The sequence below is a fragment of the Dictyobacter arantiisoli genome, assembly GCF_008326305.1.
Taxonomy (GTDB): domain Bacteria; phylum Chloroflexota; class Ktedonobacteria; order Ktedonobacterales; family Ktedonobacteraceae; genus Dictyobacter; species Dictyobacter arantiisoli.
On sequence record NZ_BIXY01000059.1, the window covers coordinates 1 to 44,290 of the forward strand.

The window sequence follows — 44,290 nt, forward strand, 5'->3', positions numbered from 1 at the left end:
TTTTTGCCTTTAAATCTGAGCTGTATCGTTTCCGTGGTCCTGCCATCATCTTTCTCCTTTTGCACTCGTTCTGATACAGCTATTTTATCTTATTGACCTGTCCAGGATTACGGGACCATTATAAGGTCTTTGTGATCAAAAAGCACGTCTAGAAGCGATACTTGATGCAGCAGGCCAAGATGTTTCTCCATTCCTCGATGTTGTCGAGAGTTCAGTCCGTTAAAATTTACCGGTATATAGATTTTATTAGGTCTAGAGGAGGTTCATATGAGTCGTCAATCCCTAGTTCCTCGCATTGGTGAAAGTCTTACTCGGTTTACTGATCGAAGAAATTTTCTACGGAAAACAGCTGTTGGATTTTTCGGCTTTACAGCCGCTGCATTGGCTGAGTTCACACTTGTTCCTTCTGCTCATGCTACAAATTATTGTGCCAATCGCTCTGCATCTCAATCATGTAGTCCGCCTCGCGGCATCTATTGTTCAACCATAAGTACTTCTTATTGTAATGGCCCCGATTGTGCCGGGCCATGTCACCTCACTAAAGCCTATTATCCGAATACAGGCTGCTGGTGTACACAGACTCACTGTGCCGGTTCTTCTTCAGAATACTACGAATGCTGTGACTGCTCATGCCCTGGTGGTGATTGTGGGTGTTTTGGAGGTGTAGTAATCAGTCGAGCGTGCTAAGAGATAAACAGCATTTTATTAGCGTTATGTCTTACTCACGAGTATATATCAATATTTGCAAGCTTTTTCTATATAAACTAGCAATGATCGACTATATATTCGTGAGTTTCAAAGTGATCTGGTTTGGTAAAGGTTGATCGAAGATAAAATAATTTTAAAAGAGAGTGAATATGTATCTACTAATACTCCTTTTCTTATCCCTCACTTGTGGATTAATCAACGCTCATGCACCCTGAATATTCAATATGGCCATGGGCCTTAATTTCCTCGGTCGAGGGAACAAAAGAAAAGCAGTAATAGCAGGTGTATGTCATGTTTTTGGAGCTATTATTGGTGGATCAATGTTAGGTGGAGGACTTGGATGGTTGGGGGCATTACTACTATTACCAACCTGGAGGATTGAAGTTTTATGTATCATAGGTATTTTTGCTATCTGGCATAGTTTTTATGGTTCTTCCATGAAATTAGGTCGTCCGTGTCAGGTTAATCGTCGCTGGAAAAATAACAATATATCTGCTGCATGGGCCTACTTCCTATGGGGGATTCAGCTTGGATGTGGATTAGTCACTTTTATTCCTTATTCTTGTTTTGCCATACTAATGGGAGCACAAGCCACATCGGGTCCATGGAACGGGCTCATTTCTGGAGCAATATATGGTGGCACCAGAGAATTAGTAACACTTTTAGCGCTCTTTCATAAAAATAAAGACGGAAATAATTTGTTAAGCATCTCATCTTATTTTCCGTTATTAGAGCCCCTGGCTAGATACTCTAACATTTGTTGGATTATCATCGGTGTACCATTACTCATCATATTTGGTTTTTTGAAGTAGCAGCTCACCATCAACAATACAGCTATGCTTAAGATTAGGAGGTAAACCAGTAAAACATAAAAATATATGTTTTACTGGTTAAATTTAGAATGGCTTTTAATAAAATTTTGGTGCTTACTTTCGTTTCATTCATTTTTTTGTCTGCTTTTACTCAGCCAATTTCTGAGGCTGTACCGATTAAGCAAATCAGTACAGATCCTTATCTAAATACAAATGCTGAACATCAAACTGAGGTAGAACCTGCTACTTATGCTTTTAATTCTACCATCGTTTCTACCTTTCAAGTTGGGCGTTTTTTTGATGGAGGAAGCACCAATATTGGTGTTGCAACCTCTATAGATAGAGGTTTGACTTGGAAACAAAGTTTCCTTCAAGGAATTACTACTTATGCTGGAGGACATTTCGATAGTGTATCTGATCCCTCTGTTGCCTATGATACCAAACATCGTGTTTGGTTAATTTCATCTCTTGGACTTTCAACCTCTGGCGCCGCTGCCATTCTTGTAAGCCATTCGACAGATGGAGGAATAACATGGAGTTCTCCTGTTACTATTGCTCTTGATGACGGATCTTTAGGTTTCGATAAGGATTGGATAACGTGTGATACGAGTAAAAACAGCCCTTATTTTGGTCAATGTTATATAGAATGGGATGCCGCTTTCTCAAATGGCCTTGTTCTTATGAGCACTTCCATAGATGGTGGTTTAACCTGGAGCACACCAAATAGCCCAATTAATAGTAACAATTTCTTTGGTATTGGTGGACAACCTCTTGTGCAGCCAAATGGAACTGTTGTAGTTCCTATCTCTGGAATAGACAACTTTACTGGAAACGACAGCCTCTTTTCCTTTACGTCTACTGACGGTGGAAAAATTTGGAGCAAGGCGATTGTTATATCAACTATCACTGCATTTAATCCAAAAGCATCCTTTCGCGGAGGAGGTGGAGGTTTTCCTTCAGCTGGGATTAATAACTCAGGAAAGATATATGTACCATGGGCCGATTGCCGCTTTGAGCAAAATTGCTCTTCAAATGATATAGTATTTAGCATGTCTGATGATGGAATTAAATGGTCAGATATTCGCCTTATACCAATAAAGCCCACCGGAAGTAGTATTGATCCTATAATACCTGGACTTGCCGTTGATATAGATACAACTGGAAGTAACACACATCTTGCATTGGCCTTTTATTATTTAAGTGATGCAAATTGTTTTACCTATAATTGTCAACTTAATGTTGGCTTTATCTCCTCAACAGACAGTGGCACAAAATGGAGTAAAACGAAACAATTAGCTGGACCTATGTCACTCCCCTGGCTGGCAGATGCTGGAGGCTTCTTCGTTGGGGATTACATCTCCACTTCAATTATGAATAATCGGGCTTTCCCTGTTTTTGCGGTTGCAACAGCCCCTTCAGCCAATCATCTCAATGAAACTATGTATACCGTCGGGAAATCTGGTTTGAAGGTTGAAGCATGAACAAATGGATCTCGCTATTTATTGACGTACTTAGAAGAGCAGAAATGGATAATGTTCTTTTGTAGATCTTAACTGTTTAATATTTGCAAATAAGGAGATGGTTTTATGCTTCAGTCTTTTATGAGAAAGTACTGTGTTCTCTGTGTTTTCTTCGTCCTTTTCGCAGCTTGTACTCAGCAGCCATTATCTTCTCAAACTCCTTCAGCAACAGCAACCTCTGCCCCAACGCTAGCAACACTCCATCAGAGACCGCTTCACCTTCCCAAGGTTCTCACTGGCCAATCCTGTCCTGTATCATCTGCCATACAAGTTGCTGCCAATTTTCCGATTGCCATAGGAAATGGTCCTGCGTATGCAGCTATTGGGCTAGATCAATCTTCCCAACAACCTGTCATGCTATTTGCAGATGCACAGCATTATGCAAATGGACAGAGTCAGGGCTGGGGAGGAGCTAAAGTGCGCTGGTTTGTACGTCCCAGTTATTATGGCCCTCTCCTCATTAGAGGCTCCCAGCTCGATAATTCTCATCAAATCCGTTTTGATGATGGGCTACTTTCAGAAATTGCCTTAAATATTCCACAAGGAGACTCCCAACAGTGGTATGATCGACCTTCGGAGACACGTCTACAAGTGCCGGGATGTTATGCTTACCAAGTGGATGGAATACACTTTAGTCAGATACTCGTCTTTCAAGCTGTTGTTAAAAATTCATAGAGGCGTTTTTAGTTAAAGCACAAAAATGCCAGTGATTTTGTTTCCAGCGTGCTGAAGAGGCGTGAAGCACCAACACATGGTTAGGTAAGCGAAAAAGTTGGCAATTTTTCTAGTTGCGCAGTGTAACGCGTCAGTTACTTTGCGGCTGATGACAGTTTACGTTTGCGCCGTGTCGCGCTTGATGATATCCCTTTGAGGTGCTGACGGTCAAGTATTTCTGAAAAGCAACAGGTATTTAGGAGATAGTGAAGCGATATCCGATCCCCCAGACTGTGGTGATTTTATCGCCGAGCGGCCCTAATTTCTTACGCAGACGCGTAATATGGGTATCGACCGTGCGATCAAAACCATCGTAGTCATAGCCCCAGATCTGTTGAAGTAAGAAGTCCCGACTAAATGCCCGGCCGGGATGAGAGGTGAAAAGCACCAGGAGGTCATATTCGCGGGGTGTGAGATTGAGCTCAGCATTATGGAGCGAAACCACGTGTTCTGTTAGCTGAATACGTAACGGGCCACAGATAATAGGCGCAACGCTCACGGCTAGTTCTGGGACCTGTGAGGATAGAGGGGGCGCTGGTTGAGGCGGTTGAGGCGTCGACGTAGTTATACTATGCATCTGGTTATCCAGTTCGACGCGTCGTAACATCGCACGTACTCGTGCGGTCACCTCTCGAATACTAAACGGTTTGCTGATATAATCATCCGCGCCTACCTCTAATCCCAGGATGCGATCTACCTCTTCGGTGCGTGCAGTGAGCATAATAATAGGGATGAGATAGTTTTGCCGTACGCGGCGGCAGACAGAGAGACCATCTAATTTTGGTAACATCCAATCCAGGATGATAAGTTGTGGCGTATGGGTTGTTACTGTCTCCAATGCAGCCTCACCATCGAAGGCCTGGAAAACGGTATGACCTTCTGCTTTCAATGCATTGTACAATAAATTGCAAATATCCACCTCGTCTTCTACAACGAGAATCTTTGCCATACTCTCATCCTTCACCTATGTGCATCAATTTTTTGTATTTATATGTAGTATGCATAGTGTACCTCATTCCACTGCAGCATGTCTATATGGTTGACTCGAATAAAACTATATTTATACATGTGTAGAAACTTCGTGATAGATAGGTAATAAGACACGAAAGCAACTGCCCTCGCCGACCACGCTATCCACTGAGATCGAGCCACCCATTGCCAGAACAAAATCGTGCACAATCGCCAGCCCCAGGCCAAATCCACCTGAATGGCGGGCGCGTGAGGTATCGGTGCGATAAAAGCGTTCAAAGATATGCTCCAGTTCTTCTGGAGCCATTCCCACCCCTGTATCGGCTATACTCAGGACTATGTAGCGCTGATTCGCGGGCTGGAGCGAAATGGATACAATCCCCCCGTCCGGTGTATAGGTGATCGCGTTACGAACCAGATTGAGCAGGATTTGCAGCAGGCGCTGTCTATCAACCTGAACCGCTGGCAGGTGCGGTGCTATATCCCGGATCACGCTCACCTGACGCTCACGCTTAGCCAGCGGCATTAGCGCCTGATAGACTTCTTCGACCACATTACCTGCCTGGACCTCTGTAAGATCCACACGCAGTTCATGTGTCTCTGCCCGGGCGACTGAAAGAAGATCGTTGACAAGCGTGCCCAGACTTACTGACTCCCGCTGCACAATCTCCAGATACGTTCGGACTGTTTCCATGGACGGTAACGTTTCAGCGCTCGCGTCAAACTCCAGGAGCAGGGCATCAATGTGGCCGCGAATACTGGCAATGGGTGTGCGCAACTCATGAGAGACATTTACAATCAGATCCCGCCGGAGCTTATCTGCCAGTTCTGCCCGGGCATGTTCTTTTTCCGCTATTTCAACCGCCTGAGCCAGGCGCATGGCCTGATCACTCATTCCCAATGAGGCCCGTGCAAAGTAGGACCAGAGTGTGCCTAATCCTACAATAACGTAGAGCAATGCAAATGGTATGCCACCACCTGTACAGATAGCGAAGAAGAATTTCCTCGTCAGCTTTTTCTTTGTAAAGGCCAGCGTAAACAGGATACCAAAAGGGGTAATCAACAAAGCAAGGACGCTCAAAACGATGATTAAAACAAATATCAGAATGATAATGACCAGGGTGAGGACAAAGGAGAGCAGACCAAATGGAAACTTGAGCGAGAGATAGCCCAGACTTTTCCAGGTCACTGAGCGCCGCAGATGCAGCAGGATGCGTTGCACCCAATGGCGATCAGCAGGGAGCGGGGCAGCCATGGGGGCAATATCGGCCTTGAGCCAGTGTATAGAGAGAGATCGTTCCCAACTTCCAAATTTCCACCACAACCAGAAAAAAAGTACCGTCAGAGGGAGACCAATAATGACCAGATCCAGCATTCCCAGACAGAGTCCCAGGAGCAGCATGATAAAGTAGAGTAGACCCAGTGGAAAGGCAAGCAGATGATAGAGTATCGTTTGATATGTCTGTTTGCTTTGCGCAAGTTGTAGTAAAGGATTAATCATCTTCAGCCCCTTTGTATATTCTCATAGTGAGCAAATAGAGAAACGGTTCAGGTAAATGGAGTATCTTTCTGGCTGAAAGAATCAGCCAGCAAACCGTTCACAACAGTATTCAATGCTATGAACTAGCATAGAGTGCAAATGTTACAGGAGTATGACAAAACCATGCCCACTCAGTTACATACATTCCCTCAGTCAGCAATTGAGCATATCGTTACAAAATTGACACAAAATCATCATATATTTGGCAAGTCATGCATGTATCCTCTGTATATCAAGACCTATGGCAGAAGAAAATTATTATCGTTTTCATAAAAGCTTTCGCTAAGGAGAAGGATATTATGATGAAAAGCATGCAAGCCACGCCAGCGATTTTGTTTGATGCAAAACAAAAACGCTTTGCCAGCAAAACGCTCTACCTGTTACTTTCGTTCCCATTGAGTCTCATCTCCTTCATTCTGATAGTTACCTTTTTTTCTATCAGTGTTAGCACTATCATTATCTGGATAGGGTTACCACTCTTGTTATTAACCCTGGGCATGGTGCGGATAATTGCCAGCATTGAACGAGATATGGCAATTGGACTGCTAGGGGTGAATATCCCTGTTCGTGAACCGCGTGATCATTCACAACTACGTCTGGGAACGCTGTTCCGTGTGATGTTGCAGGATAGCGCTACCTGGAAAAGTCTGCTCTACATTTTTATCAAATTTCCTTTATCCATCTTTTCGTTTTGTATCACTCTCACTTTATCTCTTACTACCCTGGCCTTACTACTCTTACCGTTGACCTATATTATTCTGACACTTGTCTTTCAGGCCAATGGTATCCATATCGCAAATCAGATTCCTGCCATGTGGCAGATGGTAACGCTCCAAATTACTGGAGAATTTACGATCCAGGACTTGCTTAAATCTATCCTTTACGGCGTTTCTCTGGGACTTCTCTTCTGGTTTGTTTCACGCGTCGTAATCAACGGATTAGCCTGGATATCTGGTGAGATCGCCCGTGTGTTGTTGGGCACACCAATGAGGGCGCTCCCGAAAACGGAGCACTACAATGTTGCCATGCCAGCACTGCTGCCAACCATCCAACCAGGTATGCTGGATTAATCTAGATGCTAAGCGTGCTGGTATCAATAGCCTTTTTACACCAACATCTATCAATTTTGTGGGGGCATAAAAAAGCCGGTACCTGAACGCCTGGTCTGGGGATCACCATAGGAAAGCGATCTGTGTTTCCATGGTGGTCCTCAAGCCAGGCGTTCAGGTACTGCAATGTATAAATGTATATTCAATATGAGTATATTTAATCCCAATCAGATATCTGTAGGAACGCGACACCCACAACTGCACGTTTGCTCTGCTTTATCGGTATGGGCTTGATAATATCTTCTGTGATATCGAAATCAAGCACAGATTGAAAGCCAGCCTTATGTATTCCCTTTTCTGATGCATGGTTAAATGGCGCATAGAGAATCCAGAAACGATCAAAATGTTCACGCTCTTGTTCAAGAATAGCTTGTAGCAGGTGAGGATAGATGTTGTGACCACGCCAATCCGGTAAGGTTGCGAAATCCCAGAGATAACAATTGCGTGCCGGTAGCTCGAAGCGAAGATCGATTTCGATGACTTCTCCGACCGTGGTGGCTACCCAGCCATAACCAGCTGGTGTTTCCGCGACAGAAGCGAGATAAGGTATGCTGCCTTCGGCGATGCGCCGTTCAACCTCTTCAACCTCCAGATGGGCCAGACGCGCTAATAAGGATAAATCAGAGGTGCGGTGTGCCGAAAATTGTGGCACTGGTGCGATTTCCGGCACTGGATCGCCCCGCCACCAGGTTGCTAAAGCCATACGTTTCCTTCTTTTTCATTGTCCCTCTTTCTCTTTCAACAAAGTCCGAGTGCTGACACAGCCTCTCTACTAGAATTATTACACGACTATTCATATAAATGTCTGTATATATCTCAGACGAAAAAGGGACACCTTATTATAATCTATGCAGATTGTATTACTGAATAGAGATTTAGTTGTTCCATTCTGTCTCATTATATCATCTATATACATTGCTAAGGCACAGTCCTTTGCGATGGAACAGTCCTTTGCCCTGAGAAAGCTCAAAAAATTCTCTGAGCTGAACCTGTAGTTGGATTTTAATCCTTCTGTCTACTCTCACCCTATCATTTGTTACGGTAACGCCATCTAATCCAAATCTCCTAAAGATTTTCTCACGGTGGCTGCACATTCATATGTATCCTTATGGGCTGAAAGTAGGAGTTTCTCTAAAGATGTTATGTAAAGATGGTACAAACGTTTTTCTTAAGTGGGTCGACAATAATAATTATTACCAATTGTAAGCATATTGTTATCTATAATCACTACTCGCTATATTCATATTGTTCAATATATCAATGTGAATTTTTAGAAGCTGCTATTTCAATGAAGTCGTGAATACCGCTAATGACCATTCTGGCGGTAGGTAAAGAGGAAGATGAAAGCACTCATGACGAGTCTGCTTATTGGTATCTGGGTTGCGTTACTCTGGGGATTGAATGATGTATTAGCGACCTTTTCAGTGCGTCGTTTTACACCCCTGGCAACAACGCTTCTCTCGCAGGGAAGTAGCCTGTTTGCCCTGATATGTGTTGTTATGGTTGTGTATGGCTATCCTTTTTTTTACAGTAACTTTCTGGTCTGGTCCGCTATCTTGCCAGGTATTGTCATCGGTGCTATTGCGGCTCTGGGGTATTTCGCTTTATACCGTGCGCTTGAGCTGGGTCCACTGATGCTCACGAGCCCTTTAGCTTCAAGTAGTGCGGCTGTGACACTCATTTTGTCTACCCTTTTTTTGCAAGAGACTCTGACTCCTCTGACGATGGTTGCTATCGTCTGTATCCTCGCCGGAGAGGTATGTGCAGTGTCGCACTTTCCATCGCTCGCTAAACGGAAGCATCCTCAGAAAGAGCGAAATGTTGATAGATTGGGGACATTGACAGGGGAGTTAGAGAAAACTCACAAGCTGGCGATGGTATCCCTTCCGATAGAAGCACACACAACGCAGACAATGATGTCCTATCAGAAGACTTCTCGTACTGCTCACCCGTGGGCAGAAACGCATCCAGCTCCCAGGCAGTCGACTTTCTCTTTCACTGATCTGTTCAGACGATTAAAGCTGAGCCTACAGATAGATACGTTGAAGTTGGGCTTGTTCTGGACAATGGTGACGATGGTCGCATTTGGCTGTATGGATTTTGGGCTGGGTACCGTTGCCGTATTTTCAAACTGGTTAATGCCCATTCTCTGGATGCGCATCTCAAGTGTGATTCTCCTGCTATTTGTCAGGGGGTGGCAGCAAAAGCAAGAGGGAGATCCTCCTGTCCATACTGAAAAGCCGCATAAAGCGCTCTGGATATTCCCCCGTCTCAGCTATGATTGTTTTCTACCAATTATCATCGGCTGTATTGAAAACCTGGCGATCCTCCTGTTCAGTCTGGCAGCGAAACAATTGCATTTAATTCAAGCCCTTGGCCTCTCCAGACCAAACCATCAGGGGAATCCGCTGGCACAGAAAGAGTCGCGCATCATGTCTACATCCTATCAACCATTTCCCTCCACCGACGCTCCCAAACAATCCAAGCAGTCCAAGCAGTCCAACCCAACTAATCCATCAAGTCAGCCCCGGCGGAAATAGGGAAAGCTCGAGCTGGGATAGCTATCTAGCTATCTAGCTATCGACGAGCGTGAGCGCGTGAGAGCGCGAGAAAAATCCACTCAGCATGCTACGACAGCATGAGGTATTGGCAATGTCGCCAGTACCTCATGCTGTTAATCTCTTCTTGATGAGTATGTGTGATAAATCAGAACACGCAGCAAGAGAGAAAGCAGATAATCATTTAAGCAACAGCTTGTTTTATTGTATTTCCCAGACGCTCGGAATAGCTTCAGGCGTTAAACCATGCCTTTTGCCAGCCTTTCATTTGCTGGATCTCCGCACTCTGAGCCTGAATAATGGCCTGGCTCAATTTGAGTAATTCAGGACGTTGTGTTTTTCCAGGAATCAGGCGCGCCATATTGATCCCTTGCTGATGGTGTTGGATCATCAAGCTATTAAACTGCTTATCAAAAATTGCATTCTTCGCCATTCTGAGCTTATACATGCTGGCTGTCATGGCTGTCATGCCTGGAACTTGCGCAGTATTTGCAAGTGGCTTTACATGATACCACTGGTTTAACCAGCCAGTCATATTTTTGATATCCTGAGTTTGGCTTGTGATAATCCGCTGGGACAATGTGCTAAGCTCAACTCTCTTTGTATGAGCCGGGACCATGCTCGCCATATCAATGGCTACTTGATGATGAACGATCATTTCTTGCATGAATTGTACTTCAAAATCTTTGCCAGTTAGACTGCTGAGGCTACTCGTCATAGGATCGGTAGTCATTATGATAGCCGATTTTGTAGGATGGCTTGTGGGACGGTTCGTTGTTCCGCCGGGTACGCCTGCTATCCTGGCATGATTGGTCGTATTCGTTGTGGTCGTCGGGGTAGTGGTTGTGTCTGTGCCTCCACACCCCGCAAGCACAAAGATAAGAAGGAGGCTTCCAAGGAGGCTCCAGCACCGATAATTCATCATAATCTGTAACTTCTTTCTATGCATCTGTGTGTGGAAACCAGCGACAACATCCTCATATCTCTTCTGTTTTTCCACAAAACAATTTTTACACTTCCCTGTTATTGTACAGAGGAAAATTTATTTGCTGCTACCAATTATGCGCTAAACACTGATGGTGCCTGTATAACTGCTAGCAGTATATTCCCTTGCTTATTTCTATTGTACAGACTATGCATGAGAAATTTACTACGAAACTTCCTGATTTGTTGCCTCCTTATACTCTAGTTATTTTTGCGTCTGGTGATCAGGTCATTTATAAATAGAGCTATTTTACAGTAATATTATGCTATACTCTCACAAAAGGAACAGCTTGAAGCAGGGATATGCCTGTAGAAATGCAAGCCATAACAAAGAATAAAAGGAAATATGTATGTTCACGATGAAACGCCTGGTGAGGGCTTTTGACGGTATGTCGACCGTAAAATTAGCTGGGAAAGATCGCGGTGGGGAACAGGGGGAGGATGACGCTGAACTGATCATTCGCGCTGGCGGTCAGGGATGTTATATGCGCAATCCAATTCTTCCTCATCCACGTAAGCCAGGTTTTTTTCTGGAGTCCGATTTTCTCGTTTACGCGCATGGTGCGCTCTTTTGTGTAGAAATCAAGAACTATCGCGGACGCGTCTATTATCCTACTCGAACCCATACCATCTATGTGAAAAAAGGCTGGTTTATTTTTAAAAGAACCGTTGCACAGACGGTTGTTGATGGTTATGATTATTCAAAAGTAATTCAGGAGAAGAGCGGCTATAATGGTGAAGGAATAACGACCCGTGAACAGCCGAATCCTCTGACGAAGACACAGAATATTGTGGATGATCTGCAACGCTTTTTACCACGTGTTGATACGCATTTTCAGGGTGTTCCTATCTATCCCGTGCTCGGCTTCTCTGAGAAGACAGATATCAGTGCTATTTATGATTTTAAAGCTGGCATTATTCATATTTCAGAACTCCCCAAATTCTTCGCGGCCCATGGCAATGGCACGCCCAGTAAAGCTCAGGTACAACGAATGCAGCAGGCATTGAATCTCTTGCCTACCTGGGACCGCATCTGGACCACTAACAATGAAATGTTTTATGGAACCATTACTGATCGTGATTTTACATTTAAAGATATAAATAATCGCACCTATACGCTTCCCTATCAGCAAATCCAATCGATTGAGTTGAAACGTGACGGCGCCTTTTCCGCCTATGATGATCTCACGGTGTTCTATAGCAATGGAAAAAAGCAAGCATTTCGTTGTACAGGTGGCGAGATTCATCTGGATCGTTTTCAGGGGGAGAAGCAGATACACAGGTTGCGCAATGTGACCAGGATTGTGGCTGGTATCGCAAATAAACAGTTTTAACCCCTGCGCTCCCTTGCATCTTTATGACTTTGAGCGAGCCCCGGCAATAGATGCCGAGCATTACTATACAGCATCTGTTGCCGTGACTCTTCATTCAATCTATTCCTCTTGCTGATTGCTGGCAGAAATACCAGAGATGTGCCCCTGCTTGTAGGGTCTCCTCTTTCCACGGCTCAGGATTTGTTGCAACTGTCCGCTACATTTTTTACCACGCACCAGATTTGACAGGCTTCACACCAGCCTTGCACATTTTCGTCTTGCACCTCAATCCGAGAGAGACGTTGGGCACACTTGCAGACATAGCCATGAGGACGCGCTGGATTCCCAAAGACAAGGGTATACGGTGCCACATCATGTGTGACGACTGCGCCAGCACCAACCAGGGCGAAGGTACCAATGGTTATTCCACAAACAATTACAGCATGCGCTCCGATAGATGCTCCATATGCGATCCGCGTTGGTGAAATATGCCAATCATCAGCATTCTGGAGCCTCCCTGAGGGAGTGATTGCACGTGGAAACTGATCATTGGTAAAACAGACGTGCGGCCCGATAAAAACGCCATCCTCTACCGTGACCCCTTCGAAAAGGGAGACATGATTTTGAATCTTGACGCGTGAACCTATTTGTACGCGCGTGTCAATATATACTCCGTTGCCAATATTGCACTCGGACCCGATAGCCGCGTATGCACGCACATGAGCATTGCGCCATATCCGTGTTTTCTCTCCGATAGATGCTTCGGCTGCTACCTCTGCCTCTGGATGAATAGAGCATGATGTATGAATCATTTTTATCTTTTCCTTTTGAAACGCACAAAAGATTTGCATAGCCTTAAAGAATGCCTGAATTGCAGCGCTATTCTTTCCTGCTGATTATAGTATAAGCGAAGTAGAAAGCAGAATTCGTATTTTTTTAATTAAATGCATAAAGAGAGTTTTTTGTATGCGGTATGATAAAAACATACTTTGGTGATATGGTTACAGACTGGATGTAAAAATCAGGTTGAAATCTGATTTGACATTTAGACAAGAGGAAAACTTTCATGATTCCTATCGCTCATCCTCTGATTGGTATAGAGGAGAAAAATGCTGTGCTCCAGGTATTGGAGTCTGCGCAACTGGCACAAGGTGAGCAAGTGTTGCGCTTCGAACGCGAGTTTGCCAGGGCCTGTCAGGTTGAAGATGCGATCGCAGTTTCCTCCGGCACCGCCGCGCTGTATCTGGCCTTGCTTGCACATGGTATTGGTCCTGGTGATGAGGTGATCACAACCGCCTTTAGTTTTGCCGCGACAGCCAATGTGATTTTCCTGGTCGGTGCGACTCCAGTATTTGTGGATATAGAGTCCGATACGTATAATCTTGATCCTGCCTTAGTTGCCAGAGCGGTGACAAAAAAGACGAAAGCCATCCTCCCGGTACATCTCTACGGAAATCCTTGCTCGATTGGTCAGTTATTGCAGATTGCTGAGGAACATCATCTGACGCTTATTGAGGATGCGTGTCAGGCGCATGCGGCAACTGTTCATGGCAAGCCAGTCGGCGGTTTTGGCACGGGATGCTTCTCCTTTTATGCCACAAAAAATATGACCACAGGTGAAGGTGGCATGGTCACGACCAACAATTCCACTGTGGCTGAGCGGGTGCGTTTGCTGCGCAATCATGGACAGAAAGCACGCTACAGCCACATTGCATTGGGATACAACCTGCGTATGACCGACATTCAAGGCGCGCTTGGTGTGGTCCAACTTAAACGTTTGGAACAGATGACTGAACAGAGGATAGCCAACGCAACCTTCTTGACTGAACAGTTACAGACAGCGCTACAAACGCCCGTCGCGCATCCTGAGCATCGGCATGTCTACCATCAATACACAATACAAGTGCCTGATGAGCGAGATGCCTGGATAGGACGTTTGCAAGCGCGGGGCGTTGGCAGTTGTGTCCATTATCCTGTGCCCATCCATCGGCAACCTTTCTATCAAGCACATCCGGACACGTATCGGTGCATAGGTTCTCATGGAACAGCCTCTGCTAGCTATGCGGATGCGCGCTTACCAATCACAGAAGCGGCGGCACAACATGTTCTATCCTTGCCTGTACATCCTGCTCTCAGTACAGAAGATCTGGCGACGATTGCCAGGGAGGTGCTTAACCTATGCCATTAAAAGTTGGAGTCGTGGGTGCTGGCACCATGGGTATGAATCATCTGCGCGTCCTCTCTGATTTCAGTGAAGATCAGGCGCGACTGGTGGGAGTTGCCGAGGCAGCAGAGCCAGCTTTACACAAAGCCATGAGCCGTTTTCATGTCGCGGGCTATACCGATTATCGTCGGATGGTAGAGGAAACCCATCCAGATCTTGTCTCGGTCGTGGTGCCTACCAATTTACATTTTGAGGTTGCCTCCTATTTATTAGATCAGGGTATCAATGTGCTGATCGAAAAGCCCATGACAAGCACTCCTGAGGAAGCCGCTTCGCTGATTCGCCTGGCACGTCTGCGGAATGTGAAGATTGCCATTGGACATATTGAACGCTTTAATCCAGCCATTCTCGAGTTAAAGCGCCATCTTCTGCTGGGTGAACCCGGCAAACTCTTTCAATTGCATGCACGTCGTCTGGGGCCTTTTCCTCCGCGTATTCGCGATGTTGGCGTGATTCTGGATCTGGCTACCCATGACGTTGATATTATGCGGTATCTCACAAATTCTGAGGTAAAGCAGACTTACGCAGAGACGCAACGGCGGATTCACAGCACGTGTGAGGATTTATTGCTGGGAATTCTGCGTTTTCACGACGATGTGATCGGGGTACTGGATGTCAATTGGCTGACACCAACCAAGGTGCGTGAACTCACGGTGACGGGGGAGAAAGGTATGTTCCTGGTGAACTATCTCACTCAGGACATCACTTTTTATGAGAACGATTATACTTCCACCTCCTGGGATGCTTTGCGTTCTCTTTCGGGTGTGAGTGAGGGAACCATGACGCGCTTTAAAGTACAGAAAGCCGAACCATTGCGCCTGGAATATGAAGATGTGTTGCAGGCCATACGTACTGATACCCGGCCCACCGTAACGGGCGAGGATGGTCTGGAAACGTTAAAGGTGGCTTATCGTTTACTTGCATCTGCGACCTCCACTGGTGCGATGGTCGAACAAAGAGAGGTGCAGTATGCAAATAAACACAACTAGCTTCGTTTCTGCTCCACTCACCATTGCGGTGGTCGGTTTAGGCAAAATCGGTCTGCCGCTGGCGGTGCAATACGCCAGACATGGACAGCGCGTGATTGGTTGCGATATCAATCAGGAGGTGGTTGATAATCTGAATGCGGGGCGGTCTCACATCCAGGAGGAGTCTGAACTGGCAACCGATGTGCCGCGTCTGATACGTGCGGGTTTCTTTTCCGCCACGACTTCGACGCAAGCTGCAGTCTGCGAGGCACAGGTCGTCGTGGTGATTGTGCCGGTGGCGATTGATGCAGAGCATGTGGTCAATACAGCACACATTGATGCCGCAAGCCGGGCGATTGGCGATGCGTTACAACCTGGCACGCTGGTGATCTATGAGACGACTCTACCAGTAGGCACGACATCCCGTCATTTGCGCCAGTTACTGGAACAAACCTCGCAACTTCAGGCCGGGAAAGATTTTTACCTTGCATATAGTCCTGAGCGTGTCTCGTCTGGCTCTGTCTTTCATGATCTGCGCATGTATCCCAAGGTTGTCGGTGGTATCGATGCGGCCAGCACGGAGCGCGCTATCACTTTTTATCGCTCGGTGCTGGATGCAGAGATTATCGCGATGGCCTCAACGGATGAGGCAGAGTTTGTCAAACTGATTGAGACGACGTATCGGGATGTAAATATTGCGCTGGCGAATGAATATGCCTGCTATGCTGACATGCATCAGCTCAATGTTCATGCTGCGATAGCCGCCGCCAATACTCAGCCCTATTCGCATATTCACACGCCCGGCGTGGGGGTAGGGGGACATTGTATTCCTGTCTATCCTTACTTCCTGTTCTCAAATCCATTGGATCACGCCCAACCCGGTCTGGCTGATACTGCGCATACGATGCTCACTTTGCCACGTCAGGCTCGTCAGATCAATGATGGGATGGCAGAATATACGATTCAACGCCTGGAGGAAGTGGTCGGGCCACTCTACCAGCAATCCGTCTTGTTGCTCGGTGTCGCTTATCGGGGAGACGTACGCGAAACAGCTTTTACCAGCGCTAGATTATTGCAGGCCGCACTACGATACCGCGATGCTATTGTTTATGCTGATGATGTGTTTTTTAACGAGGATGAGCTGAAAGAGCTCGGCTATACTGCCTTACCTGCTGGCTATGAGGACCGCATTACCGCTGTCATACTGCAATGTGATCATCGTGCATATCATCACTTCAATTTCTCACCCTTCAGTCGTTGTCAGGTAGTGCTTGATGGACGCCATGCCCTGCGCCGGGCCGAAATTGAGGCCGCCGGTATGCACTATCTTTCCATTGGAGATGGAACGACTCTTGCCGTAAAAAATGACAATGCACAACGTTTAGCGAAAAAAACGGTCTCTTAGTCGAAGAGCATGAAGTGATGCAACTTGCTTTAGCAAGCGATGATGAGGAGAAGGAGAAAGTGCCACATATTCTATTTGTTACGCCCTATTATCCACCGGAAATAACTCCGCCAGCCATGCGTATCCATGAGATGGCGCTACGACTGGTGCGCCTGGGGCATCAGGTGACTGTGCTCACGACTTTTCCCAACTTTCCTTCTGGTGTTGTCCCGCTTGCGTATCGTGGTCATAGACAGTTACGTGAGCAAAAAGATGGCATTACTATTGTGCGCGTCTGGAGCTATATCAGTCCCAATCGAGGCTTTTTGCGCCGTATTCTGGCGCAGCTTTCCTTCGGATGTGTCGCCCCTTTCCTTGGGGGGAGCGCCGTCGGGCAGCCGGATGTGATTATTGTTGAGTCCCCGCCACTTTTTAATGCTATTGCGGGACGCCTGCTAGCTTCCTGGAAGCGCTGTCCCTTTATCTTTACGGTGGCTGATCTCTGGCCGGAGGTCGCGGTAAAGATGGGTATGTTGCGCAATCGTCTACTCATCCGCCTGGCCGAATGGCTGGAGTGGACGACATATCAACGTGCAGCGCTTGTCTGGGTTGTCACTGAAGGATTGCGGGCTATCTTGTTACAACGCGGACTGGCTGCCAGCCATATTTTTGTGGTGACCAATGGAGTTGACTGTACAACCTTTTGTCCCAGTGTAAAAGCACTGGCTCGGGCCGAGTTGGCTTGGGATAACCGCTTTACTGTATTGTATGCGGGTAGCCACGGTCCTTCCCATGGATTAGGGGCGATCATTGATACGGCTGAGCGCTTGCACGCTTGTAAGGATATCCGTATTATCTTAGTTGGCGATGGGGCAGAGAAAGAGGCTTTAATGGCTGATGCGCAAAGACGCGGGCTGAGCAATATCACTTTTCTGGACCCGCAACCCTATGAGCGTATCCCGCTGCTATTAGCCGCCTCAGACGCGTGCCTGGCGACTGCAAGTAAGGCCATTCTTTTTCAAGGTGTGTTACCCGTAAAGATGTATGAAGCGATGGCTTGCGCTCGCCCTATTATCCTCGCTGTGGATGGAGAAGCCTGCCGGGTCGCGATTCAGGAAGCTGGAGCAGCCATTTATGCCGAACCTGAAAATCCGGCTGCCATTGCTGATGCCATCCTCTACTTGCATGAGCATCCATTTGAAGCTGAAGTACTCGGGCAGCGAGGCCGTGCATTTGTTGAGCAGCATTTTGACCGTAACCAGCTGGTGAAAAAACTCCATCAGCAGATTATGACGGTTCTGCATAGAAATGATACCACACCATATCATGAATGGCTTGCTGACAGCGCTCCATTCCAACTGCCAGAGACTGAGCCATTGAGTAGCGCATGCGGTTCACGCGATAGGGGCAGTGCTATATGATCCTTAAACCCCAAAAGACCTTGCTGAAAGAGGTAGGGACAACATGTACATGCGTAAAGCAAGATGAGCAATTCGAAATGTTCTCCGGCCAGGAGGGAAGAATATCCTTCCGCTATCTCTGCTGGTATTACGCTATGAATGTTTTTTTTGCCAGCCTTGGCCTGTTGTTGTTGCTGTTGTTTCTCCCATTGCTGGCTGCGCTTATTTATATCGATGCGCCCGGACCGATTTTTTATACGCAGGAGCGCCTGGGATACAAAGGGTCCACGTTTCGTATGTACAAGTTGCGTTCTATGTATGTCAGACAAGAGCAGACCGCACATTTTGCCTGGACTGCCCGCCATGATCCCCGAGTGACGCGTATGGGACGCTTGCTACGCGCAGCGCATCTGGATGAGATTCCTCAGGTGATAAATATTTTGCGTGGTGAAATGAGCTTGATCGGGCCAAGACCAGAGGTGGCAGATTGTGCTACAAAACTGGAGGCGCTGGTGCCACGCTATCGTCAGCGTTTACTGGTCAAGCCGGGCTTAACCGGGTTGGCACAGGTTATGCATCACTACGGCGATACCCTCCAGGATGAAGAGACCAAACTCATATACGATTTTTATTATGTTGAACATCAATCTTTTCGATTGGATGTACTGATTCTTTTCAGGACAATGGGAGAGGTGTTATTGCGACATGGAAGGTAGAAGTGTTTCTCAAGCTGTTCAAGTCAGCAAAAAGTTGCCCCGTACAACCTGGCTTCCGTTTGCGCTACCACATATCACGCAGGCAGAGATTGATGAGGTTGTGGATACCTTGCGTTCTGGATGGTTAACTACTGGATTAAAGACCAGGCGCTTTGAAAAAGAGTTTGCCCACTATGTTGACGTTCCGCATGCTGTTGCGGTGAATTCTGCTACTGCGGCGATGCATCTGGCTCTGGATGCTATTGGTATCCAGGAAGGTGATGAAGTCATTGTGCCCGTCTATACGTTTACTGCTACTGCTGAAGTCGTGATCCATTGTCGGGCGCATCCAGTTTTTGTCGATGTTGATCCTATAACCTGCAATCTAGATCCGCTTCAGCTCGAAAAGAGCATCACCGCTCGTACGCGGGCCATCATTGTAGTGGATATTGCAGGCCTCCCTGCCGAGATGGACGCGATTCGGGTTATCGCGGAATCTCATGGCCTGCCAGTGATTGAAGATGCTGCGCATGCCTTCCCTGCCTCATATCGAGGACAGCGCGTAGGCTCTATCAATGAATTGACGGCATTTAGTTTCTATGCCACCAAGACCCTGACCACCGGTGAAGGAGGCATGCTGACCACGGCGAATCCTGAATATGCACAGCGGGCCGCTGTGATGGCGTTGCATGGTATTAGCCATGATGCCTGGAAACGCTATGCCGCCGGTGGTTCCTGGTATTATGAGGTTGTAGATGCAGGTTACAAGTACAACATGACCGACATTGCTGCATCCCTGGGATTACACCAACTGGCTCGTAGCACCTGGCTTTTGCAACGACGTCAGGAAATCGCTCAGCGTTACACACTGGCTTTTTCCTGTGTGCCTGAAGTCATTACTCCTCCGAATCCCATCCATTGCGTTCATGCCTGGCACCTGTATCTGCTTCGTTTACGGCTCGAAAGCCTCAACATCACGCGCGCGGCTTTCATTCAGGCTATGGCGGAAACACAGATCGGGACGAGTGTTCATTTCATCCCGTTGCATATCCAACCTTTTTATCGTGACCGCTACCAGTTGACCCCAGAATCTTTTCCTGTCGCATTCCAGGCATATCAACAGGCTGTTTCTCTCCCTATCTATCCCGGCATGACTGATGAGGATGTCTCGGACGTCATCGAAGCAGTGACTGACATCATAAAAGCATCCAAAAAGTGAAAAAGTAGTAAAAGTACATTCGTGTGTTAGTAGAGATAAGTATAGGTGGATGATGATGGATTTTTCGCGAAGCTTTCCCCATAAGGATGGACGGAATTCAGATAAGATCAACGTAGATGTTACAGATTTGCTCAATCGAGATGTTGTGCCCCTGCAATCCGCAACGTCCCACGCTTTTCTGCACCGACAAATTATCCTGGTTACAGGGGCCGCTGGATCGATTGGTTCGGAACTCTGCCGCCAATTGCTTGAGTATGAACCAGCACTGGTGATTGCGCTGGATACTAATGAAACAGGATTGTTTGACCTGGCTGAGAGTGTCCGCTCTCATCCGCGCAGTCATCATCTCCAATTACAGATTGGCGATATTACCGATGCTTTTCGTATGGAATCGCTCTTTGCCAGAAAGCGGCCGTGTATCATTTTTCATGCAGCCGCCTATAAACATGTGCCATTGCTGGAGATGTATCCCGACCAGGCCATACGTACCAATGCGCTTGGCACCTATCATCTTTGCAGGCTGGCCCAGAAATACGAGGTCGAGCGTTTTGTCTTTATCTCAACCGATAAAGCTGCCAATCCTATCAGTATCATGGGAGCCACCAAGAAATTTGGCGAAATGGTTATCCAGTCGTTAGCCCGGCAGGAATACCATGAAACCTGTTTTTGCGCTGTCCGCTTTGGAAATGTGATCGGGAGTCGTGGCAGCGTTGTGCCGATTTTTAAGCAGCAGATTGAGAATGGTGGCCCGGTAACGGTGACTGATCCACAGGCTACTCGCTATTTCATGACCATTCCTGAAGCCTGTGACTTAACTATCCTCTCCGCTGCTCTGGCGGAGGCTGGCAAGATTTACCTCCTGGATATGGGCAAACCAGTACGTATTATAGACCTGGCGCGCAAAATGATTCATTTGTATAGCGCAGAGACAGAACGCCTGATAGATATTGTCTATACGGGCTTACGTCCGGGTGAACGTTTACATGAGACGCTAACCGCCACGCATGAGCAGTTGAAGCCAACAAGCCAGGGCAAGATCTTTTGTGTCACCTGTAGCGATGTTGTGCCAGACTCTAGGACTATCGCGCAATGGGTAAAGCGCCTGGATAGTTATCTTCTCACTGAAGACAATGAAAAGCTGCGGCAGCATGTCTTTGATATTGTGCTTCAACCTGATCTGATAACGGTACCGTAATTGTCAGGCGCTGACAATCAATTTTTAGGCTCTGGAACAGCGCAATTTGAAGGAGATGATGTAATGACACTTGAGCATTACTGGCTCATCGTGCTAAAGCAATGGAAACTCATCGTAACGAGTGTGGTGCTGATTGGATTGGGTGCATATGTTGGCAGCCGCCTGCTCACGCCGGTCTATCAATCCACTGCCCTCGTACGTGTCAATATTCATGGGAAGAGTGATTCTGCTGACTATAACAATTTGCTGGCAAGCGATCAGCTCGTACAAACTGAAGCTGCGCTGGCTACCAGTAATCCGGTTTTGCGTGAAGTTGTCTCGCATGATCGCGATTTAACCGTTGCTCAGCTTGCCAGAGAGACGACTGCCACCGCTGAATTGAACACGCAACTATTTAAGATTGATGTGCAGGATATACAGCCTGCACGGGCTGCCCATCTGGCGAACGATATCGCCAACGTTTTGATCAGGCAACAATCGCAAGAGACACTGCAGCAAAATGCGCTCTCACAACAAAAATTACAGCAAGATATTGATGACACTAATAAGCGCGTCAGTGCTGTTGCTAACAAGATCAATGCGCTGGAGTTGCAAATTGCAAAGCTGGAAGGCCGGCCCGGCACTGAGTTACAGGTTGCCACACTTCAGGTGCAAATTACTGGATTACAAAATCAATCTAATCGCTTACAGGAACATTACGACCAGTCGCAATCTATGCTCACGCAGTTGGAGATTTCCAATGCGCAGAGTCGTGACTTTCTGCGTCTGGCACAACCTGCACAACCTGCTCTGAGTCCCATACGGCCACAGGTCATGCTCAATACCGTCCTTGGTCTGGTGGTTGGGCTGGCCTTTGGTCTGGCGCTGGCGCTTCTCCTGGAGCAATTGGATACCCGTGTACGCACACCTGATGACATCGCCCAATTGCTGAAATTACCTATTCTTACGGTGGTATGGTATGTCGAACAGCTGAAGGGTGCTCGCGCCTCGTTGATAAATCCTCGGGCTAACAGCATTAACGCCGAGGCATATCGCATCCTGCGTATGAATATTGGCTTTTTAACAGTTGATCGAGCTGTGCGTTCACTGGTGGTGACAAGCGCACTGCCTTATGACGGCAAAAGCACAGTTGCCTCCAATATCGCCATCTTTATCGCAAAGACTGAGAAGAAAACTTTGCTGATTGACGCAGACCTGTACCATCCAACCTTGCATGAGCGTTTTGGCCTGGCAAAAACTACCCGAGGACTGAGCGATGCGGTTGTAGCCTGTTCTCATCCTGCTCAAAAGCTACATTGCTCATCTTCGTCCGTTGCTTCTCATCTGTGTCTGGACTCTTACATACATGCAGTGGATGTTCCCAATCTCTATGTGATGCCTGCTGGCTCACTGCCTCCTAATCCTTCGGAGCTATTGGATTCAGTTGCAATGAATACCTTTCTGGCTAGCGTGATGGGCAGCGATATTGAAATGGTTGTTTTTGATGCTCCCCCTCTTATTGGATTAGCAGATGCCAGCATTCTGGCGTCTAAAGTGGATGGTACCATCGTGGTGGCGGATATTACGCGAGTGAAGCGCCGAAACCTGCAACAGATCAAGGAGCAGTTAGCGCATACAGGAGCCTGTGTGCTTGGTTGTGTGATCAATAAGCAGCACCGCAATCCTCGTGATTTGCCCTACAGCTACTACCGAGCCGAGGATGATCTGTCTGAGGACGAGGAACGTCCAGGCGCTTCTCCACTGGTACAGCTTTTAGCCCGTACTGGACGGAAAAGTTGAGTATGCTACGCTCTGCTATGGATGGAGTTTGGGAAGAATGGAAAAGTTGGGAGGTGGTAAAGATGCATGTGCCAGCAAGAATGACCAGGGGTGAGCATGGACATATCCTGGCGTCAGCGGTTTCTCTCGTTGTGGTTGGCGTCATCCTGCTTACTTTAGGATTGGGCATGGCGGTGGGGATTATTGGTCTGTTTGTTCCCATCCTTGTCATTAGCGCGAGCGTGCTGCTGATTTTGCTTCTGTTGCGACAGGATGAATGGATCGCTGTTGCCTTGCTTATGCTGAGTTTGTATGTTGATTGGTATCAGGGACACTTGCTTCTCACGCCTGTGTTGACCGGTGCCTTGCTTCTCATCTTCTTTCTGGCACGCTCCCCTCAGTACAACTGGAGTAAACCGTGTGCCCTGTGGCTCTGGATGCTCTATCTTGTGCTGGCTCTTTTCCCTGCACTGGAAGGATCGCTTACACGCTATGATGCGGCATTTTATTATCCCAATATCGTCTGTGGAGCCTTCTTGATGTTCTGGCTGGGCACAGTACTGGCCCGAGATGTCAGGCGTCTGCGCCGCTTTTTCAAAATCCTGGCGGCTCTTGCTACCTGTCTGGCAATCATTACTATTATCCAGGATCGGACAGGCATCTTGCTGTTGGGAACCACACGCTTTGATATCTCACTGGCAAGCGTCTCTAACTACAACATTTTCCAGGGGAGCAATGTATATCGCCTGGGCTCATTTTTCGTGAATCCAGATTGGAATGGCGCTTTTTTTGCGACCCTGCTCTGTATTCCTCTGGGCCTGTGCCTTGATTGTCTGCGTTTATCGGGCAAGATCTTTTATCTGACGCAAGCACTGATCATTCTCCCAGCGCTCCTTTTTACGTATAGCATTGGATCATGGGCCAGTACCGGCGTGGGCATTCTGGCTTTTGTCCTGCTGTCCAGGCGTATGCACTATCGGATTGGTATAGCTCTGTTCATCATAATGGGAGCGCTGATCTTGCTGATCTTGTTTCCAGAACAAATTGCGCTCCTCTTGCGACACGGATCAGATCCCACTACGCTCATGCTGCGAAATGGAGCCTGGCATACCGCTATGCGCGTGATCCAGGCCCATCCATTTACAGGTATTGGATTAGGGCTCCAGGCGTATATGCGCCGTGCCGAACCTTACCGGGTACCGGAACAATATCGGCTGCTGGCACATCCCCACAATTCCTATCTTGAGTTAGGCGCAATGGCGGGTCTGCCCGTGCTGGCATGTTTTGTCGGACTTATTCTCTATGCTCTAGGACGGGCGCTGTGCAATTGGAGACGGATTGATAGCAAACAGAGTGCCTTGCTGGGAGGAGGCATTGCGGCCATTATCGCCTTGAGTACGAATAGTCTGAGCGTGAACGCCTGGACGCTTCCTCCACTGGCGGCCTGTGGCTGGCTCATCCTGGGCCTTATTTCCTCGCCGCTCCTGAGCGCCGAAAAGAACAAGGATAACGAGAAAGGTATTACCCATGAGCTTACACATGCAACGTAGTAAACGCTGGCAATCCCTTCCGGTGCTCCGTTTTCTGATTGCTGAATGGCAACTCTGGCAACATGAACTGACGCAACCGCGCTATACGCTGACCTCTTTACCGATCAGGGATACCAGGTTGATACCATATGCTCTGGATATGGACTCTCTGCTCGCCTTGCCCTTTGGGACGTTAGATGAACACGGCGTGCTTTATAATCGAGCGGCAGGAAAAGATCTGCCCTCCATCCATCATCCTACCAGTATCGCGCAATATGCGCTGGCGCAATGGAATACTTACCTCAAAGGAAGCGGTGAGCACTGCAAAGAAGCCTTCTTAATCCAGGCCCGCTGGCTGGTTGAGCATGAGATGCCCCTGACGGATGGCGCGGGTGGCTGGCCGCTTCCATTCCCTGTGTGTGAGTACAATACCCCTCCACAATGGCTCTCAGCCCTTACGCAGGGTAATGCTATTTCTGTCCTGGTGCGAGCGTATCAGGTTACTGGCAGCAAGAGCTTTCTGGAGAGCGCGCAACGTGCCGTGCGTACTTTTCAACAAGAGATCTGTGACGGTGGCGTAGCTGTTTCGGTTGGAAAAGATGGTATCTTCTTTGAGGAGGTCGCCAGTTATCCCGCTGCGCATGTATTGAATGGTTACTTACTGGCCCTCTTTGGCTTATATGACTACGTGGCATACACACGTGACCAGGACATTGATCAGCTTATTAAGCGCAGCCTGACAACCCTGCATGCGCTGCTGGATGAATTTGATCTGGGCTACTGGTCGTGTTATGACCTCCGTTTTCATGTGCCTTCCCCTCTCTTCTATCAGGCATTGCATGTTACATTGCTGGCCGCGCTGGCACGCTTTTCGGGTTGCGAGCATTGCGTTGCCCTGGCGGCCCGTTGGGATAGCTATCAACAGAAGCGCAGTTGCCTGCTGAGATATTTCATCATCAGCCGTTGGCTCCGCTATCGTCGTGGATTCCAGCATGTTATCGAGCGCATGACACAGAAAGAAGGAGTGGCTCAAAGCCTGGTACTGCGTTACCGTTCATTTGAAAAGCGGGGATGCAAGGGGCAGCAAGCCCCTTGACTGGGGTCTGGGGCTGTGCCCCAGTCTCTCACCCATTCCTGCCGCTGCAGGCGGCACTCCTTCAAATGAAGAGTAACAGACCACTAGAGATTGTAGCAAAGGGAAATTAGCATGAATATATTGGAAAAGCAGAGATTAACGACTATGGAAGCATTGCCTCTCGTGCTTGAGCAGTCGGAGGGACAGGTCTCAGAGATGTGGCGATTTATCAAATCTTCAGGCGTATATGCTCTGGCCTCAGTAGTAACCCCTTTCATCTCTCTGCTACTGGCGCCATTTTTGACCCATATCCTTTCGACAACTGATTATGGCATCCTCACACTCCTGAATACGATCATTGGACTGGTCGCGGGCGTCACACAACTTGGCATGGGGGCTGCCTTTTTTCGCGCCTATAATTATGACTATACCACGCAGAGTGAGAAGCGTTGTGTCATATCTACTATGACCGTCTTGCTCTTTTTGTCCTCCCTCCTGACCATCATCGGGACAGTCAGTGCGGCTCCTTTCTTAGCCAGCCATTTACTCCAGCATGCTTCACAAAGCAGGCTGATTATCATCGCTGCTGGTGTCATCTGCGTTCAGAACCTTGCGGTGCCCAGTTTTGCCTGGTTGCGGGCCGAAAGCCGCGCTTTGTTCTACTCGTTGCTCTCGATTGGCAATATGCTCACCATGCTGCTGGCGAATATTGTGCTGGTCGGTTTTTTGCATCAGGGTATTGCAGGTTCTTTGCTGGCAACGGGAGTTGGCTATAGCTGTGTCGTGCTGTTTACCCTCTCAATGATCATTTTTCGCGTAGGAATACGGGTACGCCTGGATATTGCCCACAATCTGTTAGGCTTTGGTATGCCCCTGATTATCAGCGTGGTCTCCTACTGGATATTACAACTCTCAGATCGTTATCTGCTGAGCCGTTTAAGTTCGCTGGCCGAGACGGCCAGGTATGGCGTTGCTTATACGCTGGGGACAGTGATTTCCGTGGTGATCATGGGACCATTTACGCTGGCGTGGCCCAAAACGATGTTCTCGATTGCCAGAAGTAAAAATGCAGCCCATATTTTCCAGATGGTGTTTCGGTGGTTTGGATTGTTCCTTTTGCTCAGTGCCTTCAGCCTGTCCAGTCTGGGCATCCTCCTCCTGCACTGGTTTTTCCCTGTCACCTATTCCTCGGCTGCCTTTGTTATTCCTATCGTGTCAGTTTCGATTGTCTTTTATGGTATCTATCATTTTTTTATGATTGGGGCTAATATCCAGCGCAAGACCTGGATGAATAGCGTGTTTACGACGCTGGCAGCAGTGGCTAATCTACTCCTGAACCTATGTCTGATTCCGCGCTATGGAGCTATGGGAGCGGCGCTGTCAACCTTGATTGCCTATATTGTATTGGCGCTGTCGGCGTATATCGTCAATCAAAAGATTTATCCCATTGCCTTTGAAATGGGACGTTTTGTGCTGGCGCTCTTGCCCGGTGTGGCACTCTATCTGGGCAGCAGCCTGCTGGTTCGACGGCAGGGAATCTATCTTACTGTGGGAATAGATAGTCTGAGCGTTATGCTCTATGCGCTTATCCTGCTTGTGGTTGGCTTGTTTCCAGCTAAGGCGCAGCACGCCAGTTATAAAGCTAGCCGGGATGTTGCGCTAAGTAAGTATCAGCCCGTAGATATGTCTGCGGATGAGGTTTTCCAGCAGCAAACATTGCTGGTCGGCAGGCAGATTGTGATGCACATCCGGGGCTCTGTACGGTCTGACATGCGCGTGTTGCGCGAGGCGACTGCGCTGGTTCAGGCAGGATGCACCGTCACCATTGTGGATATAGAAGGCGTGCGCACCTGTCCCGCGCATGAAGTAAGAATGGGTATCCATATCGAGCATCTCTTTCCTATACAGTCAATGTGGCCGTTGTTGCGGACTCCATTCAAAGTACGCCTGCTTCTCTACAGCGTCTACCGCTTGTTGACTATCAGGGCTGATGCGTATCATGCACATGACATCTCGGCACTTCCCGCCTGCTATATTGCGGCACGTTTACGACAGAAAGCGCTCATTTTCGATGCTCATGAATTACCGATGTCAAACATGTCGCCCCATTGGAGGCGTTTTAGCTGGATATTCAAAGGTCTGCTGACACATATTTTGCCGCGCTGCGCCGGAGTCATTACGGTCTCCCCACCTATCGGGCAGGCTCTATGTGCGCTGTATCATGCGCCAGAGATAACCCTGGTGCGCAACTTTCCGACCTATCAAGAGGTTACAAGAAGTGACCGTTTACGGCAACGGCTTGGATTGGGACCAGAGGCACGGATTGTGCTCTATCAGGGGAATATTCAGGCTGATCGCAGTCTGGAAATGCTGGTTATGGCGGCTCCTTTTCTGAAGCCTGATACCGTGATTGTTCTGCTGGGCTGGGCCGATGAAGCCACACGCCAGCAATTGGATGACCTGATAGCGCGTGAAGAGATGCAGGAGCATGTCAAAATCCTGCCTGCCGTGCCTTATGAGGAGTTGTTGCAGTGGACCGCTTCAGCCGACATTGGGCTGGTGCTCTTTTCCCCTGATTATTCATTGAGCATTCGCTGGTGTCTGCCCAACAAGCTCTTTGAATATCTTATGGCGGGCTTGCCAGTGCTGGCATCTTCCCTGGATGCGGTCGAAGCAATGCTCAGGGACTACGAAGTGGGGCAGATTGTCCCCTCACTGTCTCCTGCTGAGATTGGTGTGGCGATTGAAGCTATGCTGGCAGATCGCACTACCCTTGAGCGTATGCGGGCTAATGCGCTGTCAGCCGCACGCAGGGATCTCTGCTGGGAACAGGAACAGTGGCAGGTAGTTCGATTATATCAAAGTATTTTGTGCTGTCCCCTGTCTTCCTCATCCTTATCGTGAAGCCTTCTATAGGTATAGTGTCGTCGGGCTTTTGGGCAGTGTGAAAAAGAGTATTTTGGAGATACGATGCGCATCCTCTCAGTCCATAACATTAATAATATTGCCAGTACCTATGCCAGAGAACTCGCGCAGCGGGGCCATACTACTGCGGTCTATGAGCCGGATCAGCGTGGTGCTGGTGCTCGGTTACCGATCAAGGTATCCCTGTTACCATGGCGTGCCCTGACGATGGCGCGTGCGGCTTCCCAATTCCGCGCCAGGCATTTTGATCTGGTACATATCCACTGGGCCAGTTATGGTGTATTCAGTACCTTTAGTGAGATTCCCGTTGTGATCCATTGTCATGGCTCTGATGTACGGGAGCGTCTCTCGCATCCATTGTTCGGTCGCGTGCTGACCAGAACCTTCGCGCAGGCTGCCGCAGTTCTCTGTATCACGCCTGATCTGTTACCGGTGGTGCGTAGTGTACGCCCCGATGCTATTTTCTCGCCTGCGCCCATTGATACCGCGCACTTTCTACCAGAGCAGATCGTCGCCGGGAGGGCAGCCCGGCCCTGGACAATCCTGCTCTTTGCGCGTCTGGACCCCCAGAAAGGATCTGAAGTTGCCCTGGCTGGGATTGCAAAATTTACTCGCCACCATCCCGATGTGCGGGTGCGCCTTCTCGATTGGGGGCCCTTGAAGGAACATTACAGACAGCAATATGGAGGGCAATATGAGTTTGTGCCGCTGGTCCCTCCGGCGCAGGCCCAGCGCTTGATCGTAGCAGCGGATGTCATTGTGGGCCAGTTTGTGTTGGGCTCTCTGGGATTGGCTGAACTACAGGCGATGAGTTGTGCCAAACCGGTCATTTGCTCCTTTCGCTATCGAGATGCCTATCCTCTACCTCCACCATTGTGTCAGGCCATGACGGCTGATGAGGTAGAGGCACAGCTTGAGCACCTTTATCAGCATCCAGCGCAAGCCAGTATCCTGGGACAGCGGGCACGGCAATGGATTAGCAGTTATCACAGTAGCAGCGCGCTTTCAGATGAGTTGGAATTACTCTATCATGCGCTCTTGCGACACACAAGTGTCGCAGGGGTTTTGCGTGGAGGGAGGCAAGAAGGAGGAATATGGAGAAACAAATAGAGGTGGGGCAAGAGCTTGCCCGGCTGGAAGGCGAATATACACGGCGTGCCCATAACAATTACTATGCGGAACGATATAGCTATTTCAATGAGGCCGCACTGCTCCATATTCACGATCTCGAGCGCCATCTGCTGGCTCTCCTGAAAAAGCATGGCCTGACATCCTTGTTGGATATGAAGATTCTCGATGTTGGTTGTGGCAGTGGGGGCTATTTGCGGCGTTTCCTGGACTACGGAGCTGTGCCATCCAATCTCTCTGGGATCGACTTGATGCCGCCACGGATTGAGCAGGCCAAACTCCTGAATCCCGCTATCGATTGGCGCGTTGGTAGCGCCCATCAACTGCCCTATGCGAACGAAAGCTTCGATCTGGTGATGAGCTTTGTGGTCTTTAGCTCTATTCTAGATACAGCCCTGCGCCAGCAGATTGTGGAGGAGATGTGGCGGGTACGCAAGCCTGGTGGCGTAATACTGCTCTACGATTTTTTGTATTCTAATCCGCATAATGCAGCCGTACAAGGGGTAAGTATGCGCACCATGAAAGAGCTTTTTGCCAGATCCGCTGTGCGCTTCGATTTTCGTCGCATTACGCTGGCTCCCCCCGTTTCACGTATGATGGTGCCGCATTCTTACTGGTTGGCGCACACATTACAGCAATGCAGGTTATTTAATACACATATGCTTGGTATAATTAGTAGAGACAATGAAAAAGAGTGAAATCATCTTTTAAAGAAAGAGGTGCAGAACAATGGTTTTTGTGAAGCGTACGTTGAGAGGGAAGCGAGTTCTGGTGACTGGTGGCGCAGGTTTTATTGGTAGTCATCTGGTTGACCATTTGATCGCAGAAGGTGTCGCAGAGCTGATTGTGGTAGATAACTTTTTTCTGGGTCAGCGTGCCAATCTTGCAGAGGCATATCGGAAGCTGCCCGGCCTGCAATTATTGGAACTCGATGCAGCGGGCGATGATGTCTTACGCGCAGCATTCTCACGCCTGGGAACGATAGATGTTGTCTTTGATCTGGCGGTGATTCCGCTCCCCAATTCATTGGAAGATCCACAGTTTTGCTTTGACACGAATGTGCGTATTACTTCCCATCTCTGTGAATTGTTGCGCAAGGGCTATTTTGGAACGTTAGTCCATTTCTCATCCTCTGAAGCCTATGGTACCGCTATGACGGTTCCCATGAGCGAGGAACATCCTCTCAAGCCGATTACTCCTTATGCTGCCAGCAAAGCGGCCGGTGATCATCTTGTGCGTACATATGTGGCATCATTTAACGTCGATGCGCTGATCGTGCGTCCATTCAATAATTATGGACCTCGCCAGAATGATCAATTGTATGCAGGTATCATTCCAATGTTGCTGTCAGGCGCATTTGGGGGAAATACCTTTAAGCTCTTTGGCGACGGACGGCAAACACGCGATTATATCTATGTTACAGATACCGTACGGGCTGTGCTGGCGCTTTATGCCTGTTTCCAGGAGCGTGGACAGGTGGTCAATATCGCCTCTGGACAGGAGATAAGTATGATCGATCTCAAGACGAAGATTGAGCATATTCTCGGACACCCGATTCCTATGCAGCAGTGTGATCCACGACCAGGGGATGTACAACGTCTGGTGGCCGATACCACACGCCTGAAAAGCCTGACTGGTTTTGCGCCACAGGTCTCCTTTGATGATGGACTGGTCAAAACAATAGAGTTTTACCGCCAGCGTGCCAGTACAATGCAGGGCAGATAGGAGCATATGATGCGTCTCTTAGTGACAGGGGCCGCCGGTTTTATCGGTCGCAATATTTTGCTGGCTGTACCCCATACATGGGAAGTCATCACGCTCTATCGACCGGGCAATACTGATTTCCTCCATTTTTTACAGGAAAAACAGCTCAGACATATCCAGCCTGTCGCATGTGATCTCACTGATGAGGGACAGGTCAGACAGGCGATGCATCTGACAGGAGGAGCGTTTGAAGCCTGCCTTGCGCTGGCCAGCAATACCTCTATTCCCGGCTCAATTGAGCATCCCATCCAGGATGCAACGATAAATATTCTGGGATTATTGCACCTCCTGCAATACTGTACCCTTAAACATCTGGTCTATCTCTCATCAGGGGCGGTTTATATTGGTCTCAGAGGTGCGGTTGGTCCATTGGCACCGGTTGTGCCAACGTTACCCTATGCCATTTCCAAACTGGCAGCCGAGCATTATATTCAGGCCTATATTCAGCATCATACCAGCTTACAGGCGGCAACCATTCTCCGTTTTTTTGGCGCCTATGGACCTTATGAACCGGTCCGTAAGCTTTATACAAAGTTGGTGCGCCGCTTCGCCTTTGAGCGTAATCCTCACTTTACAGTGACGGGCGACGGAGAAAATTACATTGATGCCATGTATGTTGATGATGCCATAACTGCTCTGATGGCGGTCCTGACAGAGCCTGTTTCAGAGGGAGTACGTTGTGTCGATTTAGGCGTCGGCAGCCGTGAAAGCGTGAAGGAGGTCGTGTTGCGGGCCGCACACACCTTCGGGATCGAGCCTCAATTGCAGTATGAAGGTGTTTCCGCCGAATATATACAATTTGTGATCGATCCACGTACCTTTGCGTCCCTGTATCACTTCACGCCTACCATCTCGCTCGAAGTCGGGCTGCAACGTCTGGCGACCCATCTCGCACAGGTAGAGGGTATTATGAATGACTGAGTACAGAAGAGACCGGACAGGTCAACGTGAAGTCCTTGGATCTCCTGATCTGCTGCCCTATCCAATCGATCTGTATCCGTTTCTGGATACAGTGAATGGCACTATCATGCAGCCGACTGAGGTCGCACAACGTGCGCTTGCGCATTGGAATGCATACCTTACTGATGGGAGTGATGAGCATAAGGATATCTTTCTACTGCATGCGCGCTGGTTACTGGTCCATGCATTGCGCTTCACAGATGATACGAGTGGCTGGCCGCTCCCTTTATTGATACCAACATCTACTATTCCGTGCAGGATGTTGTCCGCCCTGGTGCAGGGAAATGGGCTCTCTGTGCTTGTACGTGCCTATCAGTTTACCGGGCAGCGTGCCTTCATAGAGACTGCCCGGCGCGTCGTACGTACATTTGAGCTTGATATCCTGGATGGAGGGGTCAGTACACCATTGGGTATTGATGGCCTCTTTTTTGAGGAACGGGGCATCTATCCTGCTACCCATGCATTATGCGGTTGTATGATGGCGCTCTGTGGACTCTATGATTATGACGCTATCGTCAAGGATGACCAGATAACTTCTCTGATCGCAGCTGGTCTCAGCGGGCTACAGGCTGTCCTGGATGAGTTCGATACAGGCTATTGGACCTATACCGATCTTTTGCATAAGCGCCTTGCCCCTCCATCCCTGCATACCCTGCACATTCTCCTTCTCGACGTGCTGGCCTCATATTCTGGCTGTGAGCAATATACCAAACTGGCGGCGCGCTGGAAGATGTATCAATCCAGCAGCAAAGCGTGTCTCCGTTCTCTGATCAGGGGCCACATCACAAGTTGTTATGAGCGTAGCCTCAAACCCATCCTACAGCGTATAGCCCACCACCAGCGCGCTCGCTCCCAATCTTCCCCGATCACTGATCCAGCTCTCACTCTTGAGCAGATCTGTGTCCCGATTCAGGCGTTTCCCATTCCAGGTGGCATGAAGAGTGTCCTGGCTGGCGTGGCGAGGGCCATGCGTCATCAATGGCAGATGACATATCTAACAAACCAGCGTGGACAGGGGATCGATTCCCTGCTGATCACACAATTTGGCTATGGTCGAGCAACGTCTCCCTGGCAATTTCCCGGCGTCTGGTTGTATTGCTTGTGCGGAGGATATACGCTATTCCATTGGTTGCGTCGTCATGCTGATGTGCGTCTCGTTCTGCCACAGGATGGTCTATATACCGCTGCGTTTGCGGCACTGGTGGGGAAGTGTATGGGCGTGCGCGTGGTATGTATGGATCATGGCAATGTAACGCATCTTGAGAACGCGACTTTTCGCGCTGAAAGAATGCAGGCTATCAAGGCTTATCCCAGAGCACGACAATGGCTGGCGCGCTTACAGTTTCTGTGTTACTGGCCTTCGTTGCGCCTGCTGGCGCGGTTAGCAACATCGCGAATCGATCATTTTCTTGTGGCTGGTGATGAGGTTGAGGCGGTCTATCGTCAATGCCTGGGAGTGAGCGCGAGCCGTATCACGCGTTACGCTTATATGGTTGATGTGGCACACTTCGTTCCACCTGATCGAGACACGCGGGCCAGCATACGTGCCGCTCAGGGATTGAGCGAAGACGCCATTGTGATTACTCTGATCAATCGTCTGGCCTTAGAGAAAGGGCTGTCCTTCGCGCTGGAAGGCATCGCCCTGGCAATCGCAGCACTTGCTCCGGCTGTACGCCAGCGTGTCAATGTACTGATCGCTGGCACTGGCCCTTTGCAATCCCAGATGAGAGCAGATATCACACGTTATGATTTGGATAGCGTGTGTACCCTCTGGGGTGAAGCTGGAGCAGCGGATGTTATCATGCTCCTGGGCATCACCGATATCTTTCTGTATAGCGGTACACGGGGCACGAATTACTCGATGGCTGTGCTCGAAGCCATGGCTGCTGGCTGTGCGGTTGTCGCATCCACTGCTCCACAATCCAACCTGCGCCTGCTAGCGGAAGGACGTGGCTGCTCTGTTTTTCCTGCCGATGCGCAGGGCATCGGAACATCCCTTGCACATCTCTGCAATAATCCACTGCTTTGTCGTCAGATGGGACAAGCTGCGCGAGCATATGTTGAACTGTACCATAGTGCTGCGATGTTGAAACGGACACTTCTACGGATATCCCACTTCATTCCGACGCTAAGCGAAGTATCCTCTCCTCAATTGCATGGAGAGCAAATAGATTAATGATCATTCCAATAGTGTTTGCAGGCTGCAATGCCAGCGCGAATACCATTTTCTATCTCCAGACTGGTCATGGGAGAGAGCGAGGCGGGACCAATTTCGGAGTCACTCCAGCCGTAAAAAACGAGTCCGCTGGCTCCATTTTCACAAAATGCCTTGCTCTGCAGTGCGATATCATTGGCCGTTGGTGGAACACGGTAAGCATTTTTGTGCGCGATAGGACCGCCAAATGCTTGCGCAATCCCGATTAGTGGCTCTTTTTTTATATCCCATCCTCGCAGGTGCAGGCTGGTAAGCATAACTGGCAGGACCTGCGACATAGACCAGTCATAGGCCGCCGGAGAAGGTGGATGAGAGACGGCAGGCATAGAGGTTGTATAGATATAGAGAGCTACATTATCACAGCCCTGTGGAGAGAAGTTATTGGCGACCTCATCATCCCAACCCGGAGACATATCTGTATAGAGCGTGCCACCAAAGCCGCAGATCGCAGGATGACCCGGAGTATAGAGCTGAATAAAATGATGGATTTTAGCAAGCAGTCCTCGCGCACTCCCTTCATCCCATGGTGCCCAATCATCGAGTACCCAGTATCCTATGATCAGAGGATTTGTCATGCTTTGTTGTATATGGGCGCGGATTGTTGACAGAAAGGCATCTTCATCAGTGAAGGTTGGATATACTCTCTGTCCACAATAGGCATCCAGGCCGACTGGAGGGGGAACCATTGCCCTTGAGCGCTGGCATTCGTAGTAATATAAATTGCTGGCGATATAGCCATCCACTACTTTCATATGTAAGGCCTGGAGCTTTTGCCCTAATGGATCATGCTCAGAAGGAGGATTTCCATATTGAAAGACAACCTGAACTCCCTCGGTGGATGCCTGAATGGCACGTGCGGGCGTCGTCATGCTAAAGCCTCCCACCAGATGTGTTTTGACATGGCGTGGAGGCAATGGTAGTTTTTGTGGCCGTAATAACAGGAGTAAGCACAAACAGAACCAGGTAAGAAAGAGAGTCATGAGACCCATGAGGAGTAATTTTTTGGATGGGCTGAGCGTCTCATTATACTTCTGCATGCATAATCACCTCCACTGATGCATAATCGGATCATCGCTATGTAAATTCAAGCTTGCCTCTTTTTTCATGGTTCAACCCGGCCATGTTTGTCATGGTCGGGTTGAACTGAGGAGTATGTGACAGTTTTGTTTTCTCTTTGGTTGCTGCGAATGAGCCATCTATCAGAAGATCAGGATGGGCGAGGATGTGCTAACTCCGGTGGTTTCATCGATGAATACCAGTTTGTAATTTTTGCTACCGGCAGGTATATTTGGCGTGATAAGGCTTGAATTAATGGTTCCATACTTTGAAGCGGTTAATATTCCAACTGGAATTCCCGCGCTGGAGGCGGATTGACCTGGATCAAAGAGAAGAACTTGTACCTGACCACTGGGGGTAAACTGGCTCCCTCTGGCTTTAATTGGTTGATTCGGGACGCTGACTTTGGGTTGCAGGTTAGCACTCGGTTGCACTTGAAATGATGTGCTGGCTGATGCATGGCTTTTGATCCCAACAGCTTTGATCGAGTTGAGATAGTAGTTGATGCTTGCATACGGTGGAACTTGAAAGGAGGTAAAGAATTGTCCTGACTTATTCGCGACCGCGACCGCTATGATTTTGTTCTGAATGAAGACTTTAACGGCTTCGTACGCGGCAAAACCCACACCACCAACCGACAGGGTACTTCCGACACGCCCATCAGAAGGATAAAGCAGAATTGCAGGAGGATTGGGGACGTCAACCACTACCTGTTTGTTGGCACTATCTGTCGCCAGCAATGTGGTATGAGCGTTAAATGGGATGTCCAGGTTTCCCAGCGAAACCGAGAAATGCCCCTGATCGTCCGTTTGTACTGCCGGAATGCTGGCTGTGTTTGCGCCATTGCGCAGGGTAAGTCTGACAGCCTCATGTGCCAGAAAGCCCATGCCGTGGAAGACGTGTGGCATATGGAGATTGGCACGGGGACCAACTGGATGAGCGGGGACATATTTCAAGGCTGTTTTGACGAAGTTGAGAGGGGTTTTTGTGGTCGTGTTGTCGCTCACGACATACACATACGCTGGCCCTGAGATATAGTGTTTGGGGAGTGTCAGCTGCGTATTGAAGAAACCACCGGCGTTTGTCGTGGCACGAACGATACCATTTGAACGATCCTGGAAGTAGACCTCTACTTTTTTTGCTGCTGTATAATCAAATCCGGTCACCATGACCGTCGATCCCGGAATCGCGGGATTTTGTCCAATAGCAAGCCTGACATGTTGCGTATGCGTATGTGTACCTCCAGCAAAAAAGAGCATGAGAAGTGCAGTAAGCGCTCCCAGGGATGTTCCTGCAAGGAATATCCCGAGTGAAAGGCGGCGAATGTTTTTTAACATAGTTTTATCCTTTTATTCTGTTGTTTTCCAACAGTGACGAGACCATCCAATGCGGCATTCAATTATTCCCCTTTTGATAGTTTTCGGCTATACAAGTGCATTGTAGCCTGGGTAATAAATGAGATATTTGTATTCATGCTAAATACTAGTTATAGAGATTTGTATGTGCTATTTATGATGGAAATAGATGCTGCCGTTTTAAAGAGACATAGCATGAAAAAGGATAACGGAGGTAGAGAAGGTGGAAGATGTGCAGAGGAAATTGCCTCTCGGATATAGGAGGGGATGGTCGGGATGGTCCAGGAAAGTGCTCATGCTTGGAATAGTGTTCCTGATGGTTGTTGTTCCTATTCTGTCGGGTACAGGATATTGGATGGGGAGGACACGTTATCAACGCGATTTTCAGCTCGCACAGGATGGGACGCAGCATCTACTTAAAGCTCAACAATATTTAACTATATTCTTGCAACATCCTTTTGATGCGAATACTGTGGCTATAGCACAGCAAGATTTTGTTGCTGCCACAACTAGTTTTACAGGTATAAATGAAGATCTGGCATTCTTGCCGGAGGGCGCGGCCTACCTGCCTGTGTATGGTCGGCGTTTCCATGCTGCACAACATCTGGTCCCGTTGGCGCTGGCGCTTTCTCAAGCTGGTGTGGCTGGTTGTGATATTTTAAATGTGCTGATTGCCAGATGGCATGGTCCCACACATGCTCAGGCACATGCCATCACGGCTGCGGATCTCGCTGTCATTGCGCAAAGTTTTAGGGATATCCAGGCGTCTCTGACAAGTACCCTGCATGAGGCCGATCAGCTACAGTCCTCGGATCTGCAAATCGATTCCCATCTCGGTATGCTATTAGATTTTGTTCATAAGGACGCTCCCAAATTCCAATCTTTGCTAACCGGCATCGCCCAAATATTGCCAGCGCTTCCAGTGCTGCTTGGTATTGGAACACCGACAAAGTATCTGGTCGAGATCCTTGATGTCACAGAACTGCGTCCGGGGGGTGGTTTTATTGGGAACTATGGTATCGTAACCTTTTCAGAAGGACAATTGCTAGGGGCACGCGTCACCGATACTGATTTATTGGATCGCCCCTTCTATGCTTCTGGTATGGGTATTCCATTTCCACCTGCATATCGCTGGTTTGACATCGCGTTGGGAAATTGGGGATTGCGCGATTCCAATCTGGATGCTGATTTTCCGACAGTAGCCCGCTCAGCTGAAGCACATTATCAACGTGAGGGAGGAGATGGCCCGCTGCAAGGGGTGATTGCGATTACTCCTACCTTTATTCAGCATATATTGCACATCACCGGACCTATTTATTTGCCCGAATATCATGAAGTGATCAATGCTGACAATCTGGTGGCGCGTATTCACTATCATCAGTTAGGGCGTGGAGCTGAAGGACCCGATACGATTGCCTCTCCCGATGGGCGTTCTTCGCTGCGTAAACATTTTACGGCTATCCTTGCGGAACACTTTTTTGCCCGCGTGCGTCAGATGATGGCATCCCACGTCGCGCAGTTTTTGCAAACCCTGTTTAACGATGTCCGCTCAAAAGATTTACAGCTCTACGTCAATGATCCAGTCGCGGAGATGCTATTGCATCAGGCGCATCTAGATTCTGCGATCCAGACTCCACCGGGGGATAGTCTCCTGATTGTGGATGCTAATATTGCCTCTAATAAAGCCAATATCTCTATCAATAGTGACTTAAACGATAGGATTGTTATTGATAGAGATGGTAATGCTGTTCATCACACCACGTTACGTTATGCCTGGACCGTTCCAGGCCAGAATTATGGAGCCGCACTTTATCGGGATTATGTCCGTGTCTACACGCCCATCAGGAGTGTGTTGCGGGCTCAGGAAGGCTGGCAGGCGCGTGGTACCAGCCAGGCCTTTGGTTTAGAGCAATGGGCAGGTTTTTTTACGCTTGTCAGCGGACAGACCCGTACAATAACCCTGGATTGGATTGCCCCTCGGATCTCCACACACCATGAGCAGAACTGGCACTATCAAGAGCTGATTCAGCGGCAAGCTGGCGTTCTATGGAAAGTTCATACACAGATAACATTGCCTGCCTGTGCGACGCTCACAACTGTCGCTGGAGGAATGCATGCGACTGGTAAACAGAGCGCCAGCCTCAATCAGACCTTAACGGAAAATATCCCTTCGTCTCTCAACTACACCTGTGATGACCCTGCTTCCTGACTTGATCATTTTCTTTAGCTGGTGCCAGTATCCTGACTGTGCCCATGTGCAAATCCTTGCCTGCCAGAGTGGGAAGTTTACTGGCGATAAAAATGAGGATTTTGAAGCTATGATGCATTCCAAGCCGAATCAAGCGCAGCCAACTGATAACCATCATGATGCTGTAACGTCAGCCCTTCTGGATGCCCCGTTGTGCAGAAAAAAAAGTCCGCAGCGGCAGGAGACGCTTTCCCTGTTGCTGCTTATCCTGACAATGCTTCTGATTATGGGGGGAAGCATCCTGGGATATACGTTTTTTCGCGGCGCCCATATGCCAGGACAGATCAGTTTTCCGGCGGGCACAACCTCTCACGTGCAGTTAGATCCCAGGCAGACGAAGTATCAGCGGATGGCCGCCCGCGTTGTTGCGCATATGACCCTGGATGAGAAATTAGGACAAGTGTTTATGGTCAGCTATGCCACGCCTACCTATGCTTCCGATCTTGAGCACATGATTTTTCAGCTTCACGCGGGCGGTGTGATTCTCTATCAATCCCAGATAAACACACTGGCTCAAGTCCGACACGACATTACTGAGATGCAAAGACATGCCAGAATCCCCCTGCTGATCTCTACTGATGAGGAGGGAGGATATGTTGATCGCCTGACGAATATTTATCCATCTCGTCCATCGGCCCGCGCAATGTATCTGACAGGTGATCCACAGGTAGCCGCTCAGGCGGGGCATCAGGCCGCCCATGATTTGCAAACGCTTGGCATTACCGTCAATCTTGCGCCCGATAGTGATGTGCAAGTGGTGAATGGTCCGGATCAACTGGCACGCACCTTCGGCTCAACTCCTCGATCAGTTATCGCTTTCGCAGGTGCCTACATGCAAGCATTACAGCAAGATGGAGTAATTGCTTGTATCAAGCACTTTCCCGGGCTGGGTGCTGCCACTACTGATGCGCATCTCGGTTTGCCAGTAGTGCAACGCACAAAGGAGCAAATCTATGCCACGGAACTGGCCCCCTTTTACTATTTTGTCCAGTCCCATCATGCGTGGGAACAGCCAGGAATGATTATGTCTACTGATGTACTCATGCCTGCTATTGATGCAACATTTCCGGCGGAACTCTCACATATCTTTATTACTGATATTCTCCGCAAGCAATTTGGCTATAACGGGGTGATCATCACTGATGCGCTCTCTATGGAAGGTATCGCACATTCCTGGAATACCACTCAGGCAGCCGTCATGGCGCTCAAGGCTGGCAATGATATGATTCTTGGTATCAGCAATGCTCAGCAGATGGCAGAAGCCATCAGGGGACTCAAGGTAGCTCTCCAGCGCGGTGTGCTCTCACAAACGCGTATTGATGAAGCCGTGACGCATATTTTAACACTCAAAGCACAACATCAGGGACTATGAGGAATGATAGAAGAGGCCAGTAAGAATAAAATAGCAAAAATCATCAGCTTTACATAAATGCTAATGATTTTTGCCAGGCGTGTGAATGTTTCCTCTTTATTTAAAGTTAAGTCGCACGATCTTGTTGCCTTTGTAATGTGCTTCGGTGAACCAGATGTCGTTGTTTGAGGATGCTGTAATAGCATAGGGACCAGAATCTGGTGTTGGAACCGTGTATTCGTTGATTGAGCCATCAGTATTCACAATACCAATCTTGTTGGCATTATATTCAGTGAATGCTATCTGCCCGATTGGATTTCCCACGGAGGTCAGGAAGAGTGGGCGACTGGCAGCGGTTGGAATAGGGAATTCTGTCACGGCCGCTCTCTGTGTATCCAGACGACCAATTTGATTTCCTGCCTGCTCGGTGAACCAGATATTACTGTCGGTTCCTAGCGTAATGCCGGTTGGTTCAGAGGCAAATGTTGGCAATGGAATTTCAGTGGTAATTCCATTTGGTGTAATGCGACCAAGCTTGTTTCTATCCAGTTCTGTAAACCAGATTGCGTTGTCTGCTCCGGCGATGATGCCGAGTGGCTGTGCTTTATAGGTAGGCAATGGGAATGTAGTGAGGGCATTGCCTGTAAAGCTCAGACGGTCGATTGAGTTATGGGCATAGTCGGTTATCCAAATATTGCCAGCGGCACCAATCGCAATGTCAAAAGGTTTTGCGCCAGCAGGTAAGCTGTAGATAGATAGCAGGCTCAGTGTTGGGACAAGCTCTTCGATTTTTCCATTATTCAAATCGGTAAACCAGATGGTACCATCAGCAAGTGCAATAATACGACGGGCATCAGATTGTGCAGGGAGCGCAAATTCTGTAAAGATACCATCGCTCGTCACATGACCGATCTTGTTACCATCTACCTCGGAGAACCAGATTGTGTTATCGGTCCCATTTGTGACACCCGTGCTCTCTGCGAGGCGGGTAGGTATCAGATATTCCGTAAAAATGGGTGCCAGAGCTTTCTTTCCACTTTTTAACTCTGGTCTCGTAAACTCTGGTCTCGTAAACTCTGGTCTCGTATAGGTACGCAAATGGAGTTGACGCGGTGCGGTAGAGGTGATGTGTACAAACAGAGGTTTAACCTTTACTGTCAGTGGGTTTGTGCTAACTGGCTGCCTCTGAATATGGTTAGATGATGAGGATGTTGTTGAAGCTGCCATGACAGATAGTGGAGTGAGGCCAGCGAACATGATACTCATTGCAAGCATGCAGGCGCAGTTGAAACGCTTCAGAGATACGAATTTCATTCATGTACTCCTTCTTTAATGAAAAGATAAGCCAGCCATTATTGAACACTCATGCACGTGTCAAGTTTAATGGCGTTCACTCCTTCAGTATAGAGAAGTTGTAAAAATGGCAGCGTCTATGGCCTGAAAAAGCAGGAAGGCCTCTGAAATCCCCTTTGCGATGTTATCTAAAGAGGTTTCAGAGGCCTTTTGTTTTGTGTCTGATAGGGCTTAGAAAATGCTAGCGGCTCGTCGCCCGGTTTGGCGTAGAAGCTCGTCTGGCACGGGTGGCTGAGGTTGCAGTTCTTGGTTTTCTTCGCATTGTGCCGTGCTGTTGTTCAGATGCTACAAAAGCCGGTGCTTTGCGTTTAGCACTGGTTCGACCGAAGCCAGACTGCCTATCCTGTCTGTCTTGTCTATCCGCTATGTCTCTCTCATTTCTGTTCGCATCGGATGCAGGGCGTTCAGAGACAGTAAAACTTTCCGGCTGCCGGACTGGTGCTGGAGCACTGCTGGTAAATGTCTCTTTTGGTCGTCTTTTGAAGTTCGTTACAGGCTGGCCATCTCGCTCTGGTTGTACGCGCCGACCACGCTCCTGACTTTGTGAGAAGGGTTTCCGGTCGCGCATCGGACGTTGCTCACGCTGTTCACTGTGGGATTCGTACATGGGGACTGCAACTGTTTCCGGTCTGGCAACCATTGCTTCCGCACTGATCGCGAGACGCTGTAAAGCGACTACTTGACCCAGGCTACTGGCCATCCGTCTCCATTTGGGCAAATCCGATGGTACCAGCAGCGTAATTGCTTTACCCTGATGTCCCATTCTGCCTGTCCGCCCAATGCGGTGCGTGAAAAGCTCGCTTGATTCTGGAAGCTCGTAATTAATAACCTGGTAAATGCCTTTGATATCCAGTCCACGTGCGGCTACATTGGTTGCCAGCAGTGTTTGCACCTGTCCGCGACGGAACGCAGCCAGGACCTCATCACGTGCGCGCTGGCTCTTGTCACCGTGCAAGGTACCCACGGCAAATCCCAGCTTGCTGAGTTGTTTTCCTAACTTCTCAACCCCAAATTTTGTGCGACCAAAGATCAGGCTGCTCTCGTCCCCGGCGGATTGCAGCAGGGTACTGAGGGCGGCCATTTTCTGTTCCTGTGGTACCTGATACGCAATCTGCTCGATGGTACTCTCGGCGCCGACAGCGGCCTTAATTGTCACTTTTACAGGATCTTTGAGGAACTTTTCCTGCAGCTTAATGATCCAGTTTGGCATGGTTGCTGAGAAGAGTGCCATCTGGCGTGTGTCAGGAGTAGTCGCCAGGATATCCTCAATAATGGATGCGAAACCAATATCCAGCATTTGGTCGGCCTCGTCCAGCACGCAGATGCGCAACTGGTTCAGGACTAACGTACCACGCTCTAAATGGTCCTTCACGCGTCCAGGGGTACCTACCACAATCTGTGCACCATAGCGAAGTGCTGAAATCTGATTGCCATAGGGACGGCCACCTACCAGCAGGGCTGTCGAAAGACGTCGACTGGCTGCCAGTTTGCTCAAGATGGTATTTACCTGCACAGCCAGTTCGCGTGTAGGCACGAGAACCAGGGCCTGTACGACTCGTTTGTCTCTGGTCAGGCGTTCCACCAGAGGAATGCTATATGCGAGAGTTTTGCCTGAACCGGTGGCTGATTGGCCTACCAGATCATTGCCGGCTAAAAGGGCGGGAATAGCCTCAGCTTGAATAGAGGTCGGCTCTGTAATGTTCATATGTGCTAGCACCGCGCGAGTTGCGGCTTGTAAAGAAAAGTCATTAAATGATGGCATGAAAAAATCCTTTCGGCCAATGCGCCATAATATCTTTCAGACGCTATATCTCCCTGGAGGCACAATACCAGTAGGGAGTACCAGGAGCAGGCCGTAGGATACGGAAGCAATGCTGCTAGCTGATATTAGATATGAACTTGAGTGCAGGAAGAGTTTCATCTACAGAGGATTGCTCAGAGCTCTTTAGCGTCTTTATCGGGGAACAGGATATGCCAACAGCCTGTCCCATGCCTTGCAAACAGTTATAACTCCTCTATTGTACCTGTTTTGGAGCTAATCGTCAAGTCATTCCGAAATTTGGGCAGGGCTTTCCAATTCTCCTAGAGGAGGTGAAAAAAAAGAGATTTCCTTGTAGAATACAAAAAACTTCAAAACCACAAAGGAAATCTCATATGGATTATACTACCTTGACGCTCAAGAGAGCATCCGTGACGAATGAAGAAAGCCTTTCGTTGCTCTCACTGTACGAAGCACTTCAGGCCCTCCCAGACCCACGACG

Annotated in this window: 32 protein-coding genes; 23 read left to right on the forward strand and 9 right to left on the reverse strand. The window is 48.6% G+C overall.

Annotated elements, in window-relative coordinates; all coding sequences use genetic code 11:
- Positions 1 to 932 precede the first annotated feature (932 nt).
- Positions 933 to 1,520 (forward strand): hypothetical protein, encoded by a 588-nt coding sequence (locus F1593_RS18040; RefSeq protein WP_149402961.1) that lies wholly within the window; start codon positions 933 to 935, stop codon positions 1,518 to 1,520.
- 89 nt (positions 1,521 to 1,609) lie between these two features.
- On the forward strand, positions 1,610 to 3,001 hold the full coding sequence (locus F1593_RS18045; RefSeq protein WP_149402962.1) for a sialidase family protein: 1,392 nt from the start codon (positions 1,610 to 1,612) through the stop codon (positions 2,999 to 3,001).
- A 949-nt stretch (positions 3,002 to 3,950) separates the two neighbouring features.
- On the opposite strand, the gene F1593_RS18055 is transcribed toward F1593_RS18045, so the two are convergent.
- Together F1593_RS18055 and F1593_RS18060 are read right to left on the reverse strand one after the other, a co-directional pair.
- A complete protein-coding gene (locus tag F1593_RS18055) occupies positions 3,951 to 4,703 on the reverse strand; it encodes a response regulator transcription factor (RefSeq protein WP_149402964.1) in 753 nt (250 codons plus the stop codon).
- A gap of 111 nt (positions 4,704 to 4,814) precedes the next feature.
- The gene (locus F1593_RS18060; protein ID WP_149402965.1) at positions 4,815 to 6,224 is read right to left on the reverse strand and encodes a sensor histidine kinase; all 1,410 of its coding nucleotides are present in this window, start codon (positions 6,222 to 6,224) and stop codon (positions 4,815 to 4,817) included.
- A gap of 338 nt (positions 6,225 to 6,562) precedes the next feature.
- Between F1593_RS18060 and F1593_RS18065 the strand changes: the two genes are divergently transcribed.
- Positions 6,563 to 7,333 carry a sensor domain-containing protein gene (locus F1593_RS18065; RefSeq protein ID WP_172632224.1) on the forward strand — a complete coding sequence of 257 codons (771 nt, stop codon included), beginning with the start codon at positions 6,563 to 6,565 and terminating at the stop codon, positions 7,331 to 7,333.
- A 196-nt stretch (positions 7,334 to 7,529) separates the two neighbouring features.
- Here F1593_RS18065 and F1593_RS18070 read toward each other — a convergent pair whose 3' ends face one another.
- The gene (locus F1593_RS18070) at positions 7,530 to 8,075 is read right to left on the reverse strand and encodes a GNAT family N-acetyltransferase (RefSeq protein ID WP_149402967.1); all 546 of its coding nucleotides are present in this window, start codon (positions 8,073 to 8,075) and stop codon (positions 7,530 to 7,532) included.
- Between the two features lie 649 nt (positions 8,076 to 8,724).
- Here F1593_RS18070 and F1593_RS18075 point away from each other — a divergent pair.
- On the forward strand, positions 8,725 to 9,912 hold the full coding sequence (locus tag F1593_RS18075) for an EamA family transporter (RefSeq protein ID WP_172632225.1): 1,188 nt from the start codon (positions 8,725 to 8,727) through the stop codon (positions 9,910 to 9,912).
- Positions 9,913 to 10,162: 250 nt separating this feature from the next.
- On the opposite strand, the gene F1593_RS18080 is transcribed toward F1593_RS18075, so the two are convergent.
- Complete coding sequence (locus F1593_RS18080) at positions 10,163 to 10,855, reverse strand: DUF305 domain-containing protein (RefSeq protein ID WP_172632226.1); 693 nt, start codon at positions 10,853 to 10,855, stop codon at positions 10,163 to 10,165.
- Positions 10,856 to 11,264: 409 nt separating this feature from the next.
- Between F1593_RS18080 and F1593_RS18085 the strand changes: the two genes are divergently transcribed.
- The gene (locus F1593_RS18085; protein WP_149402970.1) at positions 11,265 to 12,248 is read left to right on the forward strand and encodes a nuclease-related domain-containing protein; all 984 of its coding nucleotides are present in this window, start codon (positions 11,265 to 11,267) and stop codon (positions 12,246 to 12,248) included.
- A 173-nt stretch (positions 12,249 to 12,421) separates the two neighbouring features.
- On the opposite strand, the gene F1593_RS18090 is transcribed toward F1593_RS18085, so the two are convergent.
- Positions 12,422 to 13,039, reverse strand: a complete 618-nt coding sequence (locus F1593_RS18090; protein ID WP_149402971.1) for an acyltransferase — start codon at positions 13,037 to 13,039, stop codon at positions 12,422 to 12,424.
- 254 nt (positions 13,040 to 13,293) lie between these two features.
- Here F1593_RS18090 and F1593_RS18095 point away from each other — a divergent pair, with 254 nt between their 5' ends.
- From F1593_RS18095 to F1593_RS18170, 16 genes are all read left to right on the forward strand, one after another.
- On the forward strand, positions 13,294 to 14,415 hold the full coding sequence (locus tag F1593_RS18095; RefSeq protein ID WP_149402972.1) for a DegT/DnrJ/EryC1/StrS family aminotransferase: 1,122 nt from the start codon (positions 13,294 to 13,296) through the stop codon (positions 14,413 to 14,415).
- Positions 14,406 to 15,440: a Gfo/Idh/MocA family protein gene (locus tag F1593_RS18100; protein WP_149402973.1), complete on the forward strand. Its 1,035-nt coding sequence runs from the start codon at positions 14,406 to 14,408 to the stop codon at positions 15,438 to 15,440. The genes F1593_RS18095 and F1593_RS18100 overlap by 10 nt, the downstream gene beginning before the upstream one ends.
- Positions 15,421 to 16,824: a nucleotide sugar dehydrogenase gene (locus tag F1593_RS18105; protein WP_149402974.1), complete on the forward strand. Its 1,404-nt coding sequence runs from the start codon at positions 15,421 to 15,423 to the stop codon at positions 16,822 to 16,824. Before F1593_RS18100 ends, F1593_RS18105 begins: the two co-directional genes overlap by 20 nt.
- 17 nt (positions 16,825 to 16,841) lie before the next feature.
- On the forward strand, positions 16,842 to 18,224 hold the full coding sequence (locus F1593_RS18110) for a glycosyltransferase family 4 protein (protein ID WP_149402975.1): 1,383 nt from the start codon (positions 16,842 to 16,844) through the stop codon (positions 18,222 to 18,224).
- Between the two features lie 134 nt (positions 18,225 to 18,358).
- Positions 18,359 to 18,919 carry a sugar transferase gene (locus F1593_RS18115; RefSeq protein ID WP_172632228.1) on the forward strand — a complete coding sequence of 187 codons (561 nt, stop codon included), beginning with the start codon at positions 18,359 to 18,361 and terminating at the stop codon, positions 18,917 to 18,919.
- A complete protein-coding gene (locus F1593_RS18120; RefSeq protein WP_149402977.1) occupies positions 18,909 to 20,117 on the forward strand; it encodes a DegT/DnrJ/EryC1/StrS family aminotransferase in 1,209 nt (402 codons plus the stop codon). The genes F1593_RS18115 and F1593_RS18120 overlap by 11 nt, the downstream gene beginning before the upstream one ends.
- 49 nt (positions 20,118 to 20,166) lie before the next feature.
- Entirely contained in the window at positions 20,167 to 21,312 is a 1,146-nt protein-coding gene (locus tag F1593_RS18125) for an SDR family NAD(P)-dependent oxidoreductase (RefSeq protein WP_149402978.1), read from the forward strand.
- Between the two features lie 63 nt (positions 21,313 to 21,375).
- Positions 21,376 to 23,091, forward strand: coding sequence for a polysaccharide biosynthesis tyrosine autokinase (locus tag F1593_RS18130; protein ID WP_149402979.1), 1,716 nt, complete (start codon positions 21,376 to 21,378; stop codon positions 23,089 to 23,091).
- Between the two features lie 62 nt (positions 23,092 to 23,153).
- On the forward strand, positions 23,154 to 24,620 hold the full coding sequence (locus F1593_RS18135; protein WP_172632229.1) for an O-antigen ligase family protein: 1,467 nt from the start codon (positions 23,154 to 23,156) through the stop codon (positions 24,618 to 24,620).
- Positions 24,598 to 25,695, forward strand: coding sequence for a D-glucuronyl C5-epimerase family protein (locus tag F1593_RS18140; RefSeq protein WP_149402981.1), 1,098 nt, complete (start codon positions 24,598 to 24,600; stop codon positions 25,693 to 25,695). The genes F1593_RS18135 and F1593_RS18140 overlap by 23 nt, the downstream gene beginning before the upstream one ends.
- Positions 25,696 to 25,806: 111 nt before the next feature.
- Positions 25,807 to 28,578 (forward strand): glycosyltransferase, encoded by a 2,772-nt coding sequence (locus F1593_RS18145; RefSeq protein WP_149402982.1) that lies wholly within the window; start codon positions 25,807 to 25,809, stop codon positions 28,576 to 28,578.
- A gap of 66 nt (positions 28,579 to 28,644) precedes the next feature.
- On the forward strand, positions 28,645 to 29,709 hold the full coding sequence (locus F1593_RS18150; protein WP_149402983.1) for a glycosyltransferase: 1,065 nt from the start codon (positions 28,645 to 28,647) through the stop codon (positions 29,707 to 29,709).
- The gene (locus F1593_RS18155) at positions 29,694 to 30,425 is read left to right on the forward strand and encodes a class I SAM-dependent methyltransferase (RefSeq protein WP_149402984.1); all 732 of its coding nucleotides are present in this window, start codon (positions 29,694 to 29,696) and stop codon (positions 30,423 to 30,425) included. The genes F1593_RS18150 and F1593_RS18155 overlap by 16 nt, the downstream gene beginning before the upstream one ends.
- Positions 30,426 to 30,456: 31 nt before the next feature.
- A complete protein-coding gene (locus tag F1593_RS18160) occupies positions 30,457 to 31,452 on the forward strand; it encodes a dTDP-glucose 4,6-dehydratase (protein WP_149402985.1) in 996 nt (331 codons plus the stop codon).
- 6 nt (positions 31,453 to 31,458) lie between these two features.
- Complete coding sequence (locus tag F1593_RS18165) at positions 31,459 to 32,412, forward strand: NAD-dependent epimerase/dehydratase family protein (protein WP_149402986.1); 954 nt, start codon at positions 31,459 to 31,461, stop codon at positions 32,410 to 32,412.
- Complete coding sequence (locus F1593_RS18170) at positions 32,405 to 34,627, forward strand: D-glucuronyl C5-epimerase family protein (protein ID WP_149402987.1); 2,223 nt, start codon at positions 32,405 to 32,407, stop codon at positions 34,625 to 34,627. Before F1593_RS18165 ends, F1593_RS18170 begins: the two co-directional genes overlap by 8 nt.
- Here F1593_RS18170 and F1593_RS18175 read toward each other — a convergent pair.
- On the reverse strand, positions 34,624 to 35,703 hold the full coding sequence (locus F1593_RS18175; protein ID WP_149402988.1) for a hypothetical protein: 1,080 nt from the start codon (positions 35,701 to 35,703) through the stop codon (positions 34,624 to 34,626). The two genes, F1593_RS18170 and F1593_RS18175, sit on opposite strands and share 4 nt — an antisense overlap.
- A gap of 162 nt (positions 35,704 to 35,865) precedes the next feature.
- Complete coding sequence (locus F1593_RS18180) at positions 35,866 to 37,059, reverse strand: hypothetical protein (RefSeq protein WP_149402989.1); 1,194 nt, start codon at positions 37,057 to 37,059, stop codon at positions 35,866 to 35,868.
- A 373-nt stretch (positions 37,060 to 37,432) separates the two neighbouring features.
- Here F1593_RS18180 and F1593_RS18185 point away from each other — a divergent pair, with 373 nt between their 5' ends.
- On the forward strand, positions 37,433 to 39,286 hold the full coding sequence (locus F1593_RS18185; RefSeq protein ID WP_172632230.1) for a DUF4012 domain-containing protein: 1,854 nt from the start codon (positions 37,433 to 37,435) through the stop codon (positions 39,284 to 39,286).
- A gap of 109 nt (positions 39,287 to 39,395) precedes the next feature.
- On the forward strand, positions 39,396 to 40,697 hold the full coding sequence (locus F1593_RS18190; protein WP_172632231.1) for a glycoside hydrolase family 3 N-terminal domain-containing protein: 1,302 nt from the start codon (positions 39,396 to 39,398) through the stop codon (positions 40,695 to 40,697).
- A 96-nt stretch (positions 40,698 to 40,793) separates the two neighbouring features.
- On the opposite strand, the gene F1593_RS18195 is transcribed toward F1593_RS18190, so the two are convergent.
- Complete coding sequence (locus F1593_RS18195) at positions 40,794 to 41,990, reverse strand: Vgb family protein (protein ID WP_149402992.1); 1,197 nt, start codon at positions 41,988 to 41,990, stop codon at positions 40,794 to 40,796.
- Between the two features lie 220 nt (positions 41,991 to 42,210).
- Positions 42,211 to 43,791, reverse strand: a complete 1,581-nt coding sequence (locus F1593_RS18200; protein ID WP_149402993.1) for a DEAD/DEAH box helicase — start codon at positions 43,789 to 43,791, stop codon at positions 42,211 to 42,213.
- Positions 43,792 to 44,290: the final 499 nt, after the last annotated feature.

What these genes read in the sequence shown, in the direction of transcription:
- F1593_RS18130 (WP_149402979.1), top strand. Translation starts at nt 21,376, where the DNA reads ATGACACTTGAGCATTACTGGCTCATCGTGCTAAAGCAATGGAAACTC.
- F1593_RS18160 (WP_149402985.1), top strand. Translation starts at nt 30,457, where the DNA reads ATGGTTTTTGTGAAGCGTACGTTGAGAGGGAAGCGAGTTCTGGTGACT.
- F1593_RS18200 (WP_149402993.1), bottom strand. Translation starts at nt 43,791, where the DNA reads ATGCCATCATTTAATGACTTTTCTTTACAAGCCGCAACTCGCGCGGTG.
- F1593_RS18065 (WP_172632224.1), top strand. Translation starts at nt 6,563, where the DNA reads ATGATGAAAAGCATGCAAGCCACGCCAGCGATTTTGTTTGATGCAAAA.
- F1593_RS18140 (WP_149402981.1), top strand. Translation starts at nt 24,598, where the DNA reads ATGAGCTTACACATGCAACGTAGTAAACGCTGGCAATCCCTTCCGGTG.
- F1593_RS18185 (WP_172632230.1), top strand. Translation starts at nt 37,433, where the DNA reads ATGGGGAGGACACGTTATCAACGCGATTTTCAGCTCGCACAGGATGGG.
- F1593_RS18135 (WP_172632229.1), top strand. Translation starts at nt 23,154, where the DNA reads ATGCATGTGCCAGCAAGAATGACCAGGGGTGAGCATGGACATATCCTG.
- F1593_RS18045 (WP_149402962.1), top strand. Translation starts at nt 1,610, where the DNA reads ATGGCTTTTAATAAAATTTTGGTGCTTACTTTCGTTTCATTCATTTTT.
- F1593_RS18060 (WP_149402965.1), bottom strand. Translation starts at nt 6,224, where the DNA reads ATGATTAATCCTTTACTACAACTTGCGCAAAGCAAACAGACATATCAA.
- F1593_RS18115 (WP_172632228.1), top strand. Translation starts at nt 18,359, where the DNA reads ATGAATGTTTTTTTTGCCAGCCTTGGCCTGTTGTTGTTGCTGTTGTTT.
- F1593_RS18175 (WP_149402988.1), bottom strand. Translation starts at nt 35,703, where the DNA reads ATGCAGAAGTATAATGAGACGCTCAGCCCATCCAAAAAATTACTCCTC.
- F1593_RS18195 (WP_149402992.1), bottom strand. Translation starts at nt 41,990, where the DNA reads ATGAAATTCGTATCTCTGAAGCGTTTCAACTGCGCCTGCATGCTTGCA.
- F1593_RS18145 (WP_149402982.1), top strand. Translation starts at nt 25,807, where the DNA reads ATGAATATATTGGAAAAGCAGAGATTAACGACTATGGAAGCATTGCCT.
- F1593_RS18180 (WP_149402989.1), bottom strand. Translation starts at nt 37,059, where the DNA reads ATGTTAAAAAACATTCGCCGCCTTTCACTCGGGATATTCCTTGCAGGA.
- F1593_RS18090 (WP_149402971.1), bottom strand. Translation starts at nt 13,039, where the DNA reads ATGATTCATACATCATGCTCTATTCATCCAGAGGCAGAGGTAGCAGCC.
- F1593_RS18070 (WP_149402967.1), bottom strand. Translation starts at nt 8,075, where the DNA reads ATGGCTTTAGCAACCTGGTGGCGGGGCGATCCAGTGCCGGAAATCGCA.
- F1593_RS18125 (WP_149402978.1), top strand. Translation starts at nt 20,167, where the DNA reads ATGATGATGGATTTTTCGCGAAGCTTTCCCCATAAGGATGGACGGAAT.
- F1593_RS18105 (WP_149402974.1), top strand. Translation starts at nt 15,421, where the DNA reads ATGCAAATAAACACAACTAGCTTCGTTTCTGCTCCACTCACCATTGCG.
- F1593_RS18055 (WP_149402964.1), bottom strand. Translation starts at nt 4,703, where the DNA reads ATGGCAAAGATTCTCGTTGTAGAAGACGAGGTGGATATTTGCAATTTA.
- F1593_RS18085 (WP_149402970.1), top strand. Translation starts at nt 11,265, where the DNA reads ATGTTCACGATGAAACGCCTGGTGAGGGCTTTTGACGGTATGTCGACC.
- F1593_RS18080 (WP_172632226.1), bottom strand. Translation starts at nt 10,855, where the DNA reads ATGATGAATTATCGGTGCTGGAGCCTCCTTGGAAGCCTCCTTCTTATC.
- F1593_RS18040 (WP_149402961.1), top strand. Translation starts at nt 933, where the DNA reads ATGGCCATGGGCCTTAATTTCCTCGGTCGAGGGAACAAAAGAAAAGCA.
- F1593_RS18170 (WP_149402987.1), top strand. Translation starts at nt 32,405, where the DNA reads ATGACTGAGTACAGAAGAGACCGGACAGGTCAACGTGAAGTCCTTGGA.
- F1593_RS18150 (WP_149402983.1), top strand. Translation starts at nt 28,645, where the DNA reads ATGCGCATCCTCTCAGTCCATAACATTAATAATATTGCCAGTACCTAT.
- F1593_RS18120 (WP_149402977.1), top strand. Translation starts at nt 18,909, where the DNA reads ATGGAAGGTAGAAGTGTTTCTCAAGCTGTTCAAGTCAGCAAAAAGTTG.
- F1593_RS18110 (WP_149402975.1), top strand. Translation starts at nt 16,842, where the DNA reads ATGCAACTTGCTTTAGCAAGCGATGATGAGGAGAAGGAGAAAGTGCCA.
- F1593_RS18155 (WP_149402984.1), top strand. Translation starts at nt 29,694, where the DNA reads ATGGAGAAACAAATAGAGGTGGGGCAAGAGCTTGCCCGGCTGGAAGGC.
- F1593_RS18165 (WP_149402986.1), top strand. Translation starts at nt 31,459, where the DNA reads ATGATGCGTCTCTTAGTGACAGGGGCCGCCGGTTTTATCGGTCGCAAT.
- F1593_RS18190 (WP_172632231.1), top strand. Translation starts at nt 39,396, where the DNA reads ATGATGCATTCCAAGCCGAATCAAGCGCAGCCAACTGATAACCATCAT.
- F1593_RS18100 (WP_149402973.1), top strand. Translation starts at nt 14,406, where the DNA reads ATGCCATTAAAAGTTGGAGTCGTGGGTGCTGGCACCATGGGTATGAAT.
- F1593_RS18075 (WP_172632225.1), top strand. Translation starts at nt 8,725, where the DNA reads ATGACGAGTCTGCTTATTGGTATCTGGGTTGCGTTACTCTGGGGATTG.
- F1593_RS18095 (WP_149402972.1), top strand. Translation starts at nt 13,294, where the DNA reads ATGATTCCTATCGCTCATCCTCTGATTGGTATAGAGGAGAAAAATGCT.